This window comes from Paenibacillus sp. NRS-1781 (assembly GCF_050467745.1).
GTDB lineage: Bacteria > Bacillota > Bacilli > Paenibacillales > Paenibacillaceae > Paenibacillus > Paenibacillus terrae_A.
Genome location: NZ_JBITPI010000015.1, coordinates 230,686 through 288,356 on the forward strand (window position 1 = coordinate 230,686; position 57,671 = coordinate 288,356).

At 46.6% G+C, this 57,671-nt stretch carries 50 protein-coding genes, 1 pseudogene and 1 riboswitch (2 of these 52 only partly in view); of the genes and pseudogenes, 13 read left to right on the plus strand and 38 right to left on the minus strand.

Annotated features, from left to right (window positions below; translation table 11 throughout):
• Window positions 1-1,184 carry the 3' portion of a DUF4179 domain-containing protein gene (locus tag ACIFO6_RS05725; RefSeq protein WP_430038914.1) on the plus strand. Its footprint begins 502 nt before the window's first position, so only the last 1,184 of its 1,686 coding nucleotides appear in the window; its start codon lies beyond the left edge, outside the window; the stop codon is at window positions 1,182-1,184.
• Window positions 1,185-1,292: 108 nt separating this feature from the next.
• Here the strand turns inward: ACIFO6_RS05725 and ACIFO6_RS05730 are convergent, their stop codons facing one another.
• From ACIFO6_RS05730 to ACIFO6_RS05740, 3 genes are read right to left on the minus strand one after another with little or no spacing between them, the layout of a single operon-like run.
• Window positions 1,293-2,117 carry a carbohydrate ABC transporter permease gene (locus ACIFO6_RS05730; protein WP_430038916.1) on the minus strand — a complete coding sequence of 275 codons (825 nt, stop codon included), beginning with the start codon at window positions 2,115-2,117 and terminating at the stop codon, window positions 1,293-1,295.
• Entirely contained in the window at window positions 2,117-2,983 is an 867-nt protein-coding gene (locus ACIFO6_RS05735) for a carbohydrate ABC transporter permease (protein WP_430038918.1), read from the minus strand. Before ACIFO6_RS05735 ends, ACIFO6_RS05730 begins: the two co-directional genes overlap by 1 nt.
• 16 nt (window positions 2,984-2,999) lie before the next feature.
• Window positions 3,000-4,232 (minus strand): ABC transporter substrate-binding protein, encoded by a 1,233-nt coding sequence (locus tag ACIFO6_RS05740; protein WP_430038920.1) that lies wholly within the window; start codon window positions 4,230-4,232, stop codon window positions 3,000-3,002.
• A 166-nt stretch (window positions 4,233-4,398) separates the two neighbouring features.
• Here ACIFO6_RS05740 and ACIFO6_RS05745 point away from each other — a divergent pair, with 166 nt between their 5' ends.
• The gene (locus tag ACIFO6_RS05745; protein WP_430038922.1) at window positions 4,399-5,403 is read left to right on the plus strand and encodes a cellulase family glycosylhydrolase; all 1,005 of its coding nucleotides are present in this window, start codon (window positions 4,399-4,401) and stop codon (window positions 5,401-5,403) included.
• Window positions 5,404-5,510: 107 nt separating this feature from the next.
• Here ACIFO6_RS05745 and ACIFO6_RS05750 read toward each other — a convergent pair whose 3' ends face one another.
• The 14 genes from ACIFO6_RS05750 to ACIFO6_RS05815 all read right to left on the minus strand — a co-directional run bounded on the left by ACIFO6_RS05750 (window position 5,511) and on the right by ACIFO6_RS05815 (window position 24,078).
• On the minus strand, window positions 5,511-6,893 hold the full coding sequence (locus ACIFO6_RS05750; RefSeq protein WP_430038924.1) for a lanthionine synthetase C family protein: 1,383 nt from the start codon (window positions 6,891-6,893) through the stop codon (window positions 5,511-5,513).
• Complete coding sequence (locus ACIFO6_RS05755) at window positions 6,890-8,773, minus strand: ABC transporter ATP-binding protein (RefSeq protein ID WP_430038926.1); 1,884 nt, start codon at window positions 8,771-8,773, stop codon at window positions 6,890-6,892. Before ACIFO6_RS05755 ends, ACIFO6_RS05750 begins: the two co-directional genes overlap by 4 nt.
• Complete coding sequence (locus ACIFO6_RS05760) at window positions 8,770-11,958, minus strand: lantibiotic dehydratase (protein WP_430038928.1); 3,189 nt, start codon at window positions 11,956-11,958, stop codon at window positions 8,770-8,772. Before ACIFO6_RS05760 ends, ACIFO6_RS05755 begins: the two co-directional genes overlap by 4 nt.
• A gap of 807 nt (window positions 11,959-12,765) precedes the next feature.
• Window positions 12,766-13,566, minus strand: a complete 801-nt coding sequence (locus ACIFO6_RS05765) for an ABC transporter permease (RefSeq protein WP_430038930.1) — start codon at window positions 13,564-13,566, stop codon at window positions 12,766-12,768.
• Entirely contained in the window at window positions 13,563-14,291 is a 729-nt protein-coding gene (locus tag ACIFO6_RS05770; RefSeq protein ID WP_430038932.1) for an ABC transporter ATP-binding protein, read from the minus strand. The genes ACIFO6_RS05765 and ACIFO6_RS05770 overlap by 4 nt, the downstream gene beginning before the upstream one ends.
• Before the next feature lie 170 nt (window positions 14,292-14,461).
• Entirely contained in the window at window positions 14,462-14,641 is a 180-nt protein-coding gene (locus ACIFO6_RS05775; RefSeq protein ID WP_430038934.1) for an FDLD family class I lanthipeptide, read from the minus strand.
• Between the two features lie 435 nt (window positions 14,642-15,076).
• Window positions 15,077-17,161, minus strand: a complete 2,085-nt coding sequence (abc-f, locus tag ACIFO6_RS05780; RefSeq protein WP_430038936.1) for a ribosomal protection-like ABC-F family protein — start codon at window positions 17,159-17,161, stop codon at window positions 15,077-15,079.
• Between the two features lie 106 nt (window positions 17,162-17,267).
• Window positions 17,268-17,411, minus strand: coding sequence for an RAxF-45 family protein (locus tag ACIFO6_RS05785; protein WP_430038938.1), 144 nt, complete (start codon window positions 17,409-17,411; stop codon window positions 17,268-17,270).
• An 80-nt stretch (window positions 17,412-17,491) separates the two neighbouring features.
• A complete protein-coding gene (locus tag ACIFO6_RS05790) occupies window positions 17,492-18,676 on the minus strand; it encodes an MFS transporter (protein WP_430038940.1) in 1,185 nt (394 codons plus the stop codon).
• A gap of 69 nt (window positions 18,677-18,745) precedes the next feature.
• Window positions 18,746-18,845: riboswitch (purine riboswitch) on the minus strand.
• Between the two features lie 56 nt (window positions 18,846-18,901).
• A complete protein-coding gene (locus tag ACIFO6_RS05795) occupies window positions 18,902-19,861 on the minus strand; it encodes an acetylxylan esterase (protein ID WP_430038942.1) in 960 nt (319 codons plus the stop codon).
• Window positions 19,862-19,873: 12 nt separating this feature from the next.
• The gene (locus tag ACIFO6_RS05800; protein ID WP_430038944.1) at window positions 19,874-20,923 is read right to left on the minus strand and encodes a glycoside hydrolase family 130 protein; all 1,050 of its coding nucleotides are present in this window, start codon (window positions 20,921-20,923) and stop codon (window positions 19,874-19,876) included.
• Window positions 20,924-20,968: 45 nt separating this feature from the next.
• Entirely contained in the window at window positions 20,969-21,802 is an 834-nt protein-coding gene (locus ACIFO6_RS05805; protein ID WP_430038946.1) for a carbohydrate ABC transporter permease, read from the minus strand.
• A gap of 2 nt (window positions 21,803-21,804) precedes the next feature.
• Window positions 21,805-22,689 (minus strand): carbohydrate ABC transporter permease, encoded by an 885-nt coding sequence (locus ACIFO6_RS05810; protein WP_430038948.1) that lies wholly within the window; start codon window positions 22,687-22,689, stop codon window positions 21,805-21,807.
• A gap of 66 nt (window positions 22,690-22,755) precedes the next feature.
• Complete coding sequence (locus ACIFO6_RS05815) at window positions 22,756-24,078, minus strand: ABC transporter substrate-binding protein (RefSeq protein WP_430038950.1); 1,323 nt, start codon at window positions 24,076-24,078, stop codon at window positions 22,756-22,758.
• Window positions 24,079-24,397: 319 nt separating this feature from the next.
• On the opposite strand from ACIFO6_RS05815, the gene ACIFO6_RS05820 reads away from it, so the two are divergent.
• The 3 genes from ACIFO6_RS05820 to ACIFO6_RS05830 all read left to right on the plus strand — a co-directional run bounded on the left by ACIFO6_RS05820 (window position 24,398) and on the right by ACIFO6_RS05830 (window position 27,918).
• Complete coding sequence (locus ACIFO6_RS05820; protein WP_430038952.1) at window positions 24,398-25,573, plus strand: AGE family epimerase/isomerase; 1,176 nt, start codon at window positions 24,398-24,400, stop codon at window positions 25,571-25,573.
• Window positions 25,570-26,760, plus strand: a complete 1,191-nt coding sequence (locus ACIFO6_RS05825; protein ID WP_430039062.1) for a glycoside hydrolase family 130 protein — start codon at window positions 25,570-25,572, stop codon at window positions 26,758-26,760. The genes ACIFO6_RS05820 and ACIFO6_RS05825 overlap by 4 nt, the downstream gene beginning before the upstream one ends.
• A gap of 144 nt (window positions 26,761-26,904) precedes the next feature.
• Complete coding sequence (locus ACIFO6_RS05830; RefSeq protein WP_430038954.1) at window positions 26,905-27,918, plus strand: substrate-binding domain-containing protein; 1,014 nt, start codon at window positions 26,905-26,907, stop codon at window positions 27,916-27,918.
• 127 nt (window positions 27,919-28,045) lie between these two features.
• Here the strand turns inward: ACIFO6_RS05830 and ACIFO6_RS05835 are convergent, their stop codons facing one another.
• The 3 genes from ACIFO6_RS05835 to ACIFO6_RS05845 all read right to left on the minus strand — a co-directional run bounded on the left by ACIFO6_RS05835 (window position 28,046) and on the right by ACIFO6_RS05845 (window position 29,152).
• Window positions 28,046-28,258, minus strand: a complete 213-nt coding sequence (locus ACIFO6_RS05835) for a cold-shock protein (protein WP_044644293.1) — start codon at window positions 28,256-28,258, stop codon at window positions 28,046-28,048.
• A 105-nt stretch (window positions 28,259-28,363) separates the two neighbouring features.
• Window positions 28,364-28,564 (minus strand): cold-shock protein, encoded by a 201-nt coding sequence (locus ACIFO6_RS05840; RefSeq protein ID WP_044644292.1) that lies wholly within the window; start codon window positions 28,562-28,564, stop codon window positions 28,364-28,366.
• Window positions 28,565-28,636: 72 nt separating this feature from the next.
• Complete coding sequence (locus ACIFO6_RS05845) at window positions 28,637-29,152, minus strand: DUF2179 domain-containing protein (protein WP_025683910.1); 516 nt, start codon at window positions 29,150-29,152, stop codon at window positions 28,637-28,639.
• Window positions 29,153-29,557: 405 nt separating this feature from the next.
• Between ACIFO6_RS05845 and ACIFO6_RS05850 the strand changes: the two genes are divergently transcribed.
• Window positions 29,558-30,601 (plus strand): stalk domain-containing protein, encoded by a 1,044-nt coding sequence (locus ACIFO6_RS05850; protein ID WP_430038957.1) that lies wholly within the window; start codon window positions 29,558-29,560, stop codon window positions 30,599-30,601.
• A gap of 127 nt (window positions 30,602-30,728) precedes the next feature.
• On the opposite strand, the gene ACIFO6_RS05855 is transcribed toward ACIFO6_RS05850, so the two are convergent.
• From ACIFO6_RS05855 to ACIFO6_RS05875, 5 genes are all read right to left on the minus strand, one after another.
• Window positions 30,729-31,514, minus strand: a complete 786-nt coding sequence (locus ACIFO6_RS05855) for a copper amine oxidase N-terminal domain-containing protein (protein WP_430038959.1) — start codon at window positions 31,512-31,514, stop codon at window positions 30,729-30,731.
• 54 nt (window positions 31,515-31,568) lie between these two features.
• Entirely contained in the window at window positions 31,569-32,687 is a 1,119-nt protein-coding gene (locus ACIFO6_RS05860) for a hypothetical protein (protein ID WP_430038961.1), read from the minus strand.
• A gap of 211 nt (window positions 32,688-32,898) precedes the next feature.
• Window positions 32,899-34,080: an NAD(P)/FAD-dependent oxidoreductase gene (locus ACIFO6_RS05865; RefSeq protein ID WP_430038963.1), complete on the minus strand. Its 1,182-nt coding sequence runs from the start codon at window positions 34,078-34,080 to the stop codon at window positions 32,899-32,901.
• A 27-nt stretch (window positions 34,081-34,107) separates the two neighbouring features.
• Window positions 34,108-34,542: a DUF1641 domain-containing protein gene (locus tag ACIFO6_RS05870; RefSeq protein WP_430038965.1), complete on the minus strand. Its 435-nt coding sequence runs from the start codon at window positions 34,540-34,542 to the stop codon at window positions 34,108-34,110.
• Between the two features lie 483 nt (window positions 34,543-35,025).
• The gene (locus tag ACIFO6_RS05875) at window positions 35,026-35,844 is read right to left on the minus strand and encodes an HNH endonuclease (protein WP_430038967.1); all 819 of its coding nucleotides are present in this window, start codon (window positions 35,842-35,844) and stop codon (window positions 35,026-35,028) included.
• A gap of 261 nt (window positions 35,845-36,105) precedes the next feature.
• On the opposite strand from ACIFO6_RS05875, the gene ACIFO6_RS05880 reads away from it, so the two are divergent.
• Complete coding sequence (locus ACIFO6_RS05880; RefSeq protein WP_430038969.1) at window positions 36,106-37,602, plus strand: alpha-amylase; 1,497 nt, start codon at window positions 36,106-36,108, stop codon at window positions 37,600-37,602.
• 64 nt (window positions 37,603-37,666) lie between these two features.
• Here the strand turns inward: ACIFO6_RS05880 and gpmA are convergent, their stop codons facing one another.
• On the minus strand, window positions 37,667-38,416 hold the full coding sequence (gpmA, locus tag ACIFO6_RS05885; protein ID WP_430038971.1) for a 2,3-diphosphoglycerate-dependent phosphoglycerate mutase: 750 nt from the start codon (window positions 38,414-38,416) through the stop codon (window positions 37,667-37,669).
• Between the two features lie 339 nt (window positions 38,417-38,755).
• On the opposite strand from gpmA, the gene ACIFO6_RS05890 reads away from it, so the two are divergent.
• Entirely contained in the window at window positions 38,756-39,250 is a 495-nt protein-coding gene (locus ACIFO6_RS05890; RefSeq protein ID WP_430038973.1) for a hypothetical protein, read from the plus strand.
• Between the two features lie 132 nt (window positions 39,251-39,382).
• Here the strand turns inward: ACIFO6_RS05890 and ACIFO6_RS05895 are convergent, their stop codons facing one another.
• Complete coding sequence (locus tag ACIFO6_RS05895) at window positions 39,383-39,634, minus strand: Spo0E family sporulation regulatory protein-aspartic acid phosphatase (RefSeq protein WP_430038975.1); 252 nt, start codon at window positions 39,632-39,634, stop codon at window positions 39,383-39,385.
• A 165-nt stretch (window positions 39,635-39,799) separates the two neighbouring features.
• Between ACIFO6_RS05895 and ACIFO6_RS05900 the strand changes: the two genes are divergently transcribed.
• Window positions 39,800-39,970, plus strand: a complete 171-nt coding sequence (locus tag ACIFO6_RS05900) for a hypothetical protein (protein ID WP_430038977.1) — start codon at window positions 39,800-39,802, stop codon at window positions 39,968-39,970.
• A gap of 23 nt (window positions 39,971-39,993) precedes the next feature.
• Here the strand turns inward: ACIFO6_RS05900 and ACIFO6_RS05905 are convergent, their stop codons facing one another.
• From ACIFO6_RS05905 to ACIFO6_RS05920, 4 genes are all read right to left on the minus strand, one after another.
• On the minus strand, window positions 39,994-40,734 hold the full coding sequence (locus ACIFO6_RS05905; protein ID WP_430038979.1) for a Bax inhibitor-1/YccA family protein: 741 nt from the start codon (window positions 40,732-40,734) through the stop codon (window positions 39,994-39,996).
• Between the two features lie 151 nt (window positions 40,735-40,885).
• Window positions 40,886-41,173 carry a hypothetical protein gene (locus ACIFO6_RS05910; protein WP_430038980.1) on the minus strand — a complete coding sequence of 96 codons (288 nt, stop codon included), beginning with the start codon at window positions 41,171-41,173 and terminating at the stop codon, window positions 40,886-40,888.
• Between the two features lie 236 nt (window positions 41,174-41,409).
• The gene (locus ACIFO6_RS05915; RefSeq protein WP_430038982.1) at window positions 41,410-43,704 is read right to left on the minus strand and encodes a glycoside hydrolase family 2 protein; all 2,295 of its coding nucleotides are present in this window, start codon (window positions 43,702-43,704) and stop codon (window positions 41,410-41,412) included.
• A 211-nt stretch (window positions 43,705-43,915) separates the two neighbouring features.
• Window positions 43,916-44,980 carry a LacI family DNA-binding transcriptional regulator gene (locus ACIFO6_RS05920; RefSeq protein WP_430038984.1) on the minus strand — a complete coding sequence of 355 codons (1,065 nt, stop codon included), beginning with the start codon at window positions 44,978-44,980 and terminating at the stop codon, window positions 43,916-43,918.
• A gap of 177 nt (window positions 44,981-45,157) precedes the next feature.
• On the opposite strand from ACIFO6_RS05920, the gene pepT reads away from it, so the two are divergent.
• Both pepT and ACIFO6_RS05930 read left to right on the plus strand, forming a co-directional pair.
• Window positions 45,158-46,393 carry a peptidase T gene (gene pepT, locus ACIFO6_RS05925; RefSeq protein ID WP_430038986.1) on the plus strand — a complete coding sequence of 412 codons (1,236 nt, stop codon included), beginning with the start codon at window positions 45,158-45,160 and terminating at the stop codon, window positions 46,391-46,393.
• A gap of 198 nt (window positions 46,394-46,591) precedes the next feature.
• Window positions 46,592-47,428 carry a methyl-accepting chemotaxis protein gene (locus ACIFO6_RS05930; RefSeq protein WP_430038988.1) on the plus strand — a complete coding sequence of 279 codons (837 nt, stop codon included), beginning with the start codon at window positions 46,592-46,594 and terminating at the stop codon, window positions 47,426-47,428.
• A gap of 219 nt (window positions 47,429-47,647) precedes the next feature.
• Here ACIFO6_RS05930 and ACIFO6_RS05935 read toward each other — a convergent pair whose 3' ends face one another.
• Window positions 47,648-48,523 carry a DNA-binding protein gene (locus ACIFO6_RS05935; RefSeq protein WP_430038990.1) on the minus strand — a complete coding sequence of 292 codons (876 nt, stop codon included), beginning with the start codon at window positions 48,521-48,523 and terminating at the stop codon, window positions 47,648-47,650.
• Between the two features lie 432 nt (window positions 48,524-48,955).
• On the opposite strand from ACIFO6_RS05935, the gene hxlA reads away from it, so the two are divergent.
• The gene (hxlA, locus tag ACIFO6_RS05940; protein ID WP_430038992.1) at window positions 48,956-49,591 is read left to right on the plus strand and encodes a 3-hexulose-6-phosphate synthase; all 636 of its coding nucleotides are present in this window, start codon (window positions 48,956-48,958) and stop codon (window positions 49,589-49,591) included.
• 5 nt (window positions 49,592-49,596) lie between these two features.
• Window positions 49,597-50,154, plus strand: coding sequence for a 6-phospho-3-hexuloisomerase (gene hxlB / locus ACIFO6_RS05945; RefSeq protein ID WP_430038994.1), 558 nt, complete (start codon window positions 49,597-49,599; stop codon window positions 50,152-50,154).
• A gap of 160 nt (window positions 50,155-50,314) precedes the next feature.
• Here hxlB and ACIFO6_RS05950 read toward each other — a convergent pair whose 3' ends face one another.
• From ACIFO6_RS05950 to ACIFO6_RS05975, 6 genes and pseudogenes are all read right to left on the minus strand, one after another.
• Window positions 50,315-51,142: a copper amine oxidase N-terminal domain-containing protein gene (locus ACIFO6_RS05950; RefSeq protein WP_430038996.1), complete on the minus strand. Its 828-nt coding sequence runs from the start codon at window positions 51,140-51,142 to the stop codon at window positions 50,315-50,317.
• A 489-nt stretch (window positions 51,143-51,631) separates the two neighbouring features.
• Window positions 51,632-51,802 (minus strand): annotated as a pseudogene (locus ACIFO6_RS05955) (family 43 glycosylhydrolase); the annotation flags it as partial.
• A 30-nt stretch (window positions 51,803-51,832) separates the two neighbouring features.
• Entirely contained in the window at window positions 51,833-53,965 is a 2,133-nt protein-coding gene (locus ACIFO6_RS05960) for an endo-1,4-beta-xylanase (RefSeq protein WP_430038997.1), read from the minus strand.
• A 67-nt stretch (window positions 53,966-54,032) separates the two neighbouring features.
• Complete coding sequence (locus ACIFO6_RS05965) at window positions 54,033-54,956, minus strand: carbohydrate ABC transporter permease (protein ID WP_430038999.1); 924 nt, start codon at window positions 54,954-54,956, stop codon at window positions 54,033-54,035.
• A 581-nt stretch (window positions 54,957-55,537) separates the two neighbouring features.
• Window positions 55,538-56,512 (minus strand): ABC transporter permease, encoded by a 975-nt coding sequence (locus ACIFO6_RS05970; protein WP_430039001.1) that lies wholly within the window; start codon window positions 56,510-56,512, stop codon window positions 55,538-55,540.
• A 14-nt stretch (window positions 56,513-56,526) separates the two neighbouring features.
• A protein-coding gene (locus ACIFO6_RS05975; protein WP_430039003.1) for an ABC transporter substrate-binding protein crosses the window boundary here: on the minus strand, window positions 56,527-57,671 show its 3' portion. The gene runs 523 nt beyond the window's last position; the window shows 1,145 of its 1,668 coding nt (coding positions 524-1,668); the start codon falls outside the window, past its right edge; it ends in the stop codon at window positions 56,527-56,529.

Consider the following 57,671-nt stretch of genomic DNA (forward strand, 5'->3'; position numbering starts at 1 on the left):
ACCCAAAAAATCAACGGTACAACGGGTACTTTGAAAGTGACTGGACACCGCAGCAGGACACAGAGAACATGCGGCTGACCGTAGAACATGTAGAGCTTGACAGCATACAGGAGTTGGATTTACCGCTTGATACCCCATCTCCCAAAATACAAACTTTCACACTGGATCGTGACGGAATGCACGACATAAAGGTACAAGCATTTGAACAAGGGAAGGATAAACTGATGCTGTCCTCGGCGATTACCTTCGATTCGTCGATACCCAAGAGATGGGATAATCCGCAAATCATTGCCTACAAAGGCGGAGAGCCTGTGATGGCGCAGCCTGGAGGGGCTTTTGGCACACCCGGAGATAACGGGGAGTATACAGCACAGCAATATTTTATGCGGGAACATATACCGGAAGGACAAATTACTTACAAGCTGCAATATGCCAAAACCGAGAAAAGTATAGCCGAACCGATGAATTTTGAACTGCAATTAAGCAAAAAGCGGATGGAAAGCGGAACAATCAAGTCAGCACTGAATATCCCGCTGGAGAAAGGAAATCCGAATTTCGCAATGGAACAGATGGTTGTCACACCTACGCAAATCCGTCTCACGATCAGAGGCAAGAAGAAATTCGCCGATATACCTTATCAAAAATACTTCCTTTCCGTGAACGGTAAAACGTTAGAGGGTAACAAATGGTCATCACCCAGTAGCACTCCTGATCTGACCACCATCCGTTTTGAACGACCCTCTGATCTTGTGATTACCAAGGACACACCGAGTACTTTTACGGGTAAATATAAGGTTACGATCCATTCGGATGACAAAACGCCGCAGCGTTTAACGGATATTTCTGAACAAAAACAGACGCTAACTACACAAATCGGCGGTTATCCTGTGAAGTGGACCTACTACAAGCAAGGGGCGGACTTGTTCGTAGAAACTGAAAGCGAGGACGCTCGTTTTGGCGGGATCAACCAGACTCATATTGGCCTGGGTAAAGAACGGATTTTGGGCAAACCGATCTCTGCTAATTTTACAGGGGACAGCAATAACAAAGCGGTTGATGTCTATAAGAATTTCAAGGGAACCGAGGCTTCTATCTACATGTTCTTCTATACAACGGACGAACCAGAAGCAGAGATTACTGTACCCATACAGCCTCTGACGACCCAAAGCGAAGCATCCAAATAGTAATCCTATAAAAAAGGGTGTCCCATATACCTGTGTGAGCTGCGGTATATGGGACACCTTTATTTTTTCCAGTAAGCTGCGATGTGGTTGGAGTTATTCTATTCTCACTTACTTCACAGAGCCTTGCGTAACACCGTTGATGATCCATTTTTGTGCCATCAAATAGACGATAATCATTGGCAGCAAGGCCATCAGGTACGAGGCAAAGGCCAGATTGAAGTCTGTATTAAACTGCCCCTGGAACACATACTGAACGAGCGGCAGCGTGTACTGCTCCGGGTCGCTGATTATAATGAGCGGCAGCAGAAAATCGTTATAGGTGGACAGGCAGGTGAGAATCCCCACGGTAGCACTGATCGGTGCCATCAATGGAAAAATAATTCGCCAGAATGTGCCCCATGTTGTCGCCCCGTCCACCGTAGCCGCTTCTTCCAGCGCAACCGGAATGGAACGGATATAGCCGACATAGACGAACACATTAAACGCCAGCCCGTATACCGTATGCAGCATAATCAGACCAAACAGATTGGTCATGTGAAGTCCCGAGGCCAATTTGACAATCGGCAGCATAATGATCGGGAACGGAATGAACATCGCGCTCACAAAATAAAAATATAACCCCTTAAAAAAGCGCCGCTGCATATTACGCGAAATGGCATAAGCGACCATGGAATTGGTCAACAGCGTCAGCACTACCGTTGATGTCGTGACCACTACACTATTCTGAAAAGCGCTGAAAAAGTTGGTCATGTCCACCGCACGACTAAAATTTTCCCAATGCAGCTCCGTTGGAAAAGCAAAGGCAGAATGCGCCATCTGCTCAGGATTTTTAAGCGCAATCGTCACCGTCATATAGAGGGGAAACAGGATAAATATCGTTCCCAACGCCACCAAAAGCAGTACAGGCCAGTTGGTAAGTCTGCTCGTTCTCATCAGTTATCCATCTCCCTTCTCTGGAGGAATCGTAGCTGCAAGATGGAAATCATCGCAATCACAATAAAATAAATGACAGAGTTCGCCGACTGATAAGCAAATTCCCCGCCTCTAAAGCCCCCTGTATAGATCAAGTGTGATATCGACTGTGTTGCCCGCCCCGGTCCACCGTTCGTCAAGGCCACGATTTGGTCGAACACCATGAGAGAATTTTTCATCGCCAATACCATATTGATCGTAAAAAACGGGGCAATCAGCGGAAACGTAATACTCCAGAATTCACGCCATTTGCCTGCACCGTCCAAATTGGATGCCTCATACAGACTGGTTGGAATGGTTTGCAGCCCGGCCAGATACAGAATCGTATTGAAGGCAATCCCCTGCCATACGGCTACAACTACAACCCCCACCCAAGCCAACTGTTCGCTGCCCAAAATGTTGGTCGATAAAGAGGTAATGCCTACATTTTGCCCCCAAATCGTAAACACGTTCGAAAACAGGTAATTGAATATGTATCCGACAATCAGCACACTCAAAATATTAGGCAAAAAATAAATACCCCGGAAAAAGTTACGGAACCGAATTTTAGCATTCAGCCCCAGCGCAATTAGCAAGCTGAGAACGTTAATCGCAACCGTAACCACAATAGCAAATTTGAAGGTAAACCAGTATGCGTTCCCCACATTATCGTCCTGAAACAGGTTGACATAGTTTTTGAACCCGACAAAGTGATATTGATGACCAAAGCCGTTCCAGTTCGTGAGCGAATAATAAAAGCCCTGAAAAGCAGGCAATGTCAAAAATATAAAAAACAACAGGACAGCCGGCACGGTCATCCCATAGAAAGCCATTAGTCGCTTGTTCATGTCTTATCCTCCTCCCTTATCGGCGGTTAGCTACCTTATCCCATTCACTGTCCAGCTTCGCCAAATAAGCGTCGATGTCTCCGTTTTGCAGGAAGGCCTGCACAATGGAGTTTAACTGTACGGCTTTCGGAATATAATGATCGGCAAAATCAATGACACGCCCGGATTTAAAATACGGCAGCAGCCCCGCTACACTCGGGTCATCCTGCGTGACTCCCTTCACCGCTGAAAACAGCGTTTGCTCCGTAATATACTGCTTGCTGTTCTCCGGCTTCAGCAGAAAGGCAATGAACTCCTCAGCCTCTTTTTTATGCGGAGTGCTCTCCGAAACGGCTAACAGTGTATCTATACCGGACACCAGCTTGACCGCCTGTTCATCGTTCCCTGTCGGTAACGGGAAGAATCCAAGCTCCACCTTCGGATTCGCCTTGCGGATTTCAGATATCGCCCATGAGCCCTGGATATACATAAACCCCTGTCCATTAGCAAAGGCACGGTTCCCGTCCGCATAGTTTTTGCCAAAATTATCGCCATGTCCGTATTTCAGCAGCTTTAGCTGCTTTTCCGCCACCTCGCGGTACTTGTCCTGAAAGGTGACCTGATTTTCACGTCGTTGCAGGAAAAAATCAATGCCCACTAGATTCGGGCCAAGTGCATTGAAGGGAAGGTTCGTCTGCCAATCATCTTTATATGTAAAATAGAACGGGATTTTGCCGGCAGCCTTGATCTTTTGTGCCGTTAGGATCAGCTCATCCCACGTTTTGGGCACCTGTAATCCCATTTCTTTAAAAAGTGTTTTGTTGTACATCACACCATTCGCATTGGAAGCGTAAGGAATTCCAAACACCGGATCGGCCCCAGTCACATCCTTGAGCATGTTGAGGTAAATCGGGTCTACTGTACGTGGCAATTCTGTATTCGCTAGATCCGTAAAAATACCGCTCTGCGCCAAAATGGAATAGGTGTCGGTAGCCCCAAGCCCTACAATGTCAGGTACATCATTTTTGACCACTCGGGTCAGCAGCACCGTCTCTGCCTCCGGCGGGTTGACCTGTGTCACTTCAATGCCGAGATGCTCCTGATTGAATCGGGAGATCAGCTTATCGAAGGAACCCTTGGCCTCCGGCTTGTTCTGGAAAAATTCAATCTTCACCTTGCCTGACGCATCATCCTTATTGCATGCGCTTACAATAATCGCCATTAGAAGTATCAAAGCTAGTAATGACAGCCTCTTGCCCCATTTCCACATACTCATACCTCCTTTTCCCCTATGTCAATCTATTGCGTGACTAGACAATTAATACCCGAACTCTATGTAAAAGGAACGATATGTCATTCCAACATCACAATAGGTGTAATATGTATCCATTTTCAACATAGGATTAATTTGACTATAGAAGAGGAGGCGTTGGTTTGTGAGAGATTGGCGGTTATATGCCAAAAAAGTATGGGTATTCGCTGTAGTATTTCTGCTTTGTTGCGGCATGGGTTTGTTGAATGGAGGTACATCGTTTGCAGCCTCGGGGTTTTATGTAAGCGGAACCAGTCTGAAGGATGCGAACGGAAATACCTTTGTCATGCGTGGAGTGAATAACCCTCATATCTGGTTTGATACACAAGCCTATCAGGCATTGGATACCATTGCGGCGACGAAGTCCAACACCGTTCGCATTGTGTGGCAGACGAATGGATCGGCACAAAGACTGGAGGAAATTATCAACCACGCCAAACAGCTCAAGCTGATTTCCGTCGTTGAGCTGCACGATGTTACGGGCAGCAATGATGCCAATCGTTTGAACGATATGGCCCGTTATTTCGCTCAACCAGCGGTGAAAAAGGTACTGGCCGATAACCAGAAGTATGTTCTCGTGAATATCGCGAATGAGTGGGGCGACCACAACCTGTCTGATGCCGCATGGCGGGACGCTTACAAAACGGCCATCACCACGCTGCGCAACGCAGGCCTGCCGAATACGATTGTGATTGACGGCTCCGGTTGGGGACAATATGCCTCCCCGATTAAAGCCCATGGCGTTGAGCTATTGCAGCATGATCCCAACCATAATTTGCTGTTCTCCGTCCATATGTACGCCAACTACAATGATTCCAGCAAGATCGGCTCCGAGCTGCAAGCTATAAAGGACAAGGGACTGGCTGTCATCGTGGGCGAGTTTGGCTACAACTACAATAATGGAAACAACAATCTGGGCACCACGGTGAACCCTTATGAGGTTATGAAGCAATCCCAAGCCAAAGGCATCGGCTATCTGGCCTGGTCCTGGACGGGCAACAACAGCGAAAACGCATGGCTTGACCTTGTGAACAGCAGCGACTGGAAAACGCCGACGGCATGGGGCAATATCATATTGAACGATGCCAACGGCATCAAGAACACTTCAAAAACAGCTTCGGTGTACTGAGGTCTGACTAAGGTTCCAAGGTATTGATATTTAAAAAAAGAAGATCCACGACCCGCTAATGGTCGAATGGATCTTCCTTTGTATTGATTAAAGCTTTTATCTCCGTTTTAGCGAATTAAAAAAGCAGCGTCCCACTCCGGATTTTCTTCCCCGATTAAGGAAGCCAACACCAAAGCAACACCTGCACTTCCATTCAGAAAACCAGCCTCATCCACTTCTGCAAGCCTTCCATCCAGTAGGCTATGATCATAAAAACCAAACAGCGATTCAGAATCGAACATATTTAATACATCTTCCAGTAGCCTGTCCCGTATCACACCTAGCTGCTCATGTCCGGTATCTGAATACATACGCTGAACCAATTGCAGCAATCCTCCGACACCATGACACAATGTGGCAGAGGTTAGTCCCCCGTTGCGATAAAGCCGTTTTTCTATATCCAAATAGGCGCGAAGTCCCGTTTCAATCCATTCTTCATTGTGAACTGCTTGTCCTGCCAGCCAGATCGAACGTGCAATGCCTGGTACACCGTAACACCAGGAATCACGATAACGCTGTGTGCTGTCAGGCAATAAACAGTCACCCATCCATTCTTCAAAAGAAACCCGACCGGGCCAGATCATACCTTCCTTTTCCTCAATACGCCAATGGTTTATAAATTGAGCCAAGCTATGAATGTCATTTTTCAATAGGGGGGCGCCAGCTCCGTGAAGAGCAGACAAGCTCAGGAAAGCTAACGGGCCTGCAACGCCATGTGAAATTCCTAAATTAAAATTCCCTTGAGGATATTGTAGCTTTTCACCCTCCTGAAACTGATATTCCGGTGAAATGTGCCAAGCAGGTAATGTGTAACCACTCGTATTTTTCTCACCGCACATGATCTGGAACAACTCAATTGTCTGCTCCCATATCAAATGCATACCTGGACGATTCAGGAATAGCATAGTAATACGCCCAATTCCCGCAAAGCCTGATATCGTGTCATATTGACTCATTTGCAACCGTCCATTTTCCCACTCTTCTCGATATTGAGTCAGTTTATGCGAAACAATCTCTTCATACCAGGAGGCGAGCGAGTCCAACATACCTTGGTAACGTATTCCTTTTCTGGATAAGGAATGAATGGCCAGCAAAATCCCTGATAAGCCACTATACAAGGATGCATTATGGATACCCTGCTGTTCCAGAATGATGCGAATCCGCTCCAGATATTGATGACCTACCCTATCCCATCCATCATCAGGATACAATCGATCCAACTCACTCATAAATAAACATATGCCTGGGAATCCACTGGCTAAACTCTCGTCCGACCAACGATCTATTTTCGTTCCGTCAGCTTCTATTTGAGGCACCTTTTGCATGCATAAACGTACCTGATCCGGGTCCCTGTAACGCTTGGCAATCTCCTGCAATACTGCGGATATCTTATCCTTCATTTCTCCCTTGACGGGTATCCAGTTGTCGCATGTATATGAAATCGTCGTCATCCTGAAACTCTCCCTCCGGTTTCGACCACAGCTTCTTCTTCATTGAACGAACTAGCTTGAATACTGTACATCTCTGCATATAATCCATCCAGTAGCATCAGCTCCCGATGGGTTCCCTGCTCGACAATTACCCCATTATCCATGACCACGATTTTTTGAGCCAGACGTGCCGAAGAAGTCCGGTGTGTAACAAAAATACCGATGCTATCCTTCATCAACTCAAGAAACAGGACGAGCAAATCCCTTTCCGCGACCGGGTCCAAAAAGGAATTCGGCTCATCCAAAATATAAACATCCGCCTTCCGCAAAAATGCCCGTGCAATTGCCATTCTCTGCCATTGTCCGCCTGAGAGCTGATAGCCTTCTTCAAACCATTTCCCAAGCTGCGTGTCCAATCCTTGCGGAAGCTTGGTTATAATCTGGTCTATAGCCGCGTATTGAGCCGCATGGATGAGCTCCTCATCCTGCTCCATACGCTCTAACGATCCAAAACCGATATTATGACGTGCTGACATTTCATAATGCATAAAATCCTGAAATACTACGCCAATTTTGTCCTGAACCTTCTGCAAGTCGTAATCCTGAACGGGACGACCATTTATTTTAACCGTACCTTCATAATCGGAGTATAGCTGCATCAGCACCTTCATGAGCGTCGATTTCCCTGAGCCGTTCTTTCCTACTATGGCTATTGTCTGGCCTTTATTCATGGTCAAATGAATATCCCGAATGGAAGGAGCTGTTTGACCAGAGTAGGTAAAAGAAACTCCCTCAACGGATACCTTCTCTATACAAAACTTCTTGCTGTATTCTGGATTAAGTGGCGGCGCCTGTTCCTTTTGACGGTGGATCGGATCCGATGTGGGCAACTGTAAAAATAAAAATAACTGCTCCATATACAAATTATTTTGCGAAAATTGGACAATCCCCTGAATCAAGGCCTGCATCTGGCTTTGGGTCAGCATAATCGCCTGAATATAGCCGTATAAGCTACCTATTAATAATTTTTTCTCGAAGGTCTCCCTGATAGCCAGCCACACTACTCCAAACAACACAGCAAGCTCCAACAGGCTGTACATAAAAGTAATGGTGACCCGCTTGCCTAATATTCGCCGGTCTTCCACAAAAAATTTTTGCAATAATTCCCCATATCTTTTAAGCAAATATGAACTTATATTAAAAATTTTTACTTCCTTGACCGCACGGTCATTGGTTAGTAGAAAGGTCATATACCAAGACTGCCGATATAACGGGGTCCGATTCATATAAATTTCAAATTGTTCTTTATTTAACTTAAAAATAGAATATACGGACACCAGAGAGATCATAAATAAAATGACGACCACCCACCATTTCCACAAAAAAAGTAAAGCTGCGGAGGAAAGCATAGTGACAAGACTCGATAAAATGCCCGCCATTTGGGTATACAACTGGTATGGTCGATAAGAGGCTTCCTGGGTTGCACGCTTTAGCTGATCATTTATTTCTGAATTTTCATAATCTGCTAATCCCAAAGAGCTTGATTTCTCCCCTATCATCATATTTAATGACTTGGACAACACTGCTTCAAGCGTACCTTCAACATAGGTTTGGCTCATTGTAACTACATTTTTCAGTACGTAAATTGCTATGAACAACCCAAACTGTAACATTATTAAAGAAATGCCTTGGGTATCGGAATAAACAATACTATTAAGCAGATTTTTCATAATAATTAATGTAAGAACAGGCATCAAACCCTGAACAATATGCAAAAAAACGCTGAAAACCATATAAGGCTTATTCATACGAAATACCAATGCAAACAGCTTTAATCCTTGAATTAAACTCTTCCAGATGGAGGAATTTTTGCGATTCGTAGTTGTTTGCGTACGGCTCATTGGCGATTCCCCCGATATTGAACTAGACTGTTCATAGCATGTCTGGCAATAATCATCACCTTACGTTCCCGTTTCCTGTCTATCCCGAGCAATCGATTCAAATGCATATGAACCACACTATATACAATATCCTCTCTTGTGTTGGTGGACACTCCTTCCTGTTCCTGCTCATAGAGCACACGACTATACTGCTCTACAGCTTCTTTTCTCAGGTTAAAAATATTCTCTATGGAGTTCCGGCTGGATTGGGTTGAAGTTGGATTTTCCTGATTAGATGTCATCCATTGTAAAAAGAACTTCCTTTCCTTACGGAAGTCTTCCAAATACTCTTTAACATTAAAGTGTTGATTCAGTAATACACAAGCATCCTCCGCATGGTATCCAAACTGCCTCAGCAAGTTAATGACACTTAGTGTGGCTATAATCTCCTGTTGCAAGGACGTTTGATTGAATCTGATAAGGCGTACAAGCTTGGCTGTCACCTCACTGTCAGACGAAAACACTCGCTCAGCCCATATCATAAGTCCACTTCCACCGTAACGCTCTATTTCAGGCTCGTACGTATCGATCACAACTCTGGACACCAAACCTTCACCCACAAGCATTTCAGTCCAGTGATGGAACAAAGAGAGAAACACATTCGTTTCACAATCCCTCGATAATTCAAACCTGACACGAAGATGTTTATCAGGATCTGCATATCGGATAAAGTATCCTTGAAGGATATCTCCACTGTGTTGATGCGTCTGCACAAATTCGTCCCAGTATTTCCCTATAAACTCATCCTGTCGGCTGTTTAGACCGTATAATTTAGCATAAAGCCAACGCCCTCCAGGTAGATAGATACAGGCTGCTTCTACAGAACCTTGACTTGCATCCTCATGAACTATATCTAGGGAAACAGCAACCTCTTCCCCAAAAAGGTGTGTATTAATAGCCTGATTCCTTACGAGCGGGAACACAAACTCGGCCGCTAAATGACCATCTCTACGGGAGACTGGCGTTTCTTCGACATCACCTATATGCTCAATTAAAGTGACTTTCCCTTTGGATTGAAGGTCCCTGCAAACTTGTTCCATATGTAACGGGTGATCCAGATCCAGCAAGATGCGGTTATCCGATTCAATCATGTATACATAACGCGGTACACGCCATTCCCTTCGGAATTGGCATACCTGCTCTTCAATCATTCCTATATCCTTGGACTGGCTAGTTGGCAGGTCATTTACGATTCTCCACGTAGCAGGATGGAGAATGATATGCTCATATCTGAGACGCGGGGTAAATGGAGACTGTTCCGCGAATCCCCAATCCATAGGTGACCATTGGTGGTAACCGCTGTCGCCAACCTCAAGGATGAAACGATATATGTTGGGTGTCATTTCTGTATTGAGCATATGCCCAGCTTTGGCAATAACCTCGTGATTACGGCTAATAGATTTCAAATAGAACCGCTCATTACGCACGCCAACAACGAGATCCGATACATGAATTTGCCCTTCCTCATGCACTACATGATTGATTCCTATCGCTATTTCATAAGGCCGGGTAGGCTTGGTTAATACTACATTGGCCACTCTTCCCGCGCTGGGCAAATAGGATATTTCGGCCAATAGCTTATCAGGTTGTAGCTGCTGCTCTTCTGACTGAATCACGGAAAATATAGCTCCAAAATCCTCCCCAAACAGATCCAAAAATCTTCCAAACGTTTTTCCTGCTCCATCAGAGCCCTGATTGGGTCCCAACAAAAGAGTGTACTCCCCGCGAGTCACATCTATTTCGGTAGATGCTACAAGCTGAAATATCAGTTCCATGGATGGCAAGGCGACCCATTCATCCTGTTCTTGCCCCTTCATAATTTCATCAATCATCACATCTGTTAATACAATTTCATCTTTTCCGTCGCGGATACAGGACACAAACCATTGAAATAGGAGTTTTTCATAGTGTAACCTGAACTTGGACCGTGACGTGTTCTGCAAACGTCCCCTACGACTGGTGGGATGTTTGTAACCCATCGGTGCTCCTAATCCCGTGTCCTCATCCAACAGCTCCAGTAATGGAACCTCCCGATATGGACCATACTTCTCAAGGAATTCCACGCTAAACTCATCCAGCGATCTGTTCTCACGTGTCGAAAGCCTAGTCAGCAATTCAGCTATACGCTCTACATCGCTACGAATAGACTGAGGTAGGGTCATACTTCGATTCTCCAGAGAAAGGTCAATTTGCAGACTTGATTTCACATGAAATATGTCTTCCATGTTCTGTCTTAATTGTCTCAGCAAGTCCTCACCCTGGCCTATAGGAAGACGATTATATTTATGAACAGCATCTGTGATGTGAACCAGTTTTTCTTTGAGTTCATCCATACCCGTTACTGATTTCAGAACAGACAGGATATGATTAAGCGGGTCAGTGGTTGTGGTAGGGGGAATGATTTCCGAAATCAAAAACTCTTGCTCAAATAGCTGCCACACATAACGCTCAATCGTTTCAGGAGCAGCATCCATGAATTTCTGCTGAAGCTGATGAATCAATTCAGTATAAGGAATGGGGCTTGAGCTTGCATCTATCATACAATCAAATACATGGGTTGCACGCACAGATACGCTCTGATCTTCACCTTTAGTCATACTGCCATGCCTTGTCGTGTAGGGAATTTTAGCCCGGCTACCCTGGCGATAGATCAATGTATTACGCTGAACTTTGAGCTGTCGCACGACCTCAGGATGGCTTTCGATTAACTCCACTATCTTTAACAACCATTCCATGTCAGGTCTTGCGCGCTTTTGATAGGTATCAGGGCCTTGCAAACAGAGCCGCGCTTGTTCTCCGAATTGTCCATAGGTTACTCCGGCCAACAAACCAAATGGCGTGGGTCGTGTGATCATTCTTAGGATATAGCGCATGAAGGCCTTGATGACCTGTCCCTGTTTGCGCGGATTGTCTGAATTGCTGATATGTACTAAAGAATCAAGCAAAGTGGGGCTGGAAGCGGCCATTGCTTCACGAATGAACGAATTGTGAGACAATTCGGAAAGATAACGTAAAGCCACCCCCCTGACGTCTTCGCCCTCTTCAACGCAGTTTGGGAAGCATTTTGCAAACTCCTCCATAGGTAGCACAGGAGTACGCAACATAAAAAAATCTAAAGTTTTATACAGATTTCCTGTTTTTTTCATGAGAAGCCTCCGTTCCAGACAGAACTTCTAAACAATTTTTTTTTGCCATCGAGTAAAACTAATAAACATACATGCCACAATCACACCTCCTACACACATCCAAAACTTAAAGGAATTGTCCACCCTTAGAGCAAGCATTATTTGTTGAAATGGGTCCATCAATATAATAAGTGGCCTAAACAACTCAAAGAGGAATACAGATAAAAACAGAATAACTATATAGGCAAACAAGGGTCGGGATACATACAAACATATTGCGCTACTCAACATAAGCTTCACCAAGCAAACCATCGTTAATATAAGATAGAAACCAAGTATGTATGGGATGGCATCTGATGAGGTAGACATCACTGATGAACCATATTTTAAAAAAGTAGAACTATGCGGAAAAAGCAACCATCCCGCAAATATACTTATAAGCAAACTTGTCCCTATAAAAATGACCGTCGTAACTGATAGTGCACACAACTTAGCAAGCCAAAACTGAAAACGGCGGTACGGCCGTAACATGTATAACCTGTACGCCCCCGAGTAAAGATCACCACTTAACTGATCCACATACAGGATAGGCAGCATCGCTGTAGTTAGAAATAGAGCAACCTCACTCATCATCAGCCATGGCAAGTTTAGATTATTTACGGTTACGGTCCCTTCACCAAAACGTAAGACCTTCGTGCCAGTTACTTTATGACTCCATATAGTTGCAATAACTATGAATATATAGGCTATATACAACCAAAGAGTGGACTTGCGATTCCAGATCCGTTCCATCTCACTTCGCCAGATTCCCAGCATAAAGAGATCCCCCTAACACAAATAATCATCGGCCACAAAGCGGCGGTATGCCCCCCAAGTAAAAAAGATAAGATATAAACTAACAGCAGTAGCAATCGCTCCATTCACGGACAAGTTCCCCATTAAAGATCTATCTAAGCCTGTATGCTGCATATACGGAATAAACATAAATGTGATTATGTTGTATACGTATGGGACATGAGAAACAAAAGAGGCCAATTTTAAGTACAACGAATCAAACAACAGAGAGCCCAGATTGTATACCATACAAACACCGATGGCATACGTTACACTCTTGCTGTACATAGCGACAAAGCAGTAGAAGGAGCTTATTGCTAATAATGAGGCAAGCGCCCAACCATAGTATTCAAGCATCTGCAGTCCTTGAGATCCAGACAGACCCGCGTCACTTACATCATATGAAAGCCTCCATACTTCAACGATCACCTGCGAGGATACTGCAAACGCAATGAGAAGGAGCAAGATAGAAGTATTCAAAACCAGCAGCTTACTCCAGAAAATCTGACCGCGGGTATATCGGCGTATAAATAACAAACGCAGTTGCCCGCTTCGAAACTCCTCTGTGTATACAGCAGCAGCTAAAGCAGCCACAGCCATGTTGCATGCTAAAAACAAATTCTCACGCAGACCAGTAACGACAAAGTTTAAGGATAATACCTCTACAGGAACCTTCATGGTGCGCAAAAAATATACTCCTGTCGAACAAGCTAGCACCGGTGTACATAAAACCATGAGCCAGAACCACTTTCGTCTCCATAATCGCTCGAACTCGCTGTATATTAATAGCTTCATAGTCCCATCAATCCCATAAAAGCATCCTCCAGACGTTGGCCGTCCTCCACCAGTTGATCAGCTGGCCCCTTCCAAACTAGTGTCCCTTCTTTAATTACAATCAGTTCGTCACACATTTGCTGCAACTCATCCAGCAAGTGACTTGAAATAAAAAAGGCATAATTTGACGATTCACGCAGACGAAGCACAATATCTCTCAGCTCCCGCATCCCCATAGGGTCAAGGCCGTTTGACGGTTCATCTAGCAAAAGAAGCTCTGGAGCCCCCAGCATAGACTGCGCAATCCCGAGCCTTTGCTTCATACCCAGGGAATAGGTTTTCACCTTGTCATCCGCCCGTGTTTCAAGCCTCACCTTTGTAAGCAACTCTTCAATATGTATCTCTCGACCTGAAGGGGTAATTTCGGAGTGCAACCGTGACAAATTACGCAAAACCTGCCTGCCTGTCATATAGTCAAAAAATATTGGAGATTCAATAATAGCTCCTACCTTAGACAACGCCTTTTCCCGATCCGTTTGTACATCGTATGAAGCAATCCTTACGGAGCCGCTGGTTGGCTGCATCAATCCGGTCATGATTCGCATCATCGTCGTTTTTCCGGCTCCATTCGGACCGATGAATCCGTATATTTTCCCTTTTTCAAGCTCGAAGGAAATGTCATTCAATAACTTTCTTTTCCCCATTTTTTTCGTTACCTGACTGACCTCCAATAAGGCATCCGACATACTTTCCCTCCATCCACAAACAAAGTATAAGATCATTCTGAAAACGATCATTTATACTTTGATCGTCCGCTTTTTTTAACAGGAAGAGGAACTATCTAGACGTTCCACTTCCTATTTTTAATTATAAAATTCATACATTAAGAAAACGATGAAACTATAAAATATAGTGACTAGCAAAAAGCCCCTATATTGGTGTAGCAATTTTTTCCACAAGTAGCTACGCATTTAGTATTATCGGTTTTATCATCACCACATCCACCAGAGCATCTAGCAACACTAGTAAGTTGAGGTTCCACAGAACCTTGAGATTTGTTTACTTGAACATCCAGATCAAATAAATTGTCAGCCATTGCATTCTCCCCCTTTCGTTTTTAGACGTACCCTTCATTTTCAACGAGCTGCCAAAAACTCGCCCGTCGAAGGATTTATATGAACAACACCCCGACCAGATCGTCACCCACTCGAAATATTGCCATATACTACGTGGACAATCTGTATGTATGTTCTTTGTTGGAAACCAAAACTTCTTATAACAATTATTGGATTTATTTCTACAGACACAAAGATATCACATGTTGCAAAATGAAAAAGGTATATACCAAAAGCATGAATATAATTTATAAATATTCATTTATGTTAATATATTGGCTATTAATTTTCACTAACGATCTCTTTAACCATACAAAGCATAGCCCCTCGGTGAACGTTCTACCTCAGGGCTATGCTTTGTATAAAATTATACCTTTGTTGTTCTAGCAATGCTCATCCAGTGACCATCCCGCCACCTACTCCAGTTCAATCCACTCGCCGAGCAGCGTGTCCAGCTCCGCTTGCAGTCGTTCACGCGCGTCCCACAGCTCCGCCATGCGCATCGTGTCGCTGCTTGTACCGAGCTGCTCCAGTTCGGCATCCGCCGCCGCCAATTCCGCTTCCTTGGCGGCAATCGCCCGCTCCAGCCGCTCGCTGGATATGGCGGGCGTACGGGACGACTTCGCGGCGGCCCTCGCTCCGTCTGCCCCCGTGCCAGCGGATGACCCGCCACCTGCGGCGGGCGAGTCCAAGCGGCTCGCATCGGCCCCGGCAGGCGCTCCTGTCCGCACAGCCGAAGCCGTTCCGTTGCCGGCTGCTCTGGCAGATGCAGCCCCGTCCAAGCCAGAGCAGCCACCTACAGCGGCTCTGCTTCCGGATGCCATGCTGCGTGCCCCGACATCTCCTGCGCTCAGGAGGCGGGCGTGTTCCAGTTCCCGCTTCTTCACCCGGTATTCATCGAAGCCGCCCAGATAAGAGGCCAGCTTTCCGTCCTCCAGCTCCCAGACGCGCCCGGCCAGCTTGTTCACAAAATAACGGTCGTGCGAAATCGCCAGCACGGTTCCCGTGTAGCTTTCCAGCGCTTCCTCCAGCGCCTCGCGTGAGTCGATGTCCAAGTGGTTGGTCGGCTCATCCAGCACCAGCAAATTCGGCTTTTTCATGACCAGCAACGCCAACCGCAAGCGGGACCATTCTCCACCGGACAGCATGCTAACAGGCTTAAACACATCTGCTCCGTAGAACAAATACTTCGCCAGCAGTCCGCGTGCCTCGCCTTCCTCCACACCCGCTTCTTCCTTAAAGTACACAAGCACGGTCGCACGACTGTCCCGCTCTCCTTCCTGCTGCGCCAAATATCCATACTCCACGCGTGCGCCCCATTGCACCATGCCTGCATCCGCACTCTCCTGACCAAGCAGCAGCTTGAGCAGCGTCGTTTTTCCAGAACCGTTATCTCCTAACAAAGCCACCTTTTCGCCAAATTCCAGACTGCCCGTAGCCCCTTTTAATATCTGGCGCTCCCCATAGGCTTTGGCCATTTCTTCGAAATGCAGCACGCGCCGGCCCGAACGGTCCTCCAGTCTCAAATTAAACTCAGCCCCTTGCGGGTCCAGTACAGGCCGCTTCACCAGCTCCATACGCTCCAGCGCCTTACGAATCGAGTTCGCTTTTTTAAAAAACTTTTCGTTATCCCCATTGCGTCCCCACTCTTCAAGACGCCGAATGGCCTCTTTCATCTTCTTGATCCGCTTTTGTTGTTCCTTGTAGTCCTCGAATTGTAGCAGCAGCCGTTCTTCCTTCTCCTTGACGTAGCCACTGTAGTTCGCATAATACGTAAACGCCTCGCCATCCTCCAGCTCAATCATCTTGACGGCAACGCGATCCAGAAAATAACGATCATGGGATACAACCACACACGCGCCCGTATAGCCTTGCAAAAATTGCTCCAGCCATTCCAAACCTTTTAAATCCAAATGGTTGGTCGGCTCATCCAGCAGCAGCAGATCCGGTCGTCCGATGAGTTGGGACGCGAGTGCAATTTTCGTTTTCTCACCGCCGGAGAGCAAACCGAAGCTGCGCGTATACATGGCTTTGGGAATACGCAGCCCGTCGGCTACCTGGTCGATATTCGCGTCCATTTCATAGCCGCCGCTTCGCTCAAACCGTTCTTGCAAGGCTGCATACGATTGCAGCAGCTTTTCCAAACAATCCGCATTCGCAGCTACAACCGGATCGGACATTTCACACTCCAACTCACTCATCTGATTACGGCAATCCTTCAACTCACGATAGGCGTAAGCCAGCGTTTCATACACACTCAAGTGTTCAAACTCCGCCGGGATTTGCGGCAAATAGCCAATTTTCGTATTCTTGGCGATGACGAGCTGCCCTTCATCCGGTCGAGATAAACGCGCAATGAGGCGTAACAGGGTGGTTTTGCCGCTTCCGTTGCGACCGATGAGCCCCACCTTTTCCCCCGTATGAATATCAAACGATGCACCGTCCAGAATCAGATTGGCACCGTGGTATTTTTTCAATTGTTGACCGTTCACAATATACATGTCTAGGCTCTCCTTTATTTAGGAAGACCCTTACCCGCGCAACACAAAAAGAGCCGCAGGAGCTAGTAGCCCGCGACTCTTTGGATGATATAGCAATCCGTTCGAGTTAAGGTAGGCGTCTTCTCGCGATGTTTACAACCGTATGATTAAAATTGGACAGACTTCTCCCGTTGTATGGAAAAGCATGCATAATGCCAGCCATAGCAATCGGCAGCTGGCTAATACGGTTGTTCAGCATCTCGTGATTCACCTACCTCACCTCCTTCTTCATAATTGCGTGTAGCATAACATAGTTTTTTGCATAATAAAAGAGGGGAATGCCGGATCAAGCTATAATATGGATTGGTGCCCGTGCCCTCTGATGGCCTTCGATGTCCCAGTTCTGGTAATCGAAAATACGCCGCATACAAAAGCAACAATCACAAAAACCCCGCCTACCCAGGCATTCGTGGCAACCGATTCACTATTCTCAATTACCGCACCTCCCAGGGCTGAGCCGAGGGCAATCCCGATCTGGAGAGCGGAGAAATTGAAGCTTTGCTGAATACTACCCGATTCGGGGGCATTTTCGATAAGATAGCTCTGCATCGGCGGGGACAAGGCCCAGCTCAATATTCCCCAAATAATCAGCAACGGCACAAATACATACATCGAGTGAACCGAGAATGGCAGCAAGAACATCACGGCGATAAATACGCCCACAATAATCAAAATACTTTTCGCTGTGCCAAAACGATCCGCCAAAGAGCCGCCAATAAAACCGCCCCCAACGGCCGAAAGTCCAAATACAAAATAAGCGACACTAATCCACGATGCGTTCAAGCCCATCATATTCTCCATAAATGGAGTGAAATACGCATACAGCGTGTAATGCCCTGCCAATGTCAGCGCAGTAACCAGATGAGCACTGATGACTTTAACATTTTTCAAGGATTTCAATTGCTCGCGCATAGGTACAGCCTGCTCCGTCGGAATCCGCTCCATAAACAAACTGATGACGATCATAGCAACCACTGTCAACACGGCGATAATCAGGAACAGCACCCGCCAGCCAAATGCATTTCCAATCAGTACCCCGGCTGGAATACCAAGCACGATGGACGAGCTAACCCCCATGGAGATCACACCGAGAACCCGGGCCTGATAAGCCTTGGACACCACCTTGACGGCAATCGTCAGCGATAACGTCACAATCAATGATCCACTTGCGGCGGTAACGATACGGGATATAAATAAAACCGCATAATTCGGACTCCAGAAGGCCAACAGGCTTCCCAGAATAAAAATAAACATCGACCATAAATACAGCCGTTTTCGTTCAATTCTGGCGGTCAGCGCCAATAATGTCGGCCCGGCGATAGCATAGACAAGCGCATAGATCATAATAAGCTGTCCCGCCGTGCTTACGGAGACATTCAAATCCTGCGCAATCTGGGGCAGGACGCCACCGATAATTAACTCCACCAGCCCGACCGTAAAGGTCGCAATCGTTAAGATAACTACTTTAAAGTTCATTACATAAGCTCCTTTGCTATCATGTAAATCCCTCGATATACGTAAAAAAATCCTGACCACAAGAAATGTACAAAGACGCACATTTTTTGTAATCAGGATTTATCGGTTCCTGGTAGAGACCCTCAAACCATATTATTGAGGTTATACAAATGGGACATTCATTGATCACGCATCACGAAGGTTATAGATATTACTATAAAGGAGCCGAACCCGAAGTTCAACCCCCTAAAGCTGTAAAAATTCACTCATGGCGCGATCCGATAGATACGGTAAGTATTCATGGCCGTATTCGTGATACAGGAGCATTTCCTTGTCCGACGCGATTTTATTGTACACCGCATACTGTGTGGAGGGCGGACAAACCGTATCCGACAGCCCCGTCACAAATAGCACCCGACCGCGAATACGATCTGCCAAATGTTGAATGTCAATGTAGCCTAATCGGTGAAACAGCTCCTCCTCGCGCACATGATTCGGATCAAACAATCGAAAATAATACACCAGTTCCTCATATGCAGACGTGGTGGCATCCAGCGCCCAAGCTCTTTTATAGTCCGACAGGAACGGATATACCGGAACCGCTACACGCACACGTGGCTCCAATGCTGCGCAGGCAACCGTCAATGCTCCCCCTTGGGAGCAGCCGAATGCGCCGATTCGATCAGGGTCTACCTGCTCCATCGACATCAGAATGCGCACCGTCTGCACGGTATCCAGAAATACATTGCGGTAATAGAGCCGATCCGGGTCTGGGTCGTCGATTCCCCGGATAATATGCCCGCGAATCGTCGTTCCCTGAATCTGCAAGTTGTCCTCAGACAAACCGCCTTGCCCCCGACAATCCAGAGCCAGTACGGTAAATCCATGTGCCGCATAGCTCACCTTGTCGAACCAGTCGCCACTGTCAGAGGAATATCCATGAAACATCGCCAAAGCCGGACCTTTTTCTGTAAAATGCTTGGGTCGGACGAGCTTTCCATGAACCTTCGCTCCGCCTACTCCTGTAAAATACAAATGAAAGCACTCCACCAGCGGAGAGACAAAATCGGCTGGCTCCAGCGTAATATCCAGCGGCTGCCGCTCCAGCTCCTGTAGCGCCCGTTCCCAGTACGCATCAAAATCCGGCGGCTTCGGACTACTGCCCGTATACGACTGCAATTGCTGTAAAGACATATCCTCCGGCATTCAAGTTCCCTCCTACATTCGGCCCGACTCATGGTCGTCTGCGACCACTTCATCCGTTGCGATGACATACTTCATCATGTCGGATACTGTCGTGTATGCGACACCTACATACGTATCGGCGGCTCCATAGTAAATTGCAATCCGTCCGGTGTCCGCATCATGCAGCGTAGCACACGGGAATACCACATTCGGCACAAAGCCCCTTTCCTCGTACCATTCCTCTGGGGTCAACACGAAATTGGAGGAACGATATTTAACCTTAGATGGATCATCCAGGTCAAGAACGGCTACTCCCATGCTGTATACCAGCCCATTACACGTGCCCGTCACCCCGTGGTAGAACATCAGCCAGCCATCGGTCGTCTCAATCGGAGCTGGCCCGCCGCCAATCTTCACCGATTGCCACCAGCCCTGTCCGCCCTTGCTCATCACATGGCGATGCTTGCCCCAATACACCAGATCCGGGCTTTCACTGAGAAAAATATCGCCGAACGGCGTATGACCGCTGTCGCTCGGACGGGATAGCAACACATAATTTCCGTTTAGCTTACGAGGTAACAGCACACCATTGCGATTAAACGGCAGGAACGGATTTTCCAATCGTACAAAGCTTTTAAAATCCTTCGTTTGCGCCATACCCAACGCCGCACCGTAAAAATCTGTACACCAGATGATATAATACGTGTCCTCCACTCGGACCAGACGCGGATCGTAAGCATAATTGGGTTGGTAATCATTTCCCTCCTCATCAACCAAATGCAAACGTTCCGTTTCAATGTCCCACGCCAGCCCGTCGTCACTCCAGCCCAGATGCAAATGCGGGCGTCCATTAATCGTTTCCGCCCGAAACACTCCCACAAACCGCCCCTCATACGGAGCTACTGCACTGTTGAAAATACGGGCAATGCCCGGCACCGGATTCCGTCCAATGACCGGATTCTCACTATGTCTCCATACCGGAGCCTCACTGCCTTCAGGCTTATCTTGCCACGGCATTTCCGGCAGACTGTCTCCCACAATTCGTACGTTACCTACATCCAAATCCACATTCAATTTACTCATACATATGCTCTCCTCTCACCGAGACACTTGATTTTATCGTTTTTTCTATTTCACTGAACCCTGTGCAAATCCGTTATAGATATATTTTTGTAATGCCAAAAATGCAATTAACGTCGGAATAATAGCAATGATTATACCCGCGCTGATCACTTCCCATTGCGAGCCATACGGCCCTTTAAACTTGAACAACGCCGTCGAAATGACCTGAAGGCTTGTTTTGGGCATATACAGAAACGGGGTGTAAAAATCGTTGTAAATATTAACCCCTTTGATAATAATGACCGTCACAATGGCGGGCTTGAGCAGGGGCAAAATAATGCGCCAGTAGATGGTCAGATAAGAGGCCCCATCCAGCATGGCTGATTCATCCAGCGCCACCGCGATGGAATCCAGAAATTGCAGAAAAATATACACCGCAATAATATCGGTTCCCAAATACAGCAAAATAGCTGCCCAAGGCGTGTTAAACAGCTCCAGCTTGTTGATAATCTGGAATGTCGATACCTGTGTCGTTACCCCCGGAATGAGGGTTGCGAGCAAAAACGCACCCAGCATGAGACTTTTGCCTTTAAATTTAAAACGATTCAAAATATACGCGATCATAGAGCCGGTCAACGTCGCGCCGATGATCGAAATGATCAGAATAAAGGCCGTGTTCACAAATCCGGTCAGCATGTTGCCGTTCACAAAGGCTTTGGCATAGTTCGCCCAATTGAACCAATTGTTCGGAGGAGTCAGAGGACTGGTTGCCGCATATTCAGCCTTTGTCTTCAAGGAAGCAAATAATATCACGATAATCGGCAATAGAGCGACGAACGCACTCAGCAACAGTGCGGCATACTTAATGCCGTTCGCCAGCGTTCTTTTCAGCATATACACGGTTAATCCTCCTCTCCCCGAATCAGCAAACGTTGCAGCAGCGTAACTACAATCACGATCAGCAGCAAAATAACCGCCATCGCCGAGGCCAGACCGACCTTGCTGTACTTGAACGCCACGTCAATCGTCTGAATGACAAACGTTTTACTGCCATTGGAGCCGCCGGTCATAATATACGGAATATCGAATGCACTGATCGCACCACTAATCGCCAGGATGAGATTCAGCTGCAAAATCCGCTTGATACTTGGCAAAATAATGTACCGAAACTGATGCCAGCGGTTGGCCCCGTCCATATCAGACGCTTCATACAGATCACTTGATATGGAGGAAATCGCACCGAGAAACACAATAAAGTTAAAGCCCATGTATCTCCAAATCGACGTGCCAGCCAGCGAAATATTGATAATCTCCGGGTTGCCCAGCCATAGCTTGATATACGATTCCAACCCCAATGCCTGAAGTAGTGTATCCAGTGTGCCATCCGGCTTGAAGAAGAATAGAAAAATAAAACCAATCGCCACCCCGTTCATCAGGGAAGGGAAAAATAAAATGCCCTTAAACACATTTTTAAACCAGGTTTGAAAGCTGAGAATGGTTGCAAAATAAAGGGCCAATCCCATCTGTACAAACGTAGCGACAAAGTAATATAGACTGACCTTAAACACCGAGAAATACTCAGGGTCGGTAAAGATTTTGATATAGTTTTCAAAGCCCACATATTCCAGACGCTTACTGTAGCCGTTCCAGTCCGAAAAGCTGTATTTGAACATGTTGATCACCGGCAAGTACGCAAAAGTGACCAGCAGCGCCAGCGGAATAAATGAAAAGGCTGCAATAATCGCCATTCTTTGTTTGGAGTAGCTAAGATTCGAAAATTTAAACATGCTGCACCTCCTGGCTATCCGTCCATCGACTGCTACGTCGATCCTTTCTATCGTCAGTTCAGATGACTATTTGGCTTCCTTCGCAGCCACTTCTGCACGCGCCTTCACCCATGCGTCGTTCAGATCCTTCATAATGGTGTCATACGATTCCGGGCGGTTACCGAGCGCTGCCTCAATAATGCGTTTCTTGAAGTCCGGCTGCCACAAACCGATTTCTCCCTTTGTGTCGATTTTATTGACAATCCCTTCCTGCCCTTTTGGAGAAGGAGTGAGCGTTTCAAAGACAACTCCTTGATCCTCGTATTGCTTCAAAATGTCAGGCAATTCCGCACCCTTCAGCGGACTAATGCTGCCCGACTGCTCTACGGCATAATTGGACTTCTCGGTAAACCAATTCACCCAGGCACGGGCTGCTGCTTTATTTTCACTGTTTACGTTAATGCCGAGGTTGTAATCCCCTGCCAACAGCACAAGCACCTTGGAGGTATTGGTCGGAAAAGGCATAAAGCCGATATCATCCTTGTTGGTCGCTGTGCTTTTGATCTGGTCAATCGCCCAGGAGCCGAGTACCATCGTACCGATTTTGCCTTGAGCCATATCCGCCTTGGAGGTTTCCCAATCCGTGGTGGTCGGGTCTTTTTCGATCAGGCCATTTTTAGCGGCATCGTACATGATCTTATACAGCTCATAGTGAGGCTGACCCTTCGTGAAATTGTCGTCTGTACTCGGCTGTGTGACATTCACATATTCCTTCGTACCTGCCACTGTAGCCAAATCGGCTTCCCACTGGGTCAGTGCCCAACCGGAGGCATAGTTCGTAAACAGCGGCACCGCCTTGGTTTTGTCCTTAATCTGCTGTAGCGCTTTCAAAAATTGATCCGGGGTTTTAGGAAGTTGCGTGATTCCCGCATCCTTGAACACATTTTTGTTATAAATCACACCGGAATACGTCATTGCTACTGGAATACCGTAGACATTATTGTCCACCATACGTTCTTCAATGCCGGTATACTTGCTCTTCATCTCCTCATAAGTGCCTAGTGGTTCGAAAAATTCAGGTAGCTCTGCAATGGGAATGCTGGTAGGAATAAGCAAAACATCTCCGTAATCTCGTGTCCCCATCCGAATTTTAATTTGGCTCTCATAATCGGCTAATGCCTGAAAATTGACCTTCACCTTTGGATAAAGCTTGTTAAATGCCTTGGCGTAGTCCTGAAACACCGTATCCACAATGTCTGTCCGCTGTGTGATGATCGTGATTTCGCCCTCCACATCCTTCGGATCAGAGCTGGCTGCTGGCGTATCTGATCCTTTTGGGGCACACCCTGCAAACAACCCCGCTAACAATAGCACCGATAGTAACGGCACCAAAACCTTGGACAACTTCATAAAACGACCCCTCCTTCTTTTAAAATAAGGTTATCGTTAAACTAACAAAATCATTTTATTATGATAACGCTTACTATGTCAATTTTATTATTTTGTGAATATAATCAGAGCTACAAAAGTTTCATAATTTCAATATATTTCGGACATATATTCCCAACCAGAGTAATAACGACAGCAGCATAGCTGCCCTGAAACATAACCATTAGCCTTGGGGTAACGGTTATGTTTCAGGAGAGTTGACAGCTTTTAAATACGTGATTATGATTTTAAATAAAGTTAACGATAACCTAATATAAATTACAAAGGAGGATTTTGCCTCTTGGACACGTTGCTACATGAGATCAGACAGGAATGGAAGGATCATATACTCCCGTTCTGGCTAAGGTTGAAGGATGAAGCGCACGGTGGATTTTATGGTGAGGTGGATGTCGATCTGCACATCCATACGAAGGCGGACAAGGGCGGGATTGCCACTGCACGGTTACTCTGGTCATTCTCGGCGGCAGCCCGTGTGACCGGGGAACGCATCTATAAGGATGCCGCACGACACGCTTTCCTGTTCCTGCAACAGCACCTGATAGACCCGGTATATGGAGGAATGTACTGGATGGCAGATCATACGGGCCGTCCTGACGACACGTGCAAGCACGTCTATGCGCAGGCATTCGCCATTTATGCCTTGTCCGAATATGCGCAGGCAACGGGCGACCCCGATGCACTGCCACTAGCTAAGGAGCTGTTTCACCTGCTGGAGCAAAAAGGATATGATCGCACCCGCCAAGCATATGGTGAACAATTTGACCGTATGTGGAACATACAGCCCAATGAGCTACTCAGCGAAAACGGGGTTACCGCGTATATCACCATGAATACACATATTCATGTTCTGGAAGCGTATACCCAATTACTGCGCGTATGGCCGGATAAAAGCGTGCGCGATGCACTGGCGAATGTACTGGACATTTTATACAGTCGTGTTTACGATGCTTCCGCCCGGCGGTTGGGGGTATTTTTCGACAGTGACTGGCGCTCTCTGCTCGACCTGACCTCGTACGGTCACGACATTGAAGCCAGTTGGCTGATTGAGGAAGCTATGAACGTACTGGGGCACCATCCCCCGGAATATGTAGAGATGGTGGTGGATATCTCCCATGCGGTAGCCGAACGTGCTGTTCAGCCAGATGGTTCACTGATCAACGAACGGGAAGGCGATCGGGTAGACACCTCGCGCATATGGTGGGTACAGGCAGAAGGAATCGTTGGCTTTTACAATGCGTATCAACGAACTCAGGACGAACGTTTCTTACAGATTGTACGGGATTTGTGGGCCTACACTCGGCAGTATATCGTAGATCCACGACCTGGAGGTGAATGGTTCTGGTCCGTTCAAGCGGATGGCAAGCCTGATCCAAAAGAAGTTGCAGGACCTTGGAAATGCCCTTATCACAACAGCCGATTTTGCATCGAAATGCTGGAAAGGACGGGAACGAAATGATTCATACCCAATACAATAAGCTGCTTGCGCAGCAAGAGGAACTGATTACACGCCCGAATGAGGTCAACACCACCTTTTACAATGGCATCTACGAACGTTACCGTTACCCTGTACTCACACGTCATCACGTCCCGCTGCACTGGCGGTTTGATTTGAACGAGCAGACGAACCCGTTTTTCATGGAGCGTCTGGGCGTGAATGCAGCGTTAAACCCGGGCGCGATCTATCATGAGGGCAAATATATTCTGGTTTCCCGCACCGAGGGGCTGGATCGGAAATCATTTTTTGCCCTGGCCGAGAGCGATAACGGTATGGACCAGTTCCGGTTCATTGATGCCCCATTGGTATGGGACGATATCGACCCGGACGAAACGAACATGTACGATATGCGGCTGGTGAAGCATGAGGACGGCTGGATCTACGGCATTTATTGCTCAGAGAAAAAGGATCCTGACGCACCAGCACACGACACCTCCAGCGCTGTCGCTCAGGCCGGACTGGTCCGCACCCGCGATCTTCGCACATGGACCCGTCTACCGAATATCTCCACCCGATCACCGCAACAGCGTAACGTTGTCCTGCACCCCGAATTCGTGAACGGCCAATACGCCTTTTACACTCGTCCGCAGGATGGATTTATTTCCACCGGCTCGGGCGGCGGCATTGCCTTCGGTCTGTGCGAGGATATTACACAGCCTGTGATTGAGAGCGAAACAGTGATTGACGAGCGCTGCTATCATACGGTGTACGAAGCCAAGAACGGACAAGGGCCCGCTCCGATCAAGACCAGCCGCGGCTGGATTCATATCGCTCATGGCGTACGCAATACCGCCGCTGGTTTGCGATATGTGCTGTACACCTTTGCCACCAGCCTGGAGGACCCTTTGCGCGTCATCGCTAAGCCCGGCGGGCATTTTATAGCCCCCTATGATGAAGAGCGTGTCGGGGATGTCTCGAACGTTATCTTTTGCAATGGAGCATTGGTTAACGAGCAAAATGAAGTCTTTATTTACTACGCCTCCAGTGATACCCGTATCCACGTGGCAACAACGACCGTCGCCCGCTTGGAGGACTACACGTTCAACACACCGCCTGACCCACGGCGTTCACTCGGCAGCGCCGCTGTCCGACGTGAACTGATTCAGCGCAATGAAGCGCTATTGCAAGCAAGCCCTCATTCTTCGTAGCGGTCATAAGCCGCAAGCTTTATCCTGCCTGCGGAACCATGTATACTATCCAGAGAACAACTGTTATCCGCAGGCTAATGGTTGTCCTCTGGGCAGCTACGCTGCTGATGTTGATCTTTTTTAAATTGGAAGGCGGAACAGGAAATGAAGAGCAACGTAACGATGCGGGATATTGCAGAAAAGCTGGGGGTTAGCAGCGTGACCGTGTCGAAGGCGCTCAATGACAAGGATGGAGTTAGCGATGAGCTAAAGGAGCGCATCAAGACGCTTGCGGGCGAAATGGGCTACCGTTTCAATACCGCTGCCAAGTCCATGAAGGAGGGCCTCACCTATAACATTGGTGTAGTCATTCCCGAGCGTTTTACCGGCCCCGGCCAATCGTTCTATCTGTACATCTATCAGCAAATTTCGCGGGAACTCGAGCAATACGGCTACTACGGCATTCTTCACATCCTCCATCGCGAGGACGAAGAACAGCTTCATCTGCCACGGATCTATTACGATCGCAAGGTGGATGGCTTCATTCTTCTGGGACAAGTGAGTAAGCCATATATTGAGCTAGTGCAGTCCATGGACCTGCCCAAAATGTTTCTTGATTTTTATGATGAGCATGCAGATATCGACTCCGTAGTAACCGATAATTTTTACGGAGCCTACGAGCTGACCAACTATTTGATCGCCCAGGGACACCGGGACATTGCATATGTGGGTAATCTCTACTCCACCAGTAGCATTCAGGACCGTTTCCTCGGCTACTATAAATCCCTGCTGGAGCACAGGCTGCCTCTGCGTAACGAGTGGGTACTCAGCGACCGGGACGACGAGGGGGTATACGTTGATATGGAGCTGCCTCAGCCACTGCCGACCGCCTTCGTATGCAACTGTGACCAGGTCGCGTACAACCTGGTGCAAAAGCTCATTGCTCTGGGATACCGCGTGCCTGAAGATTGCTCTGTGGTTGGCTTCGACAACGATGTATATGCCACCCTTATTGTTCCGCAGCTGACCACCGTTGGAGTGGACATTGAACAGATGGCACGTACTGCCATTGAATCCATAATGAAAAAAATAAGCCATCCCGGCAGTCGTTTTGGCCGGGTCCTTGTACACGGTCACATCGTGTATCGTGATTCCGTGCAGCGCATGGAGCAGCCGTGATGGATGTATGCCTTGGACAATTGGCCCTATTCTCAAAGCTTCACAACCAAAAGCCGCTCAGCATGTTGCTGGAGCGGCTTTTGGTGTTCATAGATTCTACACACGTGGTCAACATACTCGCCTTTACTCAGGAGCGTTGGGCTACAAAAGAGTTGCCCGTTCGATTGAGAATCGGGAGCATCCGCGTTTCCTGTCCCATGGAGGCTTGGCAGAACGGACAAACCGGTTCGCTTAAAAAGGTGAAATCCGTTCGCATCCAGCCATTGCAACCCTCGCTGGTACACGACCAAATCGCCGTATCTTCCTCTGGGATAATCTCCGGAGCCTGGCGTCTGTACATCTACATTCCCCCTCGGTTTTATGGGGTAATCCCCTACATTAGAAGGGAGCCCCGCCCAACGAAGCGACAACGAGGCTCCTCTGATCCAGCTCGTCCTGACCGTGTTTAGCTGGTCTTGGTGACATGCTCCGCCTGCGGCCCGCGCTGGCTTTCCACCACATTAAATTCCACATGCTGGCCTTCGTCCAGCGTCTTGAAGCCTTCGCCGTCGATTGCGCTGTAGTGGACAAAAATATCCTGGCCCTCTGTCTCGATAAAGCCGAAGCCCTTATCTGCATTGAACCATTTCACTGTTCCTGTTGGCATATTGTTAAATCCCTCCTGTGCGGGTATTAATATGCTCCATCCTCTGAAAAATATGCGTATTTTCCCAAAATGTTATTTGCGGATCGCCTTGGTCCAGAAGCCGCCATGAAACTGTTTCGGCTCCACTGTAATGACAAAGGCCTTGGGATCAATATCCAGAATGGATTGGTACAGCTTGTTCTGATTTTTTCGCTTAGCCAAAATTTCCATTACCAGCCGATCTCCATCCCGCCCGCTGCCCAGCCAGGCTGTAACACCGTACCCTTTATCACGCAGCGCATTGGCGATACCTCCGTTTACCTCATTGCTGATCACCTTGACGGTTACGTAGCCGAGCGCTATTTTTTCCTCAATCCATGCTCCAATGAGAATACCGAGCGCATAGCCGATGGCATAAACCGCCAGGCTTGCCACCTGATCCAAATACTTTAGCACCATGTTCAGGCCCAGCACATAGATCGTAACCTCTACAGTGCTTATGAGGGCAGCAACGTACTTCTGTCCTTTCAGCGTCAAAATCATACGCAGTGTATACGCAGATACGTAAATAATTTGAATAACAAAAATAAATAACAAAATTTTAAGCATACGTCCACTCCTCATTTCACGTTCTGATTGGCCTGTATCCATCATTATACCCTTGTATGTCGCACAGCTTTCCGTTTCGCATCACCCTCGCTCGGGTAAAGACTAACTACAGCATGCTGAAGGACGGCAAATAATTCCGCGCTTTGGATATGAGCTTTGACGCAATATTGTCCCATCAAGCCTCGCTGTCTTGTACAGCGGGCTTATTTTATTTGACTTGTTTTGTTTGACGACTTTTCAAAAAACTTTTACGAAAACAGGGCAACTTTTACTGTTGCTGTTGCGTCTAACCAATATAAGCACATCTGCTAATATCCCTCCAAACGTGTTGGATTTTGTAGGCATTAATGTTACTCTAGTCTATAAACTAGGCTATAATTCTTAAATAAAGGGGTAGACTAACGAATGAAATCATTGAAATCTATGAAAAAGCCTGTCATTATCACTGCCGTATCCGCCTTGGCTATATCGGGGGCTCTTTTCAGCCAATCCACATATGCCGCGCAAGTGACTAAGCCGATCCAAGCAGTTTATAACAATATCAAAATCATCTACAACGGAACTGAGGTTCCTTATGATGCAAAAACAGAACCATTTATGCTGGATGGCGTGACTTATCTCCCGCTTCGTCTGGCAGGTACAGCTTTGGATAAAAAAGTAGATTGGGACGGCACGAACAAACGCGTAGTCATTGCTGACAACGGAGTCCCGATTGATCAATCTACAGTTACGGCATTGAACAACCAGATTACGACGCTAACTCAGGAGCTGAACACGGCGAAAGCAGCGAACACAACCAAAGACGCTACCATCGCTCAGTTGCAAAAAGACAATCAGACGCTAAAAGATGACGCAAGCAAAAGCAGTTCTAGCTCCTTGAAGGATCTTCAAAAGGAACTGAACGATGATCACAGCGATGACTACAACACCAACTCAGATATCTCGCTCAGTGGCAATAAAAACTCTATTACCGTGACCATCGAAATGACGAAATCCAGATGGACTGACCTATCCAGCAGTAAACAAAAGAGCTACCTGGAGGACATCGTTGAAGATATTTTGAAAGAGTATAAAAATGCCGATGTTGACGGTACGGTTAAGAATTCCAGTAATAGAGATAAATTAGCGAGCTTTACAACCAATAGTAGAGGCGATGTTACGATTAAAAAAATAGGTACATCTTTCGACGCAAGCAGTATCCAACGTGATTTATTCAACAGATACAGCAGCTACGCCGGATACGGCTTTGATTTCAGCGTAAGAGGCGACAGCAGTAAAGCTAACGTGGATGTGTATGTAAATCCGGATGATTGGAACAAAATGTCAAATTTACAAAGAAGCAACCTGACAGATGGCATTATTGATTTTCTTAAAGACGAAGAGTCCATTGATAGAGTCGATGGAACTATACGCAATAAAGGGAACAGCAGTCAAATCATTACCTTCTAAGATTATGACTTGTTTATATTATACTAATCAAAATATTCATATAAAGAGAGACCGGATCATTATGGATCCGGTCTCTCTTTATTATATACCGTGAGGTTAAGTTATACAGTATAATTTACTCTTCGCTCTAATCAACAAGTCGTCCCGCTGCAATAATATATTGCACCTTTTCACCCATATTCCCGAAATCGCGTTTTAACGTCAGCTTCCCTTTTCCTGTACATTGAATTTTGCTTCCTGATATCGATTTGGAGTAAGGATCCATAGTAAATGTTTTCTCATACAATATTAAAGGGCGGATGTCCACTTGTTTCTCGGAAAATTTCAAACTTTCATCATAGTTTGCGTGAATTGTTAGCTTTCCTAAGCCATTCCATTCATAACTGTGTAGGTCAAAGGCTTCCTTATTCGTTACCTCCGCAAGATCTTGTCCCAAAAAACTGAGAAGCACCTGACTTTTATTGAAGCTGTCATGTTCCAGCTTCAGTAAGCCCCGCTGGGCGTCCCATTGCATCTTGACATCCGTATCCTTAACCAACACCGAAATAGGGAGAAACATAGCATTCTCTTTCATAACAGGTACGGTATCCATTTTTACAGGCTCATTATTGATAAAAATATCTCTTGATCCAATGGTAACTATTACGCTGCGCCCCAATAAATTTACCGTTGCCGTTTTATTCATGGCATTGTACGCTACCTCACCTCCCAGTAAATATTTTACTGCTTTGAGTGGAATTAGCATTCTTCCTTTCTGATCCAAAAGGGGTGGTGCAGGTTGAGTATAAAGGATGTAAAAATTGTTTACTTTAAAATGAATAGGGATTTCTTGAGATTTAGCAGTTGCGTCTCCTACTATTGAATTTAAACACAATAAAGTAATTAGAAAACATATCAAAAAATTAGTTTTCATACCATTCTCCTATAAACTTTATAGCGTAGTTACCATCCATTAAAGATGTGCTAATCATCTATTTTGGTTTTGAATCCAACTGGCCATCTTAGCGTCGGGATCATAGTACTTAATATAATAAGTAGGCCAAGCAATAGTTCCATACCACTTTTCCCCGTCCCACAATGAATATTCAGGATAGTTTCCCCAAGAATAGTAATAATCTGAGTTCACCTTGGAAACTAGTAAATTATAAAAATCCCCACTTATCGCTCCATAAATATTGTTCCCATCAAAGTTATTTTTCGCTATTGAAAAAACTCTTTTGAGGGACATCGAAGAAAAATCAGAATCATTAAAAAAAGTCATCATAACGACAATTTTCTCGGAGCCAACTATTAGATAGGAATCGGCAGAATTAGGGTCAATGTAGAATTTCATAGGTCTGATTTCTGCTCCTTCTGACCATGTTCCGTAAGAATATTCAAACCGATTACTGTTTCTAACATAGCCCTGCCAAACTTTCCGACCAGTCTGGTAAGAAAATCCTCCTTCAACTCCCCGTCCTTTTGTTGAGTCGAATCCGAAGTAGAACCATGGCTGCTCTCCATCTCCCAAGCGATGAACATAAGGTAGCCAAAAATTTCCAGTCACACCATCGAATCCGTCAAATTTTAATTGAACCCTTGAAAAAGTTCCCGTCGTCCCTCCACTCACTTGTGATGGAGTGGGATTATTTTTACTTGATATGGAAACATCATGATTGTTGCTTGATTCACTCAAAGAGTTTGTTTCCGTATAAGTAGCATCCGTAACACTATCTTCTTTCGATTCAACCTTATCCGCCATACCTACATAACCTTTTTCTGAGCTGTATACTTCTCCATCGAGCGTAAGATATATGTATTCCGATTTGTTAAGCTTCTCCAGATTTTGTTGTAGATCACTATTATTCTTACTCTTTAGTGATGTACTATCCGCTGTATTCAGCAGTTCAGCAATAGATGCTTTCGGATTAACAGCGATCTTGTGTTCTTGAAGCTCATGGACTATGGCCCGCTGTTTGAGATTTTCAAAAAATGAAGCATCGTACGTACTAGATTTCGATTCCGCATAGGCGAGGCTTCCCGAAAGTGAGGAGCACATGAGAATGGTTGCTAATCCCATGCCTAAAAACTTTTTTTTCCTAAACATACACAAACCTCCTAGTTATTTTTCAAAACTAGCATACCTCTACAAATGCGTATTTTCAACCATAATTTACAATTGATGCCTAAATAAAGAACATATCTTTTTACACATCATGACATATAGAAGGTTGAATTACATATCAAAAAAGATGCAACAAAAAAGAGAGCGCAGAACAGCGCTCTCTTCCAATCAAGCATATAAAATGTAAGGAATATTAATAGGCCAATGCAAAAAGTCCTTTGATGTGGGACAGGTAACGGATGTTACTGCCTTCCTTCATCAAAGTGGCTACAGCGCCTTTCAGTTGGGTGCCATTCGCACCAACCGTACCGATCGCGTCTGTTCTGCCCAAGCTGCCCAGTGTACCGGAGAATACGGGGTTAAAGTTTTCCATTTTCGCTCCGTTGAAGTAAGCAAAAATGTTATAACCAACGGTTTCGCCCATTTGCCAAGCCAACTGAGCAGTTGGAGGGTATGGACGCTCGCCTTCCCCAGGGAACACCACTGCGCTGTCACCAGCGAGGAAGATGTCTTCATGGGAAGTGGATTGCAGTGCACCGTTCACGGTTGCGCGGCCACGGTTCACTTCGATACCGGATGCGCCAACCAGTGCGTTGCCTTGTACGCCGCCTGTCCAGATCAGGGTGTTCGTTTGGATCGAACGTCCGTCTTTGAGCAGAACTTCGTCGGCTTTCATTTCCGTAATGGGAACACCAGCTACGATTTGAACGCCACGTTTTTCAAGGCTTGTTACTGCACGATCAACCAGTGCTTGAGGGAAGCCTGCCAAAATAGAGGGTCCAGCTTCTACGCAATACAGGTTAATATCTTCGTAGTTAATGCCTTTTTCACGACAAACCGCAGGTAGCTTGTCAGCATATTCGCCCACCAGCTCGACACCAGTCAGACCGCCACCACCGATAACGATTGTAGCGTCCGCTTGGTTGCCGGATTGCTTGTAAGCATCCAGACGAGCTTCTACGTGTGCGCGAATGCGGTTTGCTTCTGCCACTGATTTCAGCGTGAAGCTGTGTTCTTGCAGCCCCGGAATACCGAAGTAAGCCGTTTCGCTGCCCAGGGAAATAACGAGAGCATCATAGCTCAACGTAGCGCCACTGGCCAGAGTTACTTTTTTATCATCCGGTTTGATTTCCGAAACCGTATCCACTTTCAGGATAATTTCTTTGTTACGCAGCAGTTTCTCCAAAGGAAGCGCAACAGCTTTCTCGGCAATTGTACCTGCCGCCAAACGGTGCAGCTCCGTAATAATTTGGTGCGACGCAAAGCGGTTTACCACTGTAATGGTTGCTTGGCTAGCGTCCAGATGCTGGCGTGCTGTCAGTGCGGCCAGCAAGCCGCCGTATCCGCCGCCCAAGATCAAAATTTGCTTCGACATGTCCATCCTCCGTTCTTGATCAGGTAATTATTTGCTCTCGCGTTGGCGCTCATTCAGAATTTCCAGGAAAGCCTGGCTGAAACGCAGCGTTTTTTGTACATTTGGATCTTTAAGCATTTTGAGCAAGCCAAACAGACCTACGCTGCCAGTCTCTGTGGTTTGCACACGGTCATTCGCTTCGATAGCAGCAGAAGCCAAGCCTTTAGCCGAATCTGTAACAGGCTTCACAAACTCCCCCATGGAGCTTTTCATATCGCCGATAAATACAGGGTCAGTTGCCAAACTGCGGGCTACATCATAAGCGTCGGTCATCAAAGTAACCATCTCAGTCAACTTAGGCAGATTCTCAACCAGCACGGTCAGCGATTGCTGAACCTCCGGTTTCATCAATTGGTCCAATACATCCCGAGACTCTTTGGTAGCTTCTTGTGTTACGGCCACCTCTTGTTGGTTTTCAGACATGCGTGAACGTCCTCCTTTACTGTGAAAATAGAAGTCCATTCCTTTCTCGTAACCTGTATCCATAAACTCTAGCAATAAAACGTTCAATGAATTCACGCCCTCGGACATACAAGAAGCACAGCTAAAACCGGCCTATACCCAATGGGGCAAGACTGATTCATCGCAAACGCCAATTGTGAATGTTCAGACGGTATTCTGTTGTTACTGCTGCGGAATATTCCACGAAGCGCTTCTCCGTGACAACAACAGGCCGAAACGGAACCCTATGCCTCTATATTACACCTTTCACAACACAATCGTCGAAGAAATTTTAAATTTGCACAAAATTCTACAAAATTTTTATTGTTATTTTAGATAAAAAATAGAATAAAATTAGATTTTGTCCAATTTACCGCAAAAAAAGAGTCATTTCATAGCATGGAAGGCTAATAAAGGGAGTGAATTTCATGTCGCTATTAAATGAAAATCACTACAAAATATGTATCATAAGGAGTCCTCTGGAGCATCTGTATCCCCAGGAGATGGCAACGGCACACCAGATTGAATGAATTCATCGACATCACGGGCCGCCTTGAATTGATTGCATTCGTTGCAAGCACATACGCAATTGACAGGCGTCGTGTGTCCCCCTTTGGCACGGGGCAGCAAATGATCAATAGTATCGCCGTAACCCCCGCAGAAAAAGCAGGTATAGCGATCACGCTTGAGCACATATTGACGGAATTCCTTATTGCTGTAGAGTCTGCGGATGGTATACGGATTAACAACTACTGCCATGCGCTCTCTGACCAGGGTAACCGCCAAATCAAATTCAATCTCCTGATGCCAACGTCTCCCCTGATCGGTTTTGCCCCTTAGCCGAATCATACCGTTACGGTTGAGCCGCAGGGCCTTGGTATCCACAGGCTTCAGCCTGCTGAGCAAATGCCGAACCCGTTGTCGATGACGCTCGCGGGCTTTATCCGTGACTGGGACTGGCTTCCTGCGGGGCGGCTGAGGCTGCACATCAGGCTGTGTGGATGCCTCCATGCTTTGCACGACTGCCTCATCCCCATCGCCATGCGATGCCAGGCAAGCCGTGAGGGTCTGTGTGCCCTCGACGGAAGAAGGAGCGGACGCAGACGCGCGTTCTTGCGCCACTAACCCCCGGCAGGAACGGCAAGGACCACGCCGCGAATAAGGACCAGCCCGGCGACCGGTTCTGCGCTGAAATTCCGTTAAAGGCTTCAGTTCCTGACAATACATACATTTTTTCATCAGCGGTTCACCCGCTTCGTTCCTGATGGACTGCGATTCCGTCATGTCCGCCCCTCCTTTCCTCGTTGCTCACGTTTACTGAATACCTGAAACCCGAACTTTTGTTAGGTTAAATTCATTCTACCGTTTTCACGTCCCCTTTTCTAGCCACTCGAATATATACACCCTCAAGGTATAACAAATTTTAAGCATTGGGCATACGTTATACAGCGATCCCTGTTCTCCATTCGGCAGCTTATTGACCGCCTGACGTTTAGCCCCCCTTGCTTGGTGGGTAACTTGTTATATATGAAGGAGGGACGCATGATGAAAAGGAACCATACGATGATGCAGTTTTTCGAGTGGAACGTCGAGGCTGACGGCTCCCACTGGAAGAAACTTGCCCGCCTGGCACCGGAACTGAAGGCCAAAGGAATTGACGCGATATGGATTCCACCTGTCACCAAGGGTCAATCCCCCGAGGATACGGGATACGGCGTCTATGACCTTTACGATCTGGGTGAATTTGATCAAAAAGGTGCGGTACGCACCAAATACGGTACAAGGGAAGCTCTGCTGGAGGCTATTGCTGCCTGCGTGCGTCACGGTGTAGCCGTCTATGTCGATCTGGTCATGAACCATAAAGCTGGCGCGGATAAAACGGAAATATTCAAGGTCGTCGAGGTCAACCCGGATAACCGCAATGAGGTCATTTCCGAGCCGTTCGATATCGAAGGCTGGACTAAATTTACGTTCCCCGGTCGTCAGGGTCAGTATTCCACATTTCAGTGGAATTTTGAGCATTTTAACGGAACGGATTACGATGCAAGTCAGGACCGAACGGGAATTTATCGTATTTTAGGCAAAAATAAAAGCTGGAGCGAGCATGTAGATGATGAATTCGGCAATTATGATTATTTGATGTTCGCCAATATTGACTATAATCATCAGGAAGTGCGCAAGGAAATGATCCGCTGGGGCAAATGGCTGGTGGATACGCTGCAATGCAACGGATTCCGTCTGGATGCGATCAAGCATATCAACCATGAATTTGTACGGGAGTTCGCGACGGAAATGATCAAAAAGCGCGGACAGGACTTTTATATGGTAGGCGAGTTTTGGAAACCGGATCTGGAATCATGCCAAAAATTTCTGGACACCATTGATTATAAAATCGACCTGTTTGACGTATCCCTCCACTACAAGCTACATAGTGCTTCCTTGGGTGGAAGGGATTTTGATTTAAGCACCATTTTTGAGGATACGCTGGTCCAGACTCATCCACTGAACTCCGTTACTTTTGTCGATAATCATGATTCCCAGCCGCACGAAGCTCTGGAATCGTGGGTGGAGGACTGGTTTAAGCCCAGCGCCTACGCGCTGATCCTGCTGCGCAAGGACGGTTACCCCTGCGTATTCTATGGCGATTACTACGGCATTCAAGGGCAAACGCCCGTGAAAGGCAAGCAGGCCGCGCTCGACCCGCTCCTGTACGCCCGTTATCATAAAGCCTATGGTGAGCAAAAGGATTATTTGGATGATCCCCATACGATTGGATGGGTTCGTCAGGGCATGCCTGAACTGAAAGGCTCCGGCTGCGCCGTGGTGGTCACCAACGCAGACGAAGGGCAGAAGCGTATGTTTGTGGGAAAACACCGCGCAGGAGAGCAATGGACCGATCTGACGGGCCGTCACGACCATATCGTACAGATTGAACAGGATGGCTACGGCGTATTCCCGGTTCGTGCCGGAAGTGTATCGGTATGGGCGCTTCCCGGCGAGGACGACAGCCTGGAGAAAGCAGAAGACAACGTGGACGCTTAACTTATACCCAACCCAAAGAGGACAGGATGCGAGGATGCGCCCTGTCCTCTTTTTTTATCGAAAATCACTCCGTCACCTTGCTTTGGTTGGCCACAACCTGTTTTTTCGCCTCCACATGACTCGGATCACCAAGATAGAAGCGCCGAATGGGATCTATATGCTCGTCCAGCTCATATACCAGCGGAATGCCTGTCGGAATATTCAAATCCAGCAGTGCGGTTTCGTCCAAATTCTCCATGTACTTGATCAATGCACGCAGGGTGTTGCCATGCGCGGAAATAATGACCCGTTCCTTTTTTTGCACCAAGGGCACAATCCGCTGCTTCCAAAACTCACCGACCCGATGCACGGTATCCTCCAAACTTTCCCCAAGCGGCAACTCTTCCGGCTTAATGTTACGGTATCGTTCCTCCCTGTGAGGACTGCGTTCATCCTGTTCATCCAACATAGGAGGCCGCACCGTCAGGCTACGCCGCCAGATATGAACCTGCTCCTCACCGTATTGGACGGCGGAATCCAGCTTGCTCAGTCCCTGAAGAGCACCATAATGGCGTTCGTTCAGCTTCCACGACTTCTGTACGGGTATCCACAAATGATCCAGCTCGTCCAAAATGTGATACAGCGTACGAATGGATCGTTTTAGCACCGAAGCGAACGCCAGATCAAACGTATACCCGGCCTCCTTGAGAATACGACCCGCCTCCATGGCTTCATGGGTTCCCTGCTCGGTCAGGTCCACATCTGTCCAGCCTGTGAACAGGTTTCGACGGTTATATACGCTTTCTCCATGCCTCACCAGCACCACTTGATACATAGGCCCCACTCCTTTACTTACTGTCGTTATGTTTTACCTAACTTCTATGTATTTAACGTAAAATACAGTTTTTAAACAGGTTCTTTTACTACTCGCAAAAATAGGAGGCTTCTCCATAGCCTGGTCAGAACCCTTGCGCGGTTCAATTCCGCAACGTGCCTTTTATATGGAATGGGAATCCATTTTATTGTTTAATAATTACAATAAAAGACTTATAATGTAAATTAGTATAACTACCTGTAAAAAACTTTATTGATATGATACTCTAATAGTTTCTATACATACTGGTTTGATTGATAAAGCGTGCAGGAAAAAATCAAAGAAAGTGGGCTTATGAGTATGAAAAACATTAAAAAGGCTTCATTATTAACTGTTTTGTCTTTAGCTGTTGCCATTCCACTAACTGCTTCTGCCGCAGCCACTACGGAAGTTACACCAGCTACAACTGATTCAGCAGCAGTTTCCCAATCTGCAAACACATCAACAACAAGGGATCACGTCATTACTCCTCAATCCACACAGCCCGCGTTTGATACAACATTGGGCGGTCAACAATCAGAAGCGTCTTTCTCTATCCCTGCGGGAATGGGTTATGTTAAGTTATGGGTGAGGAATACAGGTACCGAAACGATTAAATTCGCCGTACACAAAGACTCATCTAGTGGTTCGGTTATGAGTGGAACTGAGGTAAGGATAACCCCGGGAGATACTTTTAGTTGGATTAGCAGTTCAGCTTGGCCTACTGGAAGATTCTATGCTACTTTTAACACAAGTAATACTAAAATGTCAGGTCAAGCTTATGGTAAATTAGCTTCGACAAGAAGTGAGCTGTAATTTAAAAATGCAAGTGTTGTAAACTGATTTAGTATTGAAATGTATGCCCCTGCTGCATAGTTTAATGTTATGTAGTAAGGGGCATTTTTATTTTTTTCTCAAATAATTCATTTTATAGCATGATTATGAGCGTTATGTGGGATTGGGAAGAGGAGTATTTTTGCATACAAAGGATGAGGTTTCTGAGGTTTCTGACTGAACATTGTGGTGATGTAGCTTCTTAGTCTGATACATATGATTGTACTGGTTAATTAGCTCGTCCAAAATCATAGCCTGCTCAAGTACGCAAGCATGTCCAAAACCATACTGTTCATAAAGATCATGCAATCGTTGTCTGGAACTTTCCAGCTGTTGATTTAACGTTAAATTTTCATCTATGTTCATGTTCATTCCCCCTGATAAATCTCATTTTAGCAGGTAATGAACAAATACATTATAATCATTTTTTAGCCAAAACAACAAAATAAACAAAAAAAGCTAGCCTAAGGGCTGGACAAGATAATAATTCTTATGGATTCGATCCTCATAGCAATTATGGAGGCGTTAGTGATGGAGAATCATTTGAATACAGAGGAAGAAATCTATTTATTGTCTGAACACGTGTATCCTGTTCCTTTCAATCACGGTGTTAACGGGTTACAGCAAAGGCCACTTGCATCAGCAGGTGACCCTCAGCCTGTCCTCAATTCCTTATCCTGCACCTATCTGTATATGAAGTGAACCTATCCATGAACCGCAGGCGCTTAGTCCTTTTTGCTGAATTTGGACAACAGCTCCAAAATCCGCACATACAGCCACACTAAAGTCACCAGCAATGCAAACGCACCATACCACTCCATATATTTCGGTGCGCCTTGATCCGCTTGCTCCTCGATGAAATTAAAATCCAGTAGCAGATTCAAAGCCGCTATCACAACGATAAACAGACTGATACCGATACCAAGCCAGCCTGTCTCATGAATATACGGAACATTCATCCCGAAAAAGTTCAAAACGAAGTCGACCAGCGTCACCAGAACAATCGCCAACGTACATAAGACAACGAAGGAGATAAAGCCCCGGGTAACCTTAATGATTCGCTGTGTATACATAAAGAGCATCAAAAACAAAATACCCACCGTCAGCAAAATCGCATTCGCCACGATGCCGGGATAGTCATATTCCATGAAAGCTGAAATTCCGCCTAATGCTAAACCGCTCAGAATTGCATACACAGGCGATAGAAACGGGGCCGATTTTGGAAAAAAGGAAATAGCCACCGCTACGCCGACCATGCCAAGTGAGCCTGCGGTGATCAAGGATAATACCTCTACTGTACCTTGGTAGGTCATATACCAGGTGATACTGCCCGCAATAATCAGCAGAACCAGCAGGAGCAGCGTTTTGTTAATCGTGCCCCCGATGGTCATGCGTTGTTCGCTTGCTTCTCTTTCATCTTCACGCACGAAGATGTCATCACGTAAAACCGGATTGCTAAAGCTCATAAAGGACATACTCCTTTTCGATGTGTTATTTGCTATGCCATATGTATATATCGGCACAACCTAAAAAAAATTTCAGAAAATTTTCAAAACAAAAAAGAACCTGACCTTACCTTGCGGTAAAGTCAGGGATAGAGGGTCAGGTCATGCCGGATTAAAGATCAGCCGTCGCAATCTGGATCGTACCAAATGTGCCTCCGGCTGCGGTAGTCAACAGACCTGCTACCAGCAATAAGGCAACTTCCAGGGTAAGGCTAGTGAATGCAGGGATAATATACGTGATTACAGGTGCGTTGACACGAGTAACGACAAGATTGATCGGAGCCAGACCGTTATTATTAACGGTAATTGCAGCATTCGCGCCACCGCGTAAATTTTCATAATACGATTTACCGATACTAGCCGCAATAGTGAAGTTTTGTTGAGGTAATAGAATCGCCATAGGATTCACCTCCCTTGTGATTGATAGTGTATTCTATGCTTCCAATCTATCAACGCAACGTCAACTGACTCAGCAATAATACACAAATTAACAGACTCATAGATTAGAGTCCCTATACACAGGCCAAAAAAGGGTTGCCTTCTCAGATCCTTTGCAGAACCTGATCGACAACCCCTTCTTAAATAAACGAAGAAATAACCTGCATCATATATTGTTAAATGTTGTTCATTTTAACTTTACTGCACATGAATACTCACTTCCTGCGGACTAAAACGAGATGGCGCGGAAACCTTCACGCCGATATTGCCAGCCTCACCCTTCGTACGAATCCAGAACGCAATACGCCCACCAATTAGCGATAGGCTGGACGGACCGATTAATTCACCCGCTCCCTCGACCTCCACCGAAACTGGATCAGCATAGAACGGCAAGACGTTGCCGTATTCGTCCAAAGCGTCCACCACAACTCGCGTGACATCCCAATCTCCCGCCTCCAGCACTGTATCGTCGGCAGCTACACGCAGCTCCGTGGGTACGGGATTACGGGAATAGCGTCTGCGAACGACCTCTTGACCGTCCACGTACCCGATGAACACAGCATCTTCCCACTTCATACCCCAGTGGCCTGTCAGTTCGTCGATAACGACTGGAGGATGTGGAAGCGCCGGATACTTTTCCTGGTTCGGACGATAGACGCCCTTGCGCTCGTCACCATAAATGAATTCCACCTCATCACAATTGGTGAACACAACCAGCGGCACAACGCCCCCGATGTTCCGTTCACCACGTGACCAATAAGTGACTGGCTCCAGAATGATTTCCTGCTCGACCCGCTTCTGACTGCGATACACGTTCGCTGCGAATTTGGGCAAGCGGAACATATCCATGACACCGTGGTAGCAGATTTTATCGCCAGAGCCAAAATCCGCATGCGTATTGTAGTCAAAAGCGCACCAGCCAATCGCCCCGGCAATGCCTTTATCGGCATAGGAAGCGTTCTGGACCCGCGTATGGCGCAGCGCATGCTCCATCACCCGTTCCTCCTGATCAAAGCGCTTGGTCGGGTACATATGCCCGTTATATTCCGTCACCAGATAAGGGACCGGATGATCCAGCTTGGTGACGATGGACGGCTCGCGCAGACCTGTCGTTTCGCCATCTACACCTTCTGTATCGTCATACGTATCGAAATTGCGGATTTCCTTCACTAAATATTTTTGATGCCCACCGTCATGAACAAAATCGTTCATCGTATACACATCTTCCAGCAATTCGCTGCCTACAATATAGCGCACGCCACCAGTCGCACGAGTCGGATCAAGCTTGCGTGCAAGCTCATTGGTACGTGCGTACAGCTCATGATCATCCTGCGATTCATTAATCCGCACGCCCCAGATCACAATAGACGGATGATTACGGTCACGGATAATCATATCCTCCACGTCCCTGACCGCCTGCTCCTTCCACGCTTCGCCGCCAATATGCTGCCAACCCGGAATTTCCTCAAAAACGAGCAATCCAATCTCATCGCAACGGTCCAGAAAATGACGGGACTGCGGATAATGTGATGTCCGCACCATATTCAAGCCCAATTCCTCTTTGAGTACATCCGCATCACGGCGCTGCGCTCTTTTGGGCATCGCATACCCGACGTACGGGTAGGACTGGTGGCGATTCAAGCCCAGCAGCTTGAGCTTCCGCCCGTTCAGGTAAAACCCGTCAGGCTGGAATTCGGCTTCACGGAAGCCAAAACGCACAGTCAGAAGATCCAGCTCAGCCCCGTTTCGCAGCAACGTTAGTTCTGCTTCATACAGCTTGGGATCATCTAGATCCCATAGCTGCAAGCCGTTCAGTTCTTTCAGCTCCAGCGTCACTTCCGCCGCCGTCACTGCTGTCGGCCCGGTCTCCGCCTTCACGTTCGCTCCGTCCAGCAGTCGCAGGGCGACTGTCAAATCGTTCTCCTGATCGCCAATCCCCTCCAGCTCCACAACCACGCGCACCGCCTTGCTTGCCGCAAGCGGCTCCGGTGTCTGCACGAATACCGTGCCAAGATGCACAGGCTCGACAACTCGCAGCTGCACTTCGCGGTAAATACCACCGTAGGTCAGATAGTCAATGACTGCCCCAAAAGGAGGGATGTCGTCCCGCTCCGTGGAATCGACGATGACCGTTAGCACGTTGGAGCCACCGTATTCGGCAAGTCCGGTCAATTCAATACTAAACGGCGTGTAGCCACCTTTATGCTCCCCCGCTTTTACCCCGTTCAGATATACCTGCGCGTAAGTCATGACCCCTTCAAAATCGACGTACACCCGTTTCCCCTTGGCATCCGCCGGTATGTCCAACTCCCTTTTATACGTGGAAACAAACTGAAACGCCTTGTCGTCAAAATAGTTATACGGCAGCTCTACATTGGTGTGTGGCAGCAGAATGGGCTCATACCGACTCGCATCAATTCCTGTGTTTATTTCGCTCTCAACATATTCAGGACGGTAAAACCACTGGTCATTCAACGGCAAAATGGTACGCATAAGAAGTCACCTCAACCTTTTATTTTTCAATCTGATACCATAGTAAAATATTTAAGTAAAAATAACGAGTAAAACTTAGTAAAATAAATATATTTTTAATGTAAGCATTTACAAAGCATTTGTCAATTCCGTTTTTTCATCTGTCCATACAAAAAAACAGCCCCGTCATCCGGAGCTGTAAAGATCATGAAATACACAATGGAGTACATTTCTATATCGAGTCGGTAAACGGCGGTCCACTGCTGTTACGAATCATCAGCTCGGTCGGAATGGTGACCTTGCGACCGACCTCATTCGGACCGTTGCGCACCGTATGCAGCAAGAGCTGAACGCCCGTTTCTCCCATCAATTCAGTATACGTCTTGACCGTCGTTAGCGACGGTGTCAAATATTCCGCTGTCGGAATATCATTGAAGCCGACGATTGAAATACGTTCAGGGACGGCGATTTGATGCTGCTCCAGCGCCTTTAACACGCCAATCGCCACCGAATCGCTCGCAACAAAGAAGGCTGTAGGCAGATTCTCTGGCCCTGCCAGAATGGCCGCTTCCATCGCACGAAAGCCGTCTGCCGCCGTCCCGCCGCACACATGAACATCATTCGATGAGCATAGCGCATGTTGCCTTTTATACCGTAAAAAGGTCTCATAGCGGGCATCCAGCTCCTTCTGGTCGGAATCATGGGCCTGCTCATCCTTACCCATGCCCACATAACCGATGTGACGATGGCCAGCGTCCAGCAAATAATCCAGCGCTTCCGCCGTAGCACGAGCGAGGTCAATGACGACATAATCCGCACCTGTACGCTCTACTGGGTGATCCAGAAAAACACAAGGAACAGGCAGCTCCAGCATACGTTCCACTTCCTTGCTGCTAAAGTGCCCGAGCACGATCAGCCCGTGCAACCCTTCGGACAGTGTCTTTAGTGCGGACAGGTCTTCCCCTCGAAAAATGCGCTCCAGATGCGCCCCGCTTTGGCGGCATTCTTTTTCCACCCCAAACCGGATGGACAAATAATACGGGTCCTCCAGTTCTTCATACGCGCTAAACCAACGCACCATACCGACCCTTATCGGCCCCTCGGCCTTTTTACGAGACTGACGCCCGATACCTCCATTTTTACGTTTAACAGTCGTATATTTCATCCGTTCGGCAACCTCAAAAATTTTACGCCGCGTTTCCTCTGACACTGACAGTGTTTCATCATAATTCAATACCCGAGAGACTGTTGATATGGAAACTTCCGCCTCCTGAGCAATATCTTTTAACGTAGGCATTGCATACTCCTTTGATGGTTTTACTCCATTTTTACGTTCTTTTACTGTTATCTTACTCGTCGTTTCTGTACAACACAAGCTGTCATTTTAGAAGGTTAAGCCAAATTTTTTATATAACAAGTCCAATCATGATAAAATATGGTTTATATCAGAAATGACACCAAGGAGGATATACGTATGAAACAGGAACTGATTGAACGCCTGACCACTTATGTTCAGATAGATACCCAAGCCGATGAAAGCAGCAATACTTGCCCGACTACACCCGGACAGCTCACACTGGGCAACCTGCTGGTCGACGAACTGAAAGCCATTGGTATGACAAACGTAACCATGGATGACAACGGTTATGTCATGGCGACTCTTCCTTCCAATACGGATAAAGAAGTTCCGGTTATCGGATTTTTGGCCCATCTCGACACCGCTACCGAAATGACCGGCGCAGGGGTAAAGCCCCAACTGACGGAAAATTATGATGGGGGCGATATTACGCTGAATGCATCGCTGGGTGTGAACCTTTCTCCGCGCGAGTTCCCCGAGCTGCCCCAATATAAAGGTCATATCCTGATCACAACGGACGGTACTACATTGCTTGGTGCAGATAACAAAGCCGGGATTGCAGAAATTATGACAGCCATACATTATCTGCTGGATCACCCGGAGATCCCGCACGGCAAGATTCGCGTCGCATTTACACCGGACGAGGAGATTGGAAGAGGACCGGAACGGTTTGATGTAGCTGCTTTTGGTGCTGAATATGCGTACACAGTCGATGGCGGGCCGCTCGGAGAACTGGAATACGAAAGCTTCAACGCCGCAGCCGCCCATATTACCATTCACGGTGTCAATGTCCATCCCGGTACAGCCAAAAACAAAATGATTAACGCCGTCAAAATTGCTATGGAGCTGAACGGACGATTGCCTGCGAATGAAGCTCCGGAATACACAGACGGATACGATGGCTTTTATCATTTGCTGGAATTTGAGGGTACGGTAGAACAAGCCAAACTGTACTACATCATCCGTGATTTTGATCGTGAGAGCTTTGAAAACCGGAAGGCTTACTTAACGAACGTGGTGAAAGGGCTGCAAGCCGCATATGGAGAAAATCGTATCGTTCTGGAGCTGAGAGATCAGTATTACAACATGAAGGAGAAAATCGAGCCCGTCAAGCACATCGTGGATGTTGCCCATGAAGCGATGACAAAGCTGGGAATTGATCCGATCATCAAGCCGATTCGCGGCGGTACAGATGGTTCACAGCTGTCCTATATGGGACTGCCTACACCGAATATTTTTACAGGTGGGGAGAACTACCACGGCAAATTCGAGTATGTGTCTGTGGACAACATGGTGCTTGCAACCAAGGTCATTGTCGAAATCGTACAATTGTTCGAACAGCGCGGCAAGTGAAACGATTGCAAGAAGCTTTTGCATCATCATAAAACGAAAGGGCACATCATTTCTTTGCTGGAAACGGTGTACCTTTTTCTGAAATTCTCATAACTCATTAAAATTTTCAATGCTATTATTACTTTTATCACTCTAAAGACCGATAATGGGTACAAAGCTATAAAAAGTATATTTAGTAAATAAAGGTAGGTAATCTATTTGAATACAGTAGATGCATTAATTGCATCCATCCCCTACATACAACAGATTATGCGTGAGAAGGTAACCCTTTGCCTCTTAGACCGTACTCATGTTCTGGCTTATAGCGAGTCGGAGGGGATGGAGCTCGGCTTTGAAACTGGCTCAGAGCTGCTCGAGGGCTACAAACATTTTGCGATGCTTAAAAATGGGCGTGAGCCCAACCTGACCCACGTTCCTGCTGAACTGCTGGGGTATCCTCTTGATATGGTCAGTATTCCTGTGTTTGACGAAAATGGCGAGGTCGTTGCAGCATTTGCTGCTTCCTATAATTTGACTAACAAGAATCAGTTGGATCAAATCGTCACTGAGAACCTTTCCATCACCGAGCATCTCATTGACATGGTTCAGCATGTAGCAGCGCATTCCGAGGAGCTACAGGCTACCAGTGAGCAGATTTTGAAGAACACCCAAATTGCCGTACAAAACTCGGGTAAAATCAATCAGGTCGCTGTATTCATCAAAGAAATCTCCGACCAAACCAACCTGCTGGGATTAAATGCTGCCATTGAAGCGGCACGTGTCGGAGAAGCAGGAGCAGGCTTTGGTATCGTCGCTCAAGAAGTCCGCAAGCTCTCGGTAGAATCCAAAAAAGCGACGGTTGACATTGAAGCGGCTCTCAAGGATGTACAAAACTCCGTTCGTCAGATGGAAGAGGAAATTAAGCAAATTGTTGCTTCTTCACAGGAGCAAGCGACTCTCGTAAACTCTTTTACCGAAATAATGGAGCGTATGCAACAGGCGAGTGAAACGATGCAGCATCTGGCGAAGAACTTGACTTCCTATATTGTAAAATAACATAGTTTACACATGAGAAATTTGCAAAATCCTGACATAAAAAAGGGAGCGACTTATCGCATCATTTCACATGCGTTAAAGTACGCTCCTTTTATTTACAAAATCCCTGCCGGGAATTATCAATCCAATCAAGTTTAAACAGTAGCAGAGAACACCCCATGATTGGCAGGATTCACGGGGTCTAGCTCACCCAGTACAGTTCCCGCCGGAATCACAGTACTAAGAAACACCAAGACCATAGTTACCGAGATTAAAGCCTTTTTCATTATGAAGCCCCCTTAATAAAATGGTTTGATATAGCTCTTGTTGTGGCGATGTTGCCAAATCTCGATAAACCTCAAACAAAGCGACCAGTGTCCTGAAATCGGCATCTGCTTCTACACTAACAGAGAATTGCAGAGAAGCAAGGACATAATCTAACGCAACCGTGTACTGCTCCTGCTTGAAATAATAAATGGCTAATTGGTTAACCAGCTTTACATAATATACGCGGTTTCCTCTATCTTCATAACCTTCAAATATCTCAATATCTTGGGCAAAATCATTCAGCAGATCGTCAATATTCCAATTATTCAAATTAGCTGCTTCGGCAATTCCGACCAATCCTGGAAGCAGTTCCTCATCATTGGCGTGAAGAAATTGAACATATTCGGGCAGAAGCTCCCGTTTTCCCGAAAGCAATTCAATCGTGTACAGGTTGGCTTTGGCGAGAAGACGAAATCTTTCTACTTCCTCATGGCCGCTCTCATCCAGCCCCATAAACCAACCCATTTCGCCATACTTCATAATATACTCTCTGGCTTCTTGATACTTACCCTTATTCTGAAAATAAATAGATTTAGCCAAATAACTGTATGCATAATAAAATACCAATGGATGTTTGGTATTCAATGTCTCGTGCTTGCCGTCCGCAGCATTTCTCAGTTGGATGTGATACAGGCTTTCAGCCAAAGCATGCAGATAGTCTGCAACCTTGCTCGCTTCATCCCAATCATTGTGTGTGTAGCTGATTCTAAACAACTCACAAGCCTTATCGAGTTCGTGGCTGTCCGACAACAAATAAATAGCTTCCCTTTGATTCAGGACCTCTTCCACTAAAACCCGCCTCCCTATCCTGAAAATGACTTTTACCCATGTATTCTCATCAGGAGCATCCGCTTTGTCATTCCTCTAGCATACCAGTATATTACAAATATAGACAAAAGCTAACTTGAAGTCAATTCAAACATAGATATGCAGTTTCTTTTGCAACCTAACATTATCGTGTATGGTTTATAGCCGATGAATAAATGACTCATGCTATAGAAATAATCCATAACAAAGATGTGAATCAGGCCCTCCAAAGGCGGCCAAAAAGAAGTCATAGTATCGTCAGGGTAACTACGTTACGAAATAGTGCGTACTTTTCAATCGGATACCGGGGGGTTACAATCAAACCTGTGCATGAAACCAAAGTATTCACAGCACTCAACAGAACATGTACCTGTTCATCCAATACAAATTCACTAAAGGAGTGAAGTTAATAACATGGAACTTCAATTGGCTTTAGACTTAGTAGATATCCCGCAAGGCATTGCATTGGTAAAAGAAGTAGAATCGTATATTGACATCGTAGAAATCGGTACGCCGATTGTCATTAATGAGGGACTTCATGCGGTAAAAGCAATGAAAGAAGCATTCCCGAATCTGAAAGTGCTGGCTGACCTGAAAGTTATGGATGCAGGCGGTTACGAAGTGATGAAAGCTTCCGAAGCTGGCGCAGATATCGTTACGATTCTGGCTGTAGCTGAAGATGCAACGATCAAAGGTGCGGTAGAAGAAGCGAAAAAACAAGGCGGCAAAAGAATCCTGGTGGACATGATCGGTGTTAAAAACCTGGAGCAACGTGCGACAGAAATCGACGCTCTCGGCGTAGACTACATCTGCGTGCATACAGGCTACGATCTGCAAGCTGAAGGACAAAGCCCGTTCGAAGCGCTGCAAACGGTTAAAAAAGTCGTGAAAAACTCCAAAACAGCGGTTGCTGGCGGCATTAAGCTGAGCACACTGGCTGAGGTCGTTAAGGCTCAACCGGATCTGGTTATTGTGGGCGGCGGAATCACTGGCGAGGACGACAAAAAAGCCGTTGCTTCCCAAATGCAGCAGCTCATTAAACAAGGTTAATTTCAATGGAAACCTCTCAATATTTATCCGAGGTGATCAAGGAGCTGCAAGGGGTTCCACAGCTCATCAGTGATGAGGAATCAGAGCAACTGATCCAGTCCATTGCCTCAGCGAATAAGGTGTTCGTGGCAGGCGCAGGCCGTTCCGGGTTCATGATCCGTTCGCTGGCGATGCGGCTAATGCATATGGGTGTTCAGGCTTATGTAGTCGGGGAAACGGTAACTCCCGGCTTGGGCGAAGGCGACTTGTTGATTATCGGTTCAGGCTCTGGTGAAACCAAAAGTCTGACCTCGATGGCAGAAAAGGCGAAAAAGCTGGGGGCTTCTCTGGCACTTCTGACCACTTCCCCTGGATCGACCATTGGCAAGCTGGCTGATATGATCGTCAAGCTTCCAGGCGCACCCAAGGACCCATCCAACAAGGATTATCAAACCATTCAGCCCATGGGTTCACTATTTGAGCAAACCTTGCTGCTGTATGGCGATGCATTGGTGCTCAGAACGATGGAGCTACGCAGACTGACCTCTGAATCTATGTTTGGTCAACACGCCAATCTGGAGTAAGTTTTATTACTTTTTGATATTTTGAATTTGCAATACACAAAAACTAAAAAATTAAAAAGTACAGCTGATCCAAATTTCTTTTCGGATCAGCTGTACTTTTACCCATTATATAGACCATGGACCTTCTGCAAGAAAAACAATATCGTCTGGGTATAACAGTTTACCACTTTAGAGTTCTTCCTTTAAAAAGGATATACTCCAGTTCACCTTTCATGATTTTTTTGTTTTCTATCGTGCCTGGATATGGCATGTCCAGGCTACGTGTAACGATTTCATCCTTATCTATACTTGGCCGTTTACGATTTCTATTTTCTGTTGTCGTACTATTATTAAAGATAAAAGTGGTATTCAAATCTTCAATACCCTCATCAAGTTTCTTCCCGGTTATATTCTTAGCTGTAATAGTTAGATGAATCTTTTCCCTCCCCATGGTCAATTTGTACGATAACAAATGGAAAGCATTCTCATTGTCTACCGGTACTCTATCCAAATCTTCAACATTCTCCATCATAGGTGTCTTCATTAATTCCTTCCCTGAGAGGGAGTACAGTTTATTTTGTTGATCCCATTCCTGATGTATATTTAGTTGCGTCGTAAGTATTCCTAAAGGAACAAATATCGAATTTTTGTAAAGAACCGGGACGGTATCCATCACGGACGTGTTTGAATCCGTAATAATCTCAGTTGAGTCCATTTTAAACTTAACCTGATGCGACCCAAACTGAATGATGGCCGTTTTGGAAGTCGGGTCATACGTCGTGTGTCCCCCCAATAAATCGTTAATAGATCTCAAAGGCACCATGAAGCGATTGTTCTTATCAATATAAGGGGCTTTGGGCGTCGTAAATAAGACATAGTAATTGTTGATTTTCAAAAATGGCGTGCTTGGAGCTAGACTCTGAGCTAATAATTTTCCAGTAAAAGCTTCTTGAGAAAAACAAAAAATCATCACACTTAAAATCATAATCTTGAATAGCAGCTTTCTCACAAAATATCCTCCTTAAAACAAGAGGGGCAAAGCCCCATCCGATAAAATTTAATCTAAAATAATATCAATCGAATAGACGGATTCTCATAAATATATTTTTTTCCGGTAAATGAACTTGTGACGTGCCTACAACAAACAACGAAGATACACTCTTGAACTTCAAAGTTCATTCATCTCCCTAAAATTTTCGTTATCAAAATTACATAAAAACCACTAGAATCCTTTTTTACCAATCACAACACAAATCTATTATGTACAAATCTATACATTAAATCAAGATTAAGATTATATATCTTACCATTTTTACAATAAGCATAAGTGAATATCTAAAATGTAATCTATTCAGGCCAACACCTGCTGTTTGCTCACAACTTCCAAAGCTCTATTTCTCATAATTAATGCTTTAAATGTACCGTCACATACACCTTACCGTTATCATCAAACAGCAGGGACAGATCTATGTTTCCGTAGGGAATACGGATCGCGTCAGACCAGGTTACGGCTTTGAAAAATCGGCAAGCCCGGCATATATTCAAACGAGCTTGCCGCCATGTAGTAATCCTCTCCGGCACGTATCGCGCTCGGATCAGGATAAAATCCGGGGACAACCGCGGATTCGTCTATCGTAAGGTAGCCATAGCTCCAGCTCTCCTGTTGCACAGCTCTATTGATTGATCTGATTCAAGCTATTTATTCGTTGCTCCCTGCTGGCAGCGGCGGTACTTTGGACGGGTCGACAAGCGCCCAATAGGCATATTTGGCCTTTAACCGTTCGTCGAACAGCAGCGGCTTATCCAGCCGGGCAATCGGGAACATACTGAGCCACGTATTTCCATCATCCGTACCCCAAATCGTCACATTACTGATATGCTCCTGCTGCCTTGAAAACATATCGAACAACGCCCGATAGCGGTGAGCCTGTCGGATCAGCATGGCTTCAGGTATCGTTTCGTACCGATCTGTATCATTAGAATACAGGCCCATATCCAGCTCCGTAATCTGATTATCCAGACCGAGCGAAGCAAATTTTTCAATGGACTGCTCAATCTCGCCAATAGCAGGAAACTCCAGTCGGATATGTGATTGGTGACCTACGCCATCAATCGGTACTCCTTTAGCGAGCAAATCACGCACCAAATTGTATAGAAAATCCCGTTTCTTCGGTTCATGCGTGTTGTAATCGTTAATGAACAGTCGGGCGTTCGGACCCGCCGCTTCCCGCATGATACGGAATGCTTTGTCAATATAATCCGTGCCGGTAATCTGATACCACTTGCTGCGGCGCATACCGTCCGGCTGGTCGGGATCAATGACTTCATTCACCACATCCCAGTCGGTGATTACATTTTTATAACGAGCGGCAACAGCACGAATATGCGTCTCCAGCCGATCCAGCAAAAGCTTTTTATTTTCCGAGGTCGGTGTCATCGGCTGTCCATCCTTATCCTTAAACATCCAATCCCCGGTCTGGTTATGCCACACCAGTGTATGGAAACGGATAGCAATCCCATGCTGCTGTGCAAATTGTACAATCCGGTCTGCTTCTTTCCAATGGAACTGTCCTTCGGAAGGCTGCAAGGAGATCGGCTTCATCGCATTTCCGGCAACGACGCTGTTAAAATGCTTCTGCACCAGTTCCCCGTAAGCCCCTTCTGTCTGGAAAGCTTCAATAGCCGTACCGAGGCTGAACTGTCCTTGATACAATCCATGCAAAGAGGGAATGTCCTTCTCAATCGCCAGCGGCGGCACAAGCGACAGCTCGAAATCATCCATGTAAAAGGAAGCCGTACCTTCTGCCGTTTCAAAGTACATAGAGACGGTATCCTCATCACGCGCAAGAGTATACGTTCCGGATAAATGCGTCCATCCCCCAGTCGTGATAGCCGTGTTGCCTACCACCGTTTCATACGTACTTTCACCTTGATGATCGCGCTGTACGCTAAGCCGTACCTTAGCAGGCTGCTGCTCGCTCGGTGCCAGCTTTACCCAAGCGCTGACCGTGTAACGGCTGCCTTTTTGCACCGCAGCAGTCACGTCCAGCTTTGGCCCGGCGTATGTTTGTTGTCTGCCTGTCGTCAACAGACTGTACGATCCGGTTCGTGCATCGACATTCGACACCTGCACCGTCTCGGCACCCATACGGGATACCCAGCCTTGAGCCGTACCGTCCTCGAAACCGGATACGATACCATTGGTCGGCTCCGTTGGCGTTTCGGATACCTGCCTGATTTGCACCTCATCCAGATAATAGGCCTGTGCGGGATTCGAGCTTTCCACATACAGCTTCAATGCATCCATCCCCCCGGTGAACGTATATGTCCCTTGAAGTTTGACCCACAATGTATCCATCGTCTCCGTCTGCGCAACCGTCTTCCATGTCGTAGCCCCGCCTGCCTGCTGCTGCTCCACCGTAAACTTAATCAAGCTCGGAACCGCAGAATGGCCGTCCAGCTTCACATAGCCGCTAATCTGATATTCCACTCCCGGCTGCAATAGTGGCTTCACATCCAGCTCCGCCCCGTTCCAGGTAGCCGTACGGGCAGTTACCTTGAGACTGTGCGTACCCCCGTATGCGTCCTCCGAGACGGATGCAATTTGGGTATAAGTCCCTCGAGGCTTCCAGCCCTCACCGTTGCCTTGCTCAAATCCATACGTCCCGATGGCCTTATTCACACCTCCAGTCGCCAGAACCGTATCTGCAACTGGCGGGGAATGTTCCACAGCTGGAATCGCCTCTGCGACAGACGGGCCCCACCACCACACGGGCAATAGCAGCACCCCGACCAGCACCAGACCAAAAGATTTGTACCAAAACGACCTCAACGCAATCCCTCCATACCCATATTTTTGAAATATAAGAAAGTGAGTTTTACACATTTCCGGTCCTTGCTTATCCCTTGACACCGCCCAGAGTCATGCCCTTCACAAAATATTTTTGTAAAAAAGGATAAACCAAAATAATAGGTACAGACGCCACAATCGTCATCGTGGCACGAATGGAAGTAGGAGTGACCGACTTCGCCAGATTTTCCGAGCCTGCGAATTGGCTGGCATAATCCTGAGCGTTCACGGACGTGTTGGAATTTTGCAATATTTTCATCAGCTCATACTGGAGGGTGCTCCACTGCTCATACGACGAATTGTACAAAAATACATCGAACCAGGAGTTCCATTGCGCCACCGCCGTGAACAGCGACACCGTTGCCAGCACCGGGACACACAGCGGCAAAACGATACGCATAAAAGTCGCAAACTCCCCCGCCCCATCTATACGTGCCGACTCCAAAATCCCTTCCGGCAAGCCTTCAATAAAGGAGCGAATCACAATCACATTGAACACCCCGATCAGCCCAGGCACGATATACACCCAGAAGCTTCCCAGCATCCCCAACTCACGAATCAAGAGAAAATTTGGAATCAATCCACCGTTAAAATACATCGTCAAAATAAAAGCAATCGAGACAAATTTACGCAGCACATACTCCGGCCGACTGATCGTATACGCCACCATCGCACAACAAAACACCGAGGTCACCGTACCCACCACCGTACGCAGCACAGAAATCAACGTGGCATGAAAAATCGTTGCTTCCTTAAACACAAATTCATAATTGCTCCACGTAAACTCACGCGGCCACAAATAAATCCCACCCCGAATCGAATCATTCGCTTCATTCAGCGAAACCGCCAGCGTATTCAAAAATGGATACAGCGTGAACACCATCAGACACAGCATAAATACAATATTGCACGCATCAAAAATCCGATCCGATGGCGCCCGAAACCGCCCGTGCAAGGCCTTCCCTTTGCCCATAGCGCCCTCTCCTTTCTAAAAAATAGCTTAATCATTCTAGTTCGATGATCAGGACAGTTGCTGGTGGAGATATTGGTCTTATATTTTAGAGTGTTATATTTGTATTGTTATATGAATTAATGTTAATTTAGTGGATTATTATCCCTATTAGAAGCTGTGATTTAGTTCATCCATAAGGTTTTGATAAGGTCAGCAAAGCGGCCTGCTAAAAATCCACTGACTTGCACCTATAGTATGCATGAACACGCACCTTCTGCTATCACCACCACTAGCTTAATCCTAAAAACAAGCGATAGCGAAGCTGAGCCAACGATCCATGATCGGCAGTTACTACAAGGAAGCGCGAGCACGCGCCTTCCCTCAAGTTCTCCCCTGCCACCACCCTCAGTTCTTAAAAAAAGTGACTTTATGGCGGGTAGCAGCGGAGCGGGCAGAATTGTTCTGAAGAAGCGGCAGCGGTCGCCTTTATCCCCGGATTCCAACCTCTAATGTTTTATGATAAAAAGGAATCCGGGGGTAACAGCGATCGGAAGAACAATCTGCACGCGAAGCGCCTCTATCCCACCATAACTCGCTTTTTTCTAGAACAATCTCTCCTCCCCTAACCGCTTCGCAATATGATTGGCGCTAAACAGTAAAATAAAGCTGACTACTGTTTTAAACATCCCGGCAGCAATCGAAAGCGAGAAGTTACCCATCTGAATACCATATTTCAGCACAAAAATATCCAAATTTTCCGAATAATCCACGTTCATGCCGTTACCCAATAAATATTGCGGCTCAAAGCCCGATTCCAGCAGGTTGCCGATGTTCATAATGAGCAGGATGATGAATACAGGCTTTAATCCTGGCAAGGTCACATGCCAAATCCGCTGGAAACGCCCGGCTCCGTCCATCTCAGCCGCCTCATACTGCGAAGGATCAATCATCGTCATCGCGGCCAAATAAATGATGGTATTCCAGCCGACATTTTTCCATACTTCCGATGCACCGAGAATGCCCCAAAAATAGCTTCCCTCGCCCAGCCACAGGATAGGCTCCTTGATCAGCCCCAGCCACATCAGCACCTCATTGACAATGCCGCCATCCGCAGACAGCGCCGTACTGATAATGCTCGCCGCGACGACCCACGAAATAAAATGCGGCAAGTAGCTAATCGTCTGGACCACTCGCTTGAATACGATCTGACGAAGCTCATTCAGCAAAATGGCCAATATTATAGCAGTCACAAAGCCCAGCACCAGATTAATGAAGCTCATCGCCAGCGTATTGCGCATCACCCGTAGAAAGTGTTCATCCTGAAACAGAAAACGGAAATGCTTCAACCCAACCCACTGCTGATCGAGCAGCTTACGGGCAGGCTTAAAATCCTGAAAAGCAATTGTCCAGCCCCAAATTGGCAAATATTTGAAAATAAACAACCAGATTAAAAAAGGGATGGACATCCATACCAGTGCCCGCTGCTGGTTCAGCTTGTGCATGAATCCTCTAAAGCCGGTTCGCCGTGAGGGCGGCAAATGGCTCTGTGAGGTCGTGACAGGTGCCGTGTGGCCCATAACTGCTTCCTCCTTTATTTTTTACCAGCAGTTTCGATTTTTTTGACAACCTCCTTCGTAATTAGCTCCTCATACTCCTTCACATCCAGCTTGTTGAATTCAGTAGTGTACTCATTCCAAATCGCCTCAAACTGCCCCGGTGCAGACAGCACTAAACGCGGGAAATATTTGCGTTGCAGGTCGCCCTTCTTTTGCTGGAAGAGCTGCGCAGGTGAGCCTTGGGCAATCGGGATACTCCAAGCCGGATACCATGGGCGCTTGTCTGGGGCAGAAAACATTTGCGAGAAGGACTCTACACCATAGGCTTTTAGCAGCTTTTTATCTCCCTCGGTGTAGGACATACGCGCAACCTCAGGCTGTCGCCCGGGGCCAACCGAGTTGCCATCAGGCAGGGAAGAACCGTTGCCATATCGCGGCCAATTGTATTCAAAATATTTGAACCCGAATGTCTCGCGGAACGCATCCTTACCAGTCTCAGTAATCTGCTTCTCAGTACGATAAAAGCGTCCCTTTTCATCTATCTCATAGGTTTCACCCTTGATTCCCCAGTTGGATAACACCTGATTTTCATCTGTCAGCAGGTTATCAAAAAATTGGATCATACGCACCGGGTCCTTGGCGCTAACTGTAATTCCAATGCCCCGGTTATTAATGAAGGATGGAGGATCAAGATACTGATCCTTCATATTTTGATCGTACACAACGGGCAAAGCCACATATTCCAGATCATCATTACCTGACTGCTTGGCAGCTTCCCGTAGGTTATTCAAAGCCTGCCCAGCCTGCCAGCGGTAGTCGAAAAAGCCCAGTACTTTACCTGAGGTCAGCTTTGCCAAGTATTGATCGTAATTGTCCACGAAGGAAGATTTATCGAACAGCCCCTCGGTGTTGAGCTGATTCAGTTCCTTCAGATACTGTTTGGTCATGTCCTCATCTCCGTAATCCGTGGCCTGGTGCGATTTCATATCGATCATCGTACCACCATCATTCGGATAGCCTGCCAAATGCATCGGCGCATTCGTAAGAGCGAAGAACTTATCCTGCGTGGTTAACGCCAGGTACCCGGTCAAGCTTTCGTTTGCATGCTTTTTCTCGTAGTTGCGAATCAAAGTCAAAAACTCGTCTAACGTTTTGATTTTTGGATATCCCGCTTCCTTCA

What these genes read in the sequence shown, in the direction of transcription:
- ACIFO6_RS05730 (WP_430038916.1), bottom strand. Translation starts at nt 2,117, where the DNA reads ATGAGAACGAGCAGACTTACCAACTGGCCTGTACTGCTTTTGGTGGCG.
- ACIFO6_RS05735 (WP_430038918.1), bottom strand. Translation starts at nt 2,983, where the DNA reads ATGAACAAGCGACTAATGGCTTTCTATGGGATGACCGTGCCGGCTGTC.
- ACIFO6_RS05740 (WP_430038920.1), bottom strand. Translation starts at nt 4,232, where the DNA reads ATGTGGAAATGGGGCAAGAGGCTGTCATTACTAGCTTTGATACTTCTA.
- ACIFO6_RS05750 (WP_430038924.1), bottom strand. Translation starts at nt 6,893, where the DNA reads ATGACGACGATTTCATATACATGCGACAACTGGATACCCGTCAAGGGA.
- ACIFO6_RS05755 (WP_430038926.1), bottom strand. Translation starts at nt 8,773, where the DNA reads ATGAGCCGTACGCAAACAACTACGAATCGCAAAAATTCCTCCATCTGG.
- ACIFO6_RS05760 (WP_430038928.1), bottom strand. Translation starts at nt 11,958, where the DNA reads ATGAAAAAAACAGGAAATCTGTATAAAACTTTAGATTTTTTTATGTTG.
- ACIFO6_RS05765 (WP_430038930.1), bottom strand. Translation starts at nt 13,566, where the DNA reads ATGAAGCTATTAATATACAGCGAGTTCGAGCGATTATGGAGACGAAAG.
- ACIFO6_RS05770 (WP_430038932.1), bottom strand. Translation starts at nt 14,291, where the DNA reads ATGTCGGATGCCTTATTGGAGGTCAGTCAGGTAACGAAAAAAATGGGG.
- ACIFO6_RS05775 (WP_430038934.1), bottom strand. Translation starts at nt 14,641, where the DNA reads ATGGCTGACAATTTATTTGATCTGGATGTTCAAGTAAACAAATCTCAA.
- abc-f (WP_430038936.1), bottom strand. Translation starts at nt 17,161, where the DNA reads ATGTATATTGTGAACGGTCAACAATTGAAAAAATACCACGGTGCCAAT.
- ACIFO6_RS05790 (WP_430038940.1), bottom strand. Translation starts at nt 18,676, where the DNA reads ATGAACTTTAAAGTAGTTATCTTAACGATTGCGACCTTTACGGTCGGG.
- ACIFO6_RS05795 (WP_430038942.1), bottom strand. Translation starts at nt 19,861, where the DNA reads ATGCCGGAGGATATGTCTTTACAGCAATTGCAGTCGTATACGGGCAGT.
- ACIFO6_RS05800 (WP_430038944.1), bottom strand. Translation starts at nt 20,923, where the DNA reads ATGAGTAAATTGAATGTGGATTTGGATGTAGGTAACGTACGAATTGTG.
- ACIFO6_RS05810 (WP_430038948.1), bottom strand. Translation starts at nt 22,689, where the DNA reads ATGTTTAAATTTTCGAATCTTAGCTACTCCAAACAAAGAATGGCGATT.
- ACIFO6_RS05815 (WP_430038950.1), bottom strand. Translation starts at nt 24,078, where the DNA reads ATGAAGTTGTCCAAGGTTTTGGTGCCGTTACTATCGGTGCTATTGTTA.
- ACIFO6_RS05825 (WP_430039062.1), top strand. Translation starts at nt 25,570, where the DNA reads ATGATTCATACCCAATACAATAAGCTGCTTGCGCAGCAAGAGGAACTG.
- ACIFO6_RS05830 (WP_430038954.1), top strand. Translation starts at nt 26,905, where the DNA reads ATGAAGAGCAACGTAACGATGCGGGATATTGCAGAAAAGCTGGGGGTT.
- ACIFO6_RS05835 (WP_044644293.1), bottom strand. Translation starts at nt 28,258, where the DNA reads ATGTACAGACGCCAGGCTCCGGAGATTATCCCAGAGGAAGATACGGCG.
- ACIFO6_RS05840 (WP_044644292.1), bottom strand. Translation starts at nt 28,564, where the DNA reads ATGCCAACAGGAACAGTGAAATGGTTCAATGCAGATAAGGGCTTCGGC.
- ACIFO6_RS05845 (WP_025683910.1), bottom strand. Translation starts at nt 29,152, where the DNA reads ATGCTTAAAATTTTGTTATTTATTTTTGTTATTCAAATTATTTACGTA.
- ACIFO6_RS05850 (WP_430038957.1), top strand. Translation starts at nt 29,558, where the DNA reads ATGAAATCATTGAAATCTATGAAAAAGCCTGTCATTATCACTGCCGTA.
- ACIFO6_RS05855 (WP_430038959.1), bottom strand. Translation starts at nt 31,514, where the DNA reads ATGAAAACTAATTTTTTGATATGTTTTCTAATTACTTTATTGTGTTTA.
- ACIFO6_RS05860 (WP_430038961.1), bottom strand. Translation starts at nt 32,687, where the DNA reads ATGTTTAGGAAAAAAAAGTTTTTAGGCATGGGATTAGCAACCATTCTC.
- ACIFO6_RS05865 (WP_430038963.1), bottom strand. Translation starts at nt 34,080, where the DNA reads ATGTCGAAGCAAATTTTGATCTTGGGCGGCGGATACGGCGGCTTGCTG.
- ACIFO6_RS05870 (WP_430038965.1), bottom strand. Translation starts at nt 34,542, where the DNA reads ATGTCTGAAAACCAACAAGAGGTGGCCGTAACACAAGAAGCTACCAAA.
- ACIFO6_RS05875 (WP_430038967.1), bottom strand. Translation starts at nt 35,844, where the DNA reads ATGACGGAATCGCAGTCCATCAGGAACGAAGCGGGTGAACCGCTGATG.
- ACIFO6_RS05880 (WP_430038969.1), top strand. Translation starts at nt 36,106, where the DNA reads ATGAAAAGGAACCATACGATGATGCAGTTTTTCGAGTGGAACGTCGAG.
- gpmA (WP_430038971.1), bottom strand. Translation starts at nt 38,416, where the DNA reads ATGTATCAAGTGGTGCTGGTGAGGCATGGAGAAAGCGTATATAACCGT.
- ACIFO6_RS05890 (WP_430038973.1), top strand. Translation starts at nt 38,756, where the DNA reads ATGAAAAACATTAAAAAGGCTTCATTATTAACTGTTTTGTCTTTAGCT.
- ACIFO6_RS05895 (WP_430038975.1), bottom strand. Translation starts at nt 39,634, where the DNA reads ATGAACATAGATGAAAATTTAACGTTAAATCAACAGCTGGAAAGTTCC.
- ACIFO6_RS05900 (WP_430038977.1), top strand. Translation starts at nt 39,800, where the DNA reads ATGGAGAATCATTTGAATACAGAGGAAGAAATCTATTTATTGTCTGAA.
- ACIFO6_RS05905 (WP_430038979.1), bottom strand. Translation starts at nt 40,734, where the DNA reads ATGAGCTTTAGCAATCCGGTTTTACGTGATGACATCTTCGTGCGTGAA.
- ACIFO6_RS05910 (WP_430038980.1), bottom strand. Translation starts at nt 41,173, where the DNA reads ATGGCGATTCTATTACCTCAACAAAACTTCACTATTGCGGCTAGTATC.
- ACIFO6_RS05915 (WP_430038982.1), bottom strand. Translation starts at nt 43,704, where the DNA reads ATGCGTACCATTTTGCCGTTGAATGACCAGTGGTTTTACCGTCCTGAA.
- ACIFO6_RS05920 (WP_430038984.1), bottom strand. Translation starts at nt 44,980, where the DNA reads ATGCCTACGTTAAAAGATATTGCTCAGGAGGCGGAAGTTTCCATATCA.
- pepT (WP_430038986.1), top strand. Translation starts at nt 45,158, where the DNA reads ATGAAACAGGAACTGATTGAACGCCTGACCACTTATGTTCAGATAGAT.
- hxlA (WP_430038992.1), top strand. Translation starts at nt 48,956, where the DNA reads ATGGAACTTCAATTGGCTTTAGACTTAGTAGATATCCCGCAAGGCATT.
- hxlB (WP_430038994.1), top strand. Translation starts at nt 49,597, where the DNA reads ATGGAAACCTCTCAATATTTATCCGAGGTGATCAAGGAGCTGCAAGGG.
- ACIFO6_RS05965 (WP_430038999.1), bottom strand. Translation starts at nt 54,956, where the DNA reads ATGGGCAAAGGGAAGGCCTTGCACGGGCGGTTTCGGGCGCCATCGGAT.
- ACIFO6_RS05970 (WP_430039001.1), bottom strand. Translation starts at nt 56,512, where the DNA reads ATGGGCCACACGGCACCTGTCACGACCTCACAGAGCCATTTGCCGCCC.